Genomic DNA, 55065 nt, shown 5'->3' with positions numbered 1-55065 from the left:
GCTACGGCCAGCCGCAGGCAGCTGCCGCGATTGCCTCGGCATCGCGCAGTGCCGGTGAAGGCGCCGAGACGGCCCAGCTCATCCGGCTCGGCTTGAAGGAGCTCGCGAAGTGAGCGATCCCAGGGCTTCCCGCATGGTCTCGCCCGAGCGCCGCAGCGACGATGTCGGCGACACCGCGCTGCGCCCGCAATCGCTGTCCGACTTCGTCGGCCAGCAGCAGGCGCGCAAGAATCTCTCGATCTTCATCGAGGCGGCGCGCAAGCGCGGCGAGGCCCTGGATCACGTGCTGTTCGTCGGTCCCCCCGGCCTCGGCAAGACCACGCTGGCGCAGATCGTGGCGAAAGAGCTCGGCGTCGGCTTTCGCGCGACGTCAGGCCCTGTCATCGCCAAGGCCGGCGATCTCGCCGCGCTACTGACCAATCTCGAAGAGCGCGACGTGCTCTTCATCGACGAGATCCATCGCCTGAGTCCGGCGGTGGAAGAGGTGCTCTATCCCGCGATGGAGGATTTCCAGCTCGACCTCATCATCGGCGAGGGGCCGGCGGCGCGCTCGGTCAAGATCGAGCTGTCGAAATTCACCCTCGTCGGCGCCACCACGCGCGCAGGCCTGCTCACCAATCCCTTGCGCGACCGTTTCGGCATTCCGGTCCGGCTCAATTTCTACACCATCGAGGAGCTCGAGAGCATCGTCACCCGAGGCGCCCGCGTGCTCAACGTCGGCATGAGCGCTGACGGCGCCAACGAGATCGCGCGCCGCGCCCGCGGCACGCCGCGCATCGCCGGCCGTCTGCTCCGCCGCGTGCGCGACTTTGCTTCAGCCGCCAACGCCGAAAAGATCGACCGAGAGATCGCCGACCACGCGCTGAGCGCGCTCGAGGTCGACGCCGCGGGCCTGGACGCCATGGACCGCCGCTACCTCTCGACCATCGCGCTCAACTATGGCGGCGGTCCCGTCGGCGTCGAAACCATGGCCGCCGCACTGTCCGAGCCGCGCGATGCGATCGAGGACATCATCGAGCCTTATCTCATCCAGTGCGGCTATCTCCAGCGCACCCCGCGCGGCCGCCTGCTCACCTCGCACGCCTTCCGCCATCTCGGCCTCGCCGAACCCTCGCGCGATGCGGCGGCACAGTTCGGCCTGTTCGGCACCGACGAGAGCGACGACTGATCGCGCAAAAGACCAGGTTGTCATGAACTTCGAGTAATCTTTGTGCAGGCAATTTGCACGAGGATACGGGTGGTCTGCACCGGCGCACCCCAATTCCGCTTCAATCGGGCCGCATCAGGAAAGTGCATCACGATCGGGCTTCCATGATCTCGCGTCGGCATCTCATCCGGTCCATCGGCGGCCTGTCCGCCCTCGGCGTCTCGACCGCGGCCTATGGCGTCGGCATCGAGCCGATGCGGCTCCGCGTCACCCGCTATCATCCCGCCCCGCGGCAATGGCCGGCGGATTTCCGGCTGAAGATCGCGGCGATCGCTGACATTCATGCCTGCGATCCCTGGATGTCGCTGGAGCGGATCGAGGCGATCGTCGACCGCACCAACGCGTTGAATGCAGATCTCATCGTGCTGCTCGGCGATTATGTCGCGGGCGTTCACCAGGTCACGCGCATCATTCTGCCGAGCGAATGGGCGAGGGTGCTGGCCGGCCTCAAGGCGCCGCTCGGCGTCCATGCCGTCATGGGCAATCACGATTATTGGGACGACAGGAGCGTGCAGCGGGCCGGGCGCGGGCCGACCGTCGCGCATCGCGCGCTGGAGGCGGCCGGCATTCCCGTCTACGAGAACGACACTGTGCGCCTCGCCAAGGACGGCCGCTCCTTCTGGCTCGCCGGCCTCGGCGACCAGCTCGCCTTTGCGCCGGCGCAGCGTTTCCGGAGTGTGACGCGGTTCGGTGCCGACGATCTCGCGGGCACGCTTGCCAAGGTCACCGACGATGCGCCGGTCATCCTGCTGGCGCATGAGCCCAACATCGCACCGCGCGTGCCCGCGCGCGTCGCGCTGCAACTGTCCGGCCACACCCATGGCGGCCAGGTCCGCCTGCTCGGCTGGTCGCCGGCCGTTCGGCCCCAGCATGGCCTCCGGCTCGCCTATGGTCACTTCCGACTGAAATGTGACGTCATCGTCTCCGGCGGCCTCGGTTGCAGCCTCATGCCGATCCGCGTCGGCGTGCCGCCCGAGATCGTCGAGGTGACGCTGGGCCGGGCGGCCCCGGTCGTATCCTGACGCGCTTGCGCGGCCGGCCGCTTTTGCGGCAAAACGGGCTGGTAGCAAAAAGCCAAGAGGCCCGCGACGTGACTGCCCATCTCGACGGCGAGATCCGCGACGGCCGCCATCACATGCAGGTCCGCGTCTACTACGAGGACACGGATTTCTCCGGCATCGTCTATCACGCCAACTATCTGCGCTACATGGAGCGCGGGCGCACCAATCATCTCAGGCTCATGGGTGCCGAGCAGCAGGCGCTGTTCGACCACCCCGAGACCGAAGGCGCCGGCTTTGCCTTCGTCGTGCGCTCGATGCACCTCGATTTCCTCAAGCCGGCGCGGATGGACGATGTGCTTGATGTCGTGACCTGGCCGATTGCGGTGAAGGGCGCCTCGATCATGCTGGCGCAGGAGGTGCGGCGCGGCGAAGACGTGCTGGTGAAAGCCGAAGTCCGGGTCGCCTTCATCAGCGGCGGCCGCGCCCAGCCGATCCCGAAATCGATCCGCACCTTGATGAAGGCCGATCTGATTTCGTGATCGCCCGATAGGGGATCGCCTCTCGACTCCGCGGCAAGCAGCGATAGATTTGCGCACGCAGCAAACCGATGAGGCCATCATGTCGCGCCCGCCACTTCCGCCCTTCACCCGTGAGACCGCCGCGCAAAAGGCGCGCATGGCGGAGGATGCCTGGAATTCACGCGATCCGGTGCGCGTCTCGCTTGCCTATACCGAGGACAGCCGCTGGCGCAATCGCTCCGAAGTGTTCCAGGGCCGCGAAGCCATCGTCGCCTTCCTCACCCGCAAATGGGAGAAGGAGCAGGACTACCGCCTGATCAAGGATCTCTGGGCTTTCGACGGCAACCGCATCGCGGTGCGCTTCCAGTATGAATGGCACGATGGAAACGGCCAATGGTATCGCTCCTATGGCAACGAGCAGTGGGAGTTCGACGAGCACGGCTTGATGCGGCGTCGCGAGGCCTCGATCAACGATATCGCGATTGCGGAGAAGGATCGCCGGTTTCACTGGGCAGCGCCCGGGCCGCGGCCGGCGGATGTGCCGGGGCTGGGGACGGATCCGTTCTGAACCATCCTCTCCCTCTCCCCTTTCTTACGGGGCCACGACGAGCTTCGCTCGCGCTGAAGGGTTGGGGTGAGGGGCTGTCTCAGCAAACGCGATGGCAGACGGACCCGCCGAGAGTCCCCCTGTCCCGGATTGCGCTCGACGATGCTTCGCATCGCCAGGTGCAATCCGACCTCTTCCGCAAGCGGGCGAGGTCAAATCAGCGCTTCGTCAGAAACCGCGTAATCGCCCCGCCCAGCTTTGCGCTGTCCATCGGCTGCGTCAGCGACGCCTTCGCGGTGGCGACGACGTCATCCGGCGCTTTGCCCTTGCGCAGCTCACAACACACCTCGGCAAATCCCACATCGAACTCCGGATGCGGCTGCACGGTCAGCGTCGCGCCGTTGGCGTAAAGCAGGCCGGCATGCGGGGTGAAGTCCGAGGAGAGAATTGTCAGCGCGTCCTTCGGCGGATCGATCACCTGATCCTGATGTGAGGCCGCGATCGCGACCGCTTCGCCATCGATGACGCCGTTCTCCGGCAGCACGCGGTAGACATGCCGCCCGATGCCCCAGCCCTTCTCCGATTTGCGCACGGTGCCGCCGAGCGCCTGCGCGATCAGCTGATGGCCGAAGCAGACGCCGACCATCGGTGTCTCGTTGACGTAGGCGGTGCGCACGAAATCTTCCAGCGGCGCGATCCAGTCGAGCCCGTCATAGACACCGGCGGCAGCGCCGGTGATCAGCACGGCTTCGAGTTCGCGCGGATCGGGAAGCGCATCGCCATTCGGGATGCTGACGACGTCCACCGTCGCGGTCGGGTCCTCGGTGCGGACCATGCGCTCGAACATGTCCGGGAATGAGCCGTAGCGCTCGCGGTACTTTTGCGGGACCTGTCCGGTTTCGATGATGGTGATGCGTGCCATGTGCTCCAACGTCAAAAGCTTGCTAAGCTCAGCTGCTTCCGGCCCCATGTTGCTGCTGCGGCGCTGTGCGCTCCAGCAGCGCGCTTTCCTTGCGCACCTCGTTGAGGAACGCCTTGGCGAGACGCGACAGCGGCTCGGCTTCCGACCATAGCATGTAGGCGACCGCGTGCGTGTTCGGCGCGAACGGCCGCACCACGAGACCGCTGCCGCCGTTCTGCCGCGGCGAGAACGGGTCGACCACAGCGGCGCCGACGCCAGCGGCCGCGAGCACGCAGGCCGTGTTGCAGTAGCGCACCTCGACGGTCGGCCGGAACGGCGCGCCGGCCCGGGCAAAACTGTCGCGCACCGCTTCGCCGAGCCGCGTGCCGCGCTCGAGCCCGATGAAGGGCAGACCGGACAGATCCGCAGCCGAGATCATCGGCTGGCTTGCGAGCGGATGCTGCGGCGGCAGCACGCAGACCATCTCGCCCGTGTGCACCACCTCATGCGCGATGCCGGGGTGATGCGTCAGCCCGAGCGCGAAGCCGAGTTCGGCAACGCGGCTGAGCACGCCCTCGATGATGCCCTCATAGCGCCGCACGTCGAAGAACACGCGCGTCTCCGGGCGGCGGCGCAGGAAGCCGGATAATGCGGACGGGATGATGCTGTAGGCGAGCGGCGGCGTCGCGACGATGGCGAGATGTCCCGAGCGGTTCTCGCGCAGATCGCGCACGCGGCTCTCGAGCTTGGCGTGCAGCGCGAAGATCGCCTCGCTCTCCTTGTAGAGCGCCATCGCTTCCGCGGTCGGAAACAACCGGTTGTTGACGCGCTCGAACAGCGCAAAGCCCGCCTGCGCCTCCATCGTCTTCAGCGCGTTGCTGACCGCGGGCTGCGACAGCGCTAGCTCGTCGGCCGCGGCCACTGTGGTGCGGTGGCGGATGACGGCACGCAGGATCTCGAGCTGACGCAGGTTCATATCACTGCCGGTTATACTCTGGGCCAAAACATCATAGCAGAGCGAATTGATTTTGCAGCCCCGCTTCCGCGTAATGGAGGCGGATTTGCGCGGCGCATCAAAGGGTTCATTCGCCCATTGAGGCAGCATGCGCACAGATTGGAGGCAATCTTGGTTCGTGTCCTTCGCGCCGCCGCTGCCCAGATGGGGCCGACGCAAAAAGCCGATAAGCGTGAACATACTCTGGGGCGGATGCTTGCGCTGCTGGAAGAGGCGGCCGGCCGCGGCGCCAGCCTTGTGGTGTTTCCGGAGCTCGCCTTCACGACCTTCTTTCCACGTTGGTTGCTCGAAGGCGAGGCGCTCGACCAGTATTTCGAGCGCAGCATGCCGAACCCGGCGGTGGCAAAGCTGTTCGATCGTGCACGTGCGCTCCGCGTCGGCTTCTACGTCGGCTATGCCGAGCTGACGCCGGACGGGCGCCGCTACAATTGCGCCGTCCTGGTCGATCGCGACGGCGAGATCCTTGGCCGCTATCGCAAGGTGCATCTGCCGGGCTCGGTCGAGCCTCGGGAAGGCGCGCGCTACCAGCAGCTCGAGAAGCGTTATTTCGAATATGGTGATCTCGGCTTTCCCGCCTTCCGTGCCGGGTCGGCCTGGGCTCACGCCATCATGGGCATGATGATCTGCAACGATCGCCGCTGGCCGGAATCCTGGCGCGTGCTCGGCCTGCAAGGCGTCGAGCTCGTCTGCATCGGCTACAATTCGGCGGCCTATGATCCCAATGGCGGCACGACGGAAGATGCGTCCTTGCGGACCTTCCATTCGGCGCTGGTGACGCAGGCCAACGCCTACATGAATGCGACCTGGGCGATTTCGGTCGCCAAGGCCGGCGAGGAGGACGGCTCCGGGCTGATCGGCGGCTCCTGCATCGTCGATCCCAACGGCCGCATCGTCGCGCAGGCGCAGACGCTCGCGGACGAGGTGATCGTCGCCGACATCGATCTCGACCTCTGCCGCCAGGGCAAGGACAAGATGTTCAATTTCGCCGCCCACCGGCGGCCCGAGCAGTACAGGGTAATCACCGAGCGGGCCGGCATTGTCGAGCCGGCCGTTCTCGACGCGGACTGACTCTTGCACGGCGTTGGCAAAGGAGCTGACATGAGACGCCTCTCGCATTCCCTGTGGTGCGCAGCCTTGGCTGCCGTGACGTCGGCGCAGGCGGCCGAACTTCCGGCGGAGATCAAGCAGGCCGGCACGCTAAAACTCACGGTCAACTCCACCTACGCGCCGATGGAATACCGCGATCCCGCAACCGGCGAGCTGGTCGGGCTCGACATCGATCTGGCGAACGAACTTGCGAAGCGGCTCGGCGGGCTCAAGATCGTCTGGAGCGAGACGCCGTTCGCCGAGTTGATCCCCTCGCTCCAGACCAGGCGCGCTGATTTCATCATCTCCGGCATCCAGGATCGTAGCTCGCGGCGCGAAACGGCCGACTTCGTCGACTATTTGAGCACCGGCCCGCAGTTCTTTGTGATGGCGGACAACGCGGCCAAGGATGCCAGGGATCTCTGCGGCAAGAAGGTCGGCACCACCCGCAGCACTGCGTTCCCGCTCGAGATCGAGAAGTGGAGCAAGCAGAATTGCGAGGCTGCCGGCAAGCCGGCGATTCAATATGTTCCTGGTGAGAATTCGATCGACGTCCGCAACCAGCTCAAGCAGGGCCGGATCGACGCCGCCGTGCAGGGCAGTGAGACCCTGCCCTACGCGCAAAGGCAAGAGCCTGGAAGATACCGCGTCATTGGCGGCCAGCTGTCCACGGGATACCAGGGCATCATGTTTCGCAAGGACGACGCCGCCTTGCGCGAGGTCGTAACCGAGAAACTCACCGCCATGATCGCAGACGGCTCCTATAAGGCCGTGCTCGACAAATGGGGATTGGGGACGAACGCCGTCGAAAAACCCATGCTGAACGCGGCGCCGCAATGAAGCCGGCGCCGGCACTCGCGGAGGGGTTCCCCGATCTGTCGGGAATGCGGATGGCGCGCGAGCCGCACTGGTTTCGCTGGATCAGCGCGGCCCTGATCGTCCTCGTGCTGGCAGCGATCGCGCGCGCGTTCGCAAACGGCCAGATCGAATGGTCCTATGTCAGCCGCTTTCTGACGGCGAAGGTCATTCTCGAAGGCATCGTCAATACCATGGTGATGGCGGTGCTGGCGATGACACTCGGCATCTTCCTTGGTATCGTCGTGGCGATCATGCGGCTGTCGCCCAATCCGGTGTTGAAGACGGTCGCCGCCGGTTACACCTGGCTGTTCCGTGGCACGCCGCTGATCCTGCAACTCTTGCTGTGGTTCAACCTCGCGCTGGTGTTTCCGACCATCGGCATCCCCGGCCTTTGGACCGCGCGCGCGGTGGACGTCATGACGCCATTTCTGGCCGCGCTGCTCGGGCTCGGCATCAACCAGGGCGCCTATACATCGGAAGTGATGCGCGCCGGCATGCTGTCGGTGGACATCGGGCAATATGAGGCAGCGCAGGCGATCGGCATGGGACGGCTGCGCGCGCTCCGCCGCATCGTGCTGCCGCAGGCGATGCGCGTCGTGATCCCGCCGCTCGGCAACGAGTTCATCGGCATGGTGAAGGCGACCTCGCTGGCGAGCGTCATCCAGTATCCGGAACTGCTGCACAACGCCGAGAACATCTATTACGCCAATTCCCGCGTGATCGAGCTCCTGATCGTTGCCGGGCTGTGGTACCTGCTCGTGGTCTCGATCCTGACCCCGCTCCAGATGCTGCTCGAACGCCGTTTCGCACGCGGCACATTGCGGCTGGCGCGATGACAAAACCCCTCGTCGCGATCCGCTCCGTCAGCAAGAATTTTGGAGAGTTTCAGGCTCTCAAGAACGTCTCGCTCGACGTCTGGCCCGGCGAGGTGATGTGTCTGATCGGCGCGTCCGGCTCGGGCAAGACCACGCTGCTTCGTTGCATCAACCAGCTCGCTGCGATCGATGCCGGTGGCATCTGGCTCGACGGCGAGCTGTTAGGGGTGCGCGAGCAGGGCGGCCGGCTGCATCGTCTCACCGAGCGCGAGATCGGCCGGCAGCGGCTGAAGACCGGCATGGTGTTTCAGCGCTTCAACCTGTTTCCGCACAAGACCGCGCTCGAGAACATCACTGAAGGCCCGACCCAGGTGCAGGGGCGTCAAGCCAATGAGGTGCGCGCAGAGGCGCTCGAGCTGCTCGGCCGCGTCGGGCTGGCGGCCAAGGCGGATTCCTACCCCGCCCAGCTCTCCGGCGGCCAGCAGCAGCGCGTCGCGATTGCGCGGGCACTCGCCATGAAGCCGATGCTGATGCTGTTCGACGAGCCGACCAGCGCACTCGATCCCGAGCTCGTCGGCGAGGTGCTCGCGGTGATGAAGGAGCTGGCGAGGAGCGGCATGACCATGATGGTGGTGACGCACGAGCTCGGCTTCGCCCGCGAGGTCGCCGACCGCGTCGTCTACATGGACCAGGGCGCGATCGTCGAGCAGGGGCGCGCCTCGGACGTGCTGGGCGCACCGCGCGAGGAGCGCACCAGGGCATTTCTTTCGGCGGTGATCTGAAACTGGGGGCATGGTGATGAAGAGATTCTTGCTTGCGGCGGCATTGCTGGGGGCCCTGAGCACATCGGTGATGGCGATCGAGCTGCCGCCTGACATCGCCAAGCGCGGCAGCCTCAAGGTCGCGCTGGTGCCGAACTATCCGCCGATGGAGTTCCGCGATCCCGCCACCAACGCGCTGTCCGGCTTCGACATCGATCTCGGCGAGGCGCTTGGGCGCAAGCTCGGTGTCAAGATCGAATGGATCGAGACCAGCTTTGCCGAGTTCATGCCGTCGATCTCGACCGGCCGGGTGGATGCAATCCTGTCCGGCTTCACCGACTATGCGAGCCGGCACGAGATCGCGTCCTTCGTCGACTATTTGCGCAGCGGCCCGCAATTTTTCGTGCAGCAGTCGCGCAAGGGGGAGTTCAAGGATGCGGCGGCGTTGTGCGGCAAGAAGGTCGGGGCCAGCCGCCGCACCATGTTCCCGGCGCAGATCGCGTCCTGGAGCGAGAAGAATTGCGGCAGCAATCCGATCCAGTTCGTCGGCACCGACGGCTCGGCCGATGCCCGCACCCAGCTCCGGCAGGGCCGCATCGATGCCGCAGCCCAAGGCAACGAGACGCTCCCCTACATCATGGACCTCGAGCCCAACACCTATGCGACGCTGGGCGAGCCCATCGCGCAGCAATTCACCGGCATTGCCCTGCCGGTCAAGGAAAAGGCCTTGCAGCAGGCGATGCTGGAGGCGGTCGACGCGCTGATCGCCGACGGCACCTACAAGACCCTGCTTGCCAGGTGGAAACTGACTGACAACGCACTCGAAAAGGCAACGATCAATGCTGGACAGTAAGGCACTCAAGAGCATCCCGCTGGTTCCGGCCAACACCGCGGATCCCGCGCCCGACTATCCCTGGCCGAGGCCGTACACATCCGCGATGTTCCTGTCCTTCGACGTCGATGCGGAGAGCGCGTGGACCAGCAAGGACGCGCTGCACGCGCAGCGGCTGATCACCATGAGCTATGGCGGCTACGAGGCGCGCGTCGGCACGCCGAAGCTCCTGGAGTTGCTCGACCAGCTCGATCTCAAGGCGACGTTCTTCGTCACCGGCTGGTCGGTCGATGCGCATCCGGCGATGGCGGAATCCATCCTGAAGGCCGGCCACGAGATCGGCCATCACGGCTATCACCATCTCCTGCCCGACCCCGGCGATCCCTGGATCGAGGAGGAGCTGGAGCGCGGCTTCGAGGCGCTGAAGCGCCGGCTCGGCGTCAAGCCATCAGGCTATCGCGCCCCCTATGGCGAGTTCACCGAGGAGCTTCGCGTCGCGCTGGTGCGGCATGGCATCGTCTACACCTCCTCGTTCCGCGACGATGTCAGGCCCTATCGCCACCGCCTCGCCGACGGCAAGCCCGGCACGATCGAGCTGCCGGTCACCGCGAGCTATGACGACTGGATGCACGGCCTGTCCGCCCGCTTCAGCCCGCGCTCGATCTTCCCAAAGGAGCATGTGCTCTCGATGTGGAAGGACGAGCTGGATGAGGTCCGCGACTGGGGCGCGATGGTGACGACCGTGCTGCATCCGCAATGCAGCGGCCGTCCGATGCGGCTGCGCCTGCTGCGCGAGTTCCTGAGTTACGCAAAGTCGTGCCCGGACGTCTGGATCACGACCGGCGAGAAGATCGCGGAAAACTTCCTGCGGCACGAAGCCGGCAACCGCTGACCCCGCCATGCCCCGTCGCCGCATCCTCGTCATCAACCCCAACTCCTCTGCCTCGGTCACGGCGGCGATCGACGATGCCGTCGCGCCGCTCCGCATCGCCGGTGGACCTGACATCGAGGTGGTCGGCCTCGCCGAGGGCCCGCCGGGCATCAGCTCGCAGCGCGATGCCGACAGCGTCGTCATGCCGCTGGTCAATCGCGTGTCGCGCGACAACGCCGATGCCTTCGTGCTCGCCTGCTTCAGCGATCCCGGCCTGCATGCGGTGCGCGAGGCAGCCGGAGGACGCCCGGTCATGGGCATCGCCGAATGCGCCATCTTCCGCGCGCTGATGCTGGGCGAACGTTTTGGCCTGATCGCTCTGTCGCCGTCGAGCATCCGCCGCCAGCAGCGCATGGCGCGGGTGATGGGCGTCGACAGCCGCTATGCCGGAAGCTGGTCGGTGGGCGCGAGCGCGGCCGAAACGGCAGGTGCGGACATCCGCGGCCGGCTGATCGAAGCCGGCCATGCGCTGGTCACGCAATGCCGTGCCGATGTCGTGGTGATGGGCTGCGCCGGCATGGCCTCGCATCGCGCGGCGATTGCGGATGCGATCGGCGTGCCCGTGGTCGAGCCGGCGCAGCAGGCGGTCGCGGTCGCGATCGGCGCGGTCTTGTTGAACGCCTAAGATCCTTCAGGAGTCTCTTGCAATGCCCATCTCCCGTCGTTCGCTCCTCAAGGCCGCAGCAGCAGCGCCGGCGCTCTCGATGCCGGGCATTGTGCGCGCCGAATCCCAGAGCACGCTCCGCTTCATTCCCGTCATCGATCTCGCCTTCGTCGATCCCATCTATTCGACCGCGCAGGTGTCGCGAAACCATGGCTTCATGGTCTACGACACGCTCTACGGCATGAGCTCATCGCTGCAGGTCTCTCCGCAAATGCTGGCGGCCCAAGCGATCTCCGGCGACCAGCTCCAGTGGGACCTCACCTTGCGCGACGGCCTGCTCTGGCACGACGGCGAACGCGTGCTGGCCCGCGACTGCGTCGCCAGCATCCGCCGCTGGGCGGCGCGCGACGGCTTTGGCGGAGAGCTGCTGGAAGCCACCCATGAGCTATCGGCCGCCGACGACCGCACCATCCGCTTCCGTCTCAAGCGCCCGTTCCCGCTGCTGCCGCAGGCGCTCGGCAAGGCCGCGATCAATGCCTGCTTCATGATGCCGGAGCGGCTGGCGAGCCAGGATCCCTTCAAGCCGCTGACCGAAGTGATCGGCAGCGGTCCGTTCCGCTACCTCGCCGACGAGCGCGTGCAGGGCGCGCGCAACGCCTATGCCAGATTCGAGCGTTACCAGCCGCGCACCGACGGCAAGCCGGATTGGACCGCGGGCCCGAAGATCGTGCATTACGATCGCGTGGTCTGGACCACCACGCCCGATGCCGGCACCGGTGTCGCCGCGCTCCAGACCGGTGAGCAGGATTGGCAGGAGACCACGCCCCATGATCTCTTGCCGATCATCAAGGCCGCCGGCGACATCGAGACGCGCATCCTCGATCCCCGCGGCTACGCCTGCATGCTGCGTCTCAATCACCTGCAGCCGCCGTTCGACAATCCCGCCATCCGCCGCGCGCTGCTGGGCGCGATCGACCAGTCCGCGTTCATGACCGCGGTCGCCGGCACCGATCCCGCCTTCCAGGTGTCGCCGATCGGCTTCTTCGCGCCGGGCACGCCGATGGCGAGCGATGTCGGCCTCGACGTGTTCCGCGGCCCGCGCAACTATGACAAGGTCAAGGCCGACCTGAAAGCCGCCGGCTACAACGGCGAGAAGATCGTGGTGCTCGTCCCCACCAATTCGTTGGCGCAGAAGCCGCTCGGCGAGATTGCGGTCGACAGCTTGCGCAAGGCCGGCATGAACGTCGAATATGCCGGACTCGATTTCGCCGTCGTCCTGCAGCGCCAGCTCAAGAAGGATCCGCTTCCGCAGGGCGGCTGGAGCGCGGCGGTCGGCAATTGGCAGGGCATCGACTGGCTCAACCCGGCCGGCAACACCAACATACGCGGCGAAGGCAAGGTCGCCGGCTGGTATGTGAGCGAGAAGATGGGGCCCTTGCGCAGCCAGTGGCTGGCGGCCTCCGAGCTCGCCGAGCAGCAGCGCATCTGCCGCGAGATCCAGGCCGTCGCGTTCGAGGAAATCCCCTATATTCCGATTGGCCTCTACAAGCAGCCGACCGCGTATCGCAAGGCCATCACCGGCATTCTCGACGGCACCGCCGTCTTCTGGAACGTACGCCCCGCATGAGCACCACAGCAATCTTCGGCAGCTATGTGCTCTCACGCAAGCACGGCGCGCAGGATGTGCTGCGTGACCATTGGGTCCTGGTCGAAGGCAAGAGGATCGCGGCCGTTACGCGCGACAGACCGCGCGCGGATCAGGTCTATGACCGCCCCGGCCGCTTCGTACTGCCGGGTCTGCTCAATTTGCACAATCACTGCTTCTCCGAGGCGGTTGCGCGCAGCCACACCGAGGACGGCAACGGCCGCAAGAACAACCAGAGCATCGTCTATACGGTGCTTCTGCCGCTCACCAAGCGCGGCGCCGATATCCTCTCGGCGGGAGAGCGCCTCGCGGTTGCGCGGCTCGGCATTCTCCAGCTCCTCAAGGGCGGCGCCACCACCGTGATGGAGCCGTTCCGCAACTCGATCCCGGAAATGTTCGACGCGGCGGAAGAGATGGGCATCCGCTTTTACGGCGCGCCCTATCTGTTCTCGACGTCGGATGCCAAGGCCGGCCCGGACGGCGTGGTGCACTATTTCGGCGATGATGGTGCCGCTGACATGGCGATTTGGGACGCGCTCTATCAGCGCTGGAATAATCGCGGCGATGGCCGCATCAGCCTCGCGATGAGCCCGCATGCGACCGACACCTGCGGCCCTGATCTGCTGAAGGCCTGCGCCACGCGGGCGCGCGAGCTCGGCGTGCCCATCACGACCCACATGGCGCAGAGCCGCGCCGAGGTCGAGACCATCGCCAAGCGCTATGGCGGCCGCACGCCGGCGGAGTACCTGGACTGGCTCGGGCTGCTGGCGCCCGACCTGATGGCGGCGCACTGCATGTTCAGCAGCGACGACGATCTCAAGCTGATGGCCGCGCGCGGCATGACCGTCTTGAATTGCCCGCGCGTGTTCGCGCGCGCCGGTGTCACCGCGGCATTCAGCCGCTTCGCCGCGCACGGGGTGCGTACTGTAGTCGGCACCGACGGCTACAACATGGACCTGCTCGGCGAGCTCAATGCGGCATCGCTGATCTCCAAGATCACCTCGGCGCGCCCAGACGCCGCGAACTCACCCGAGCTGATCGAGGCGAACACGGCGGTCGCCGCCGACGTCATCAAGCGGCCTGACCTCGGCCGGATTGAGCCGGGCGCGACCGCCGATCTCACCGTGGTCGATCTCACCCATCCGCATCTGCAGCCGCTGTTCGATCCGCGTCGCGCCCTGATCGCGCTCGCCAACCGCGCCAATATCGATCAGGTCATGGTCGATGGCCGCGTGCTGGTCGATGAGGGCCGCTATCGCGGCGCGGACGAGGCGGCCATCATTGCAGCGGGCAGTGCTGCCATCGGCAAGATCTGGGCCCTGCCGGAGGCGCAGGCGGCGTTCAACGGCTAGCTCTCGAACTCCACCAGCGCCTTGCGCATGGTTTCGACCAGATCCAGCGCCACCGGCGAGGGGCTGCGCTGCGCCGGAAAGACTGCCGAGAATTCGAAGTCGATCCGCGGCAGAAAGCGGCGCACGACGACGCCGCGGGTTGCGAATTCCTGCGCGGTGAAGGGATCGCAGATAGAGACGCCGAGCCCTGACGACACCATGCCGCACATGATCTCCGACAGCGTGGTCTCGACCCGGAGCACGCGGCGGACATCGTGACGGTGGAAAACCTGGTCGACGAGGTGCCGGCTCGACGATCCCGCCGACAGCGAGATGAACGTCTCGCCCTCGAAATCGCGCGGCTCCAGCACGTCCTTCTCCGCGAGGCGATGACCGATCGGCAGCACCGCGACGCGCGCCAATGCCGGCAGCCGCTGGCTCGGCAGGCCGGAATGGGCGATCGGCACCTCGGCAAAACCGATGTCGCATTGGTTGTTCAGCACCCAGTCGACCACGATCGGCGAGATCACGCCGAAGAAGGCGAGGTTGAGGTTTGGCCGCTCCTTCAGGAAGTGCCCAGTGAGTCGCGGGAGATAGCCGTTCGCGAGCGCCGGCAGCGCGGCGATGCGCAACGAGCCTGTGCGGCGGCCGCGGATTTCTTCGGCCGCCGCGGTGATGCGTTCGAGGCCGACGAAGGAGCGCTCGACCTCGGTATAGAGCGCCATGGCGGCCGCGGTTGGCACGAGGCCGGTGCCGCGCCGCTCGAACAGCTCCATCTTGAGCAGCGCCTGGAGGTCGCGGAGCAAGCGGCTCACCGCCGGCTGCGTCACCACCATCAGCTTGGCCGCCTCGGTGACGCTGCCGGTCAGCATCGTCGCCCGGAAGGCCTCCACCTGCCGCGAATTGATCCGGGCCATTTCGAGTTCCGTCCATAACATTCTTGCATGCAGAGGGTGCCATTATTCATTGGACGATGGAAGCATCCGTCTGCGATCTTTTTCATCAGGACTGGAGCCAGCCCGCTTTTTCGGCAGATTGGAGGGGTTCAAACCTCCAGATCGCGCCAAAATCCGCCGAATGGGGGCCGGAGCCCTGATCGGGAACGGATTGGCGCGGAAGAAAATGCGGTAGCGCGCTTCAGCCAGCGAGACTCGTCGGCACGTCATCCCATTCCGGTATTGGAGATCGGTCCATATGAAGACTCTTCGCCTTCTGACAGCGGTCAGCATCGCAGCGCTCATTGCCGCCCCGTCGGTCGCGTCGGCTCAGCAAAAGACGCTGTACGTCGCCGGCTATGGCGGTTCGTTCGAGAAGACCATCCGCGACGAGGTGATCCCGACCTTCGAGAAGGAGAACGGCGTCAAGGTCGAATACGTCGCCGGCAATTCCACCGACACGCTGGCCAAACTCCAGGCGCAGAAGGGCAATCAGCAGATCGACGTCGCCATCGTCGACGACGGCCCGATGTACCAGGCGATCCAGCTCGGCTTCTGCGGCAAGCTCGATGGCCTGCCGGCCGATCTCTACGACACCGCGCGCTTCAAGGACGATCGCGCCGTTGCGATCGGCATCGTCGCGACCGGCCTGATGTACAACACCAAGGTCTTCGCCGAAAAAGGCTGGGCGCCGCCGACCTCGTGGAACGATCTGAAGGACACGAAATACGCCAAGCAGCTCGTGATCCCGCCGATCAACAACACCTATGGCCTCGAAGCCCTGGTGATGCTGTCGAAGATGAATGGCGGCGGCGAGTCCAACGTCGATTCCGGTTTCAAGATCTTCAAGGAAGAGATCAATCCAAACGTACTCGCCTATGAGCCCTCGCCGGGCAAGATGACCGAGCTGTTCCAGTCCGGCCAAGCCGTGATCGCGGTGTGGGGCACCGGCCGCGTGCAGAGCTTTGCCAACACCGGCTTTCCCGTCGACTTCGTCTATCCCAAGGAGGGCGCCGCGACGCTGCTGACGACGGCGTGTCCGATCAACAAGCCGAACGCCTCGCCGCTCGCATCGAGCTTCGTCAAGATGTTGCTCGATCCAAAGATCCAGCTCGTGATGCTCAAGGACTACGGCTACGGCCCGGTGCTGAAATCGCTGAAGGTACCGCCGGAGCTGGGCAAGATGGGGCCGATCGGCGAACGCGCGGCCAAGCTCTACAATCCGGACTGGGCGCTCATCAACGAGAAGCGGGAGGAGTGGACCAAGCGCTGGAATCGCGAGGTCGAACGCTGACCGGTCGCAGCGGAGACAGCGTCATGGCCTATCTCGAGCTCGATCGGGTCGCAAAGCAGTTCGGCGCGCAGACTGTGGTCGACGACTTCAGCCTGTCGGTGGGGAAGGGGGAGTTCGTCTCCTTCCTTGGCCCGTCCGGCTGCGGCAAGACCACGACGCTGCAGATGATCGCGGGCTTCCTCGATCCGACGCGCGGCGCGATCCGCCTCGAAGGCAAGGACCTGACCGCGATCCATCCGGCCAAACGCGGCCTCGGCATCGTGTTCCAGAGCTACGCGTTGTTTCCGCACATGACGGCGGCCGAGAACGTCGCGTTCGGCCTGGAGATGCGTAATGTGCCGCGCATGGAAAGGGCCGAGCGCGTCCGCGCCGCGCTCGCGATGGTGGGCCTCGCCGGTTACGAGGATCGCCATCCGCGTCGCATGTCCGGCGGCCAGCAGCAACGTGTGGCGCTGGCGCGCGCGCTGGTGATCAAGCCGAGCGTGCTGCTGCTCGACGAGCCGCTGTCGAACCTCGACGCAAAACTGCGCGAGGAGATGCAGATCGAGCTGCGCCAGATCCAGCGCACCATCGGCACCACCACGATTCTCGTCACCCACGACCAGAACGAGGCGATGTCGCTGTCCGATCGCATCGTGGTGATGAGCCAGGGCAAGATCGAGCAGATCGGCACCCCGCAGGAGACTTATGAAAGGCCCGCCTCGGCTTTCGTCTCGCAGTTTTTGGGCAAGACCAATGATTTTGCCGGGATGATCGACCGGACCGTCTCGCCGACCCAACTGGTGGCGGGCTCCTGGCGCGCACCGGCGCCGGCCGGGCTCGGCGGTCCCGTGATCGTCAGCGTTCGCCCCGAACGAATCGGCTTTGGCGATCAAGGGCTCAGCGCAAAGATCATCACGCGCATCTTCCAGGGCAATCACTGGCTGTTCCAGTGCGACAGCGAATGCGGCCCGGCGATCGTGATCCGTCAGAACGACGGCACGGCGCAACCAGGCGAAGGCGATGCCGTTCGGCTGTCGTGGCGTCCCGAGGACATGAGCGTGCGCGCGAGGGTCGGCGCATGAACGCGGCCGCCGAGGAGCGCAGCGCGCGTGCGCCATGGGCATTGACGGCGCCTGCTCTGATGCTGTTCGTCGGCGTGTTGCTGATTCCGCTCGCGATGACGGTGATGCTCTCGTTCCACGATTGGGGCCAGTACAAGGGCATTGAGCCCGTCTTCATCCTGAAGAACTGGCACGAGATCGCGACCGATCCCTATTACGCCGAGATGTTCTGGCGGACCTTCCGCATCGCAATTCTGACCACACTGCTCACGGCGCTGCTCGGCGCGCCCGAAGCCTACATCCTCAACCGTATGAGCGGCCGCTGGAAGAGCTTCTTCCTGCTGGTCATCCTCGGTCCGCTGCTGATCTCCGTGGTGGCGCGCACGCTTGGCTGGGCGCTGCTGTTCGGCGGCAACAACGGGCTGATCAACAAGCTCCTGATGTCGCTCGGCGTGATCCGTTTCCCCATTCCCTTCATGTTCACCGAAACCGGCATGGTCGTCGCGCTCGCGCATGTGATGATGCCGTTCATGGTTCTCTCGGTGTGGGCCGCGCTGCAGCGGCTCGATCCGCAGATCGAGAATGCCGCGATGTCGCTTGGCGCCGGACCTGTGACCATCATACGCCGCATCATCATGCCGCAGATCATGCCGGGCGTGCTGTCGGGCGCGATCATCGTGTTCTCGCTCTCCGCCAGCGCCTTCGCGACACCCGCGATCATCGGCGGCCGCCGCCTGAAGGTCGCGGCGACGCTCGCTTATGACGAGTTCCTCAATACGCTGAATTGGCCGCTGGGAGCGGCGGTTGCCACGCTGTTGCTGGTCGCGCTGGTGCTGATCGTCGTCGGCAGCAACGCGCTGATCGAGCGCCGTTACGCGGAGGTGTTCCGATGAGGCGCAACGGGCCGCTCGCGCTGATCTTCCACACCCTCTTCGTCATCGTGATGGTGGCGCCGATCCTGGTGGTCTGCCTTGTCGCCTTCACGCCCGAAGGCTTCCTCTCGCTGCCGACCAGCGGTTTCTCGCTGCGCTGGTTCAGGACCATTGCGAACTACCCCGAGTTCATCCACGCCTTCTGGGTCAGCCTTGGGCTGGGCGCGCTGTCGTCCCTGGTCGCGCTGCTGTTCGCGGTGCCTGCGGCGCTGGCGATTGCGCGCTACCGCTTCCGCGGCCGCGATGCGCTTGCCGCGCTGTTCCTGTCACCGCTGATGATCCCGCATGTCGTGCTCGGCATCGCCTTCCTGCGCTTCTTCACCTCGGCAGGCCTCGGCGGCAGCTTCGCCGCGCTGATCATCGCGCACGTCATCATCGTGTTTCCGTTCGCGCTCCGTCTGACGCTTGCGGCTGCGACCGGCATGGACCGCACGGTGGAGATGGCGGCGGTCTCGCTTGGCGCCGGCGGCTGGACGCTGTTCCGACGTGTCACGCTGCCGCTGATCCTGCCCGGCGTCATCAGCGGCTGGGCCCTCGCTTTCATCCAGTCTTTCGACGATCTCACCATGACCGTCTTCCTCGCCGCACCCGGCACCGAGACGCTGCCGGTGCGCATGTTCCTTTACATCCAGGACAACATCGATCCGCTGGTGACGTCGGTCTCGGCCTGCGTGATCGCGATCACCATGACCGCCCTCATTCTGCTCGACCGCTTCTACGGGCTCGACCGCGTGCTCGCCGGCAAGGCTGGCGATACCGGACGATAGGAGAACTCATGTCAGGAGAATACGACGTCGCCGTCGTCGGCGGCGGACTGCTCGGCTCCGCCATTGCCTGGGGCCTCGGCCGCCTCGGTAAGAAGGTCGCCGTGCTCGACGAAGGCGATATCACCAAGCGCGCCTCGCGCGCGAATTTTGCGCTGGTCTGGGTGCAGAGCAAGGGGCTCGGCATGCCCGCCTATACGGTCTGGACCGTGCAGGCCTCGCAGGCATGGGGCCGGCTCGCCTCCGAGCTGAAGCAGCAGACCGGCCTGGATGTCTCGTTGCAGCAGAACGGCGGCTTTCATCTGACGCTCGGCGAGGACGAATTCGGCCAGCGCACCGAACTCGTCAAGCGCATGCACAACCAGGTCGGTGCGGCCGACTACAAGATGGAGATGCTGCCCGCTTCCGAGGTGAAGAAGGCGCTGCCGCTGATCGGGCCGGAAGTGTCCGGTGGCAGCTATTGTCCGCTCGACGGCCACGTCAATTCGCTGCGCACTTTCCGTGCCTTCCACACCGGTTTCAGGGCGTTCGGCATCGATTATTTTCCCGAGCAGCCGGTCTCGGCCATCAGCAAGAGCGGCGGCGAATTCCGACTGACCACGCCGAAGGGCGAGCTGCGGGCCGCCAAGATCGTGCTTGCCGCCGGCAATGCCAACCAGACGCTGGCGCCGATGGTCGGCCTCTTTGCGCCAATGGGCCCGACCCGCGGCCAGATTGTGGTGACCGAGCGCACCACGCCATTCCTGCCGCATCCGCTGACCACGATCCGCCAGACCGACGAGGGCACGGTGATGATCGGCGACAGCAAGGAGGACGAGCTCGACGAACGCACGATGAAGCCTTCGATCAGCGGCGTGATGGCCGATCGCGCCCAGCGGATGTTTCCGCACCTGTCGCGGCTCAACGTGGTCAGAAGCTGGGCGGGCATCCGCGTCATGCCGCAGGACGGCTTTCCGATCTACGACCAGTCGGAGACGCATCCCGGCGCTTTCGTCGCCTGCTGTCATTCCGGCGTGACGCTCGCCTCCAACCACGCCTTCGAGATCGCGCGCATGGTGGCGCAAGGCGCGCTCGAGCCGGAGCTGGTCGGCGCGTTCTCCGCGAGCCGCTTTGGCGGCGCGGGCGCCGCGAACAATAGCGGCTATTAAAGATATCAAGGAGCCAAGAGGCATCCCATGTTTAGACGATCCGAACAGGACAAACGTCCTCAGGTGCAGATCTTCGTCGACGGCGTCGCCGTCGCGGCGCGCCAGGGCGACACTGTCTCTGCCGCGCTGTTGGCCTCCGGCGTCGACGCACGACGTTCCACGGCGGTCAGCGGCGCGCCGCGCCTGCCCTATTGCATGATGGGCGTGTGCTTCGACTGCCTCGTGACGATCGACGGCGTCGGCAATCGACAGGGCTGCCTCGTGCCAGTCGCCGAGGGCATGCAGATCGAGATTCAGAAGGGTAAGCGGGAGATCGGACGATGAGTGTGGCTCCCAAGCGCGAAGACTATGAACTCGTGGTGATCGGTGCGGGGCCTGCCGGCCTTGCCGCCGCCGCGACCGCCGCCGAAGCTGGTCTTTCGACGCTGCTGCTCGACGAGAATATCGGCCCCGGCGGCCAGGTGTTTCGTGCCATCTCCTCGACGCCGGTGACCGACCGCAATCAGCTCGGCGCCGATTACTGGGTCGGCGCCGATCTCGTGCAGGCCCTGCGCGCGAGCAATGCCGAGGTGATCCACCGCGCCACGGTCTGGAGTCTCGACCGCAATCTCGAGATCGCGGTGTCCATCGGCGGCGCGTCGGCGTTCGTCAAGGCAAAGCGCGTGATCCTCGCGACAGGCGCGCTGGAGCGGCCGTTTCCGGTCCCCGGCTGGACCCTGCCGGGCGTGATGACCGCGGGCGCGGCACAGACCATGTTGAAATCGTCGGCGCTGCTGCCCGATGGCCGCACGGTGATCGCCGGGCAGGGACCGCTGCTCTGGCTGCTGGCCGCGCAGATCCTGCGCCTCGGCGGCCGCATCGATCGCATCCTTGATACGACCGAGCGCGGCAACTATTTCGCAGCGCTGCCGCACGCCTTCGCCTTCCTGACCTCGCCCTATTTCGCCAAGGGCTTGTCGATGATGCGCGAGGTGAAGGCGAAAGTTCAGGTCGTCTCCGGCGTCACTGAGCTTGCTGCGGCCGGGGACGGCCAGCTCGCCAGCGTCAGCTATGTCGCCGGCGGAAAGCGCGAGACCTTTCCCGCGGACCTGTTGCTGTTGCATCAGGGTGTCGTGCCCAACGTCAATCTGGCGATGGCGGCCGGCATCGAGCATCGCTGGGATGATCTGCAGCTGTGCTGGTCGCCGGTGCTGGACGCGAGCGGCAATTCTTCGGTCGCCGGCATCGCGATCGCCGGTGACGGCGCCGGCATCGGCGGTGCAAATGCAGCAGTCGTCCGTGGTCGCATTGCCGCGCGCGCCGCGATCGAAGCACTGGCGCCCGCAGCTGCCGCAAAACTTCCTGCGATGGCGGCTCTCCGCTCCGATCTCGCCAAGGCCGAGCGTGGCCGCGTCTTCCTCGACACGCTGTTCCGCCCGCCGCCGCAGTTTCGCATTCCCTCGGGCGATACCATCGTCTGCCGCTGCGAGGAGGTGACCGCCAAGGACGTGCTCGAGTCCGTCGCGATCGGCGCGACCGGGCCGAACCAGCTCAAGGCCTATCGCCGCACCGGCATGGGGCCGTGCCAGGGCCGGCTCTGCGGTCTCACCGTCACTGAGCTGATGGCGCAGGCGCGCGGCAAGACCCCGCAGGAGATCGGCTATTACCGGCTGCGTGCGCCGGTGAAGCCGATCACGCTCGCCGAGCTCGCCGCTGTCCCGAAGAGCGAGGCCGACATCAAGGCCGTGGTGCGCGGATGAGCCAAAACGTGGATGCGATCGTCATTGGCGGCGGCATCCACGGATGCTCGACGACGCTGCATCTGTGCCTCGCCGGCCTGAAGCCGGTGCTGATCGAGAAGGACTATGCCGGCCGGCACGCGTCCGGCGTCAATGCCGGCGGCGTGCGTCAGCTCGCCCGGCACATTCCCGAGATCCCGCTTTCGATCCGTTCGATGGGCATCTGGGAGAAGATCAACGATCTCCTCGACGACGATTGCAGCTTTGAGAGCCACGGCCAGGTCCTCGTCGCCGAGAACGAGGAGGAGCTCGCCGTCTGCCGCGCGCGCGTCGCCGAGCTCAACGCTCTCGGCTTCACCCATGAAGAGTTGATCGATGCCGCCGAATTGCGCCGCCTCGTGCCGGCGGTGGCCGAGACCTGCCCCGGCGGGGTGGTCTCGCGCCGCGACGGCGCAGCCAATCCTGCGCAGACGACGACGGCGTTTCGGCGCAAGGCCCAGCAGCTGGGTGCGACCGTGCGCGAAGGCGTGGCCGCCAGCAACATCCGCCACAGCGACGGCCTCTGGCATGTCGATGCCGGCAGCGAGAGTTTTGCCGCGCCGGTGCTGGTCAATGCGGCCGGAGCCTGGGCCGGAAGGATCGCAGCTGACCTCGGCGAGCCCGTGCCGGTCGAGACCGTGGCGCCGATGCTGATGATCACATCGCGCGTGCCGCACTTCATCGACCCTGTCGTGATCCTGCGCGGGCGAAAACTTTCCTTCAAGCAGTTCAAGAACGGCACCGTGCTGATCGGCGGCGGCCATCTGGCGACGCCCTATCAGGACCGCAACGAGACGGTGCTGGACTGGAAGAGCCTTGCGACCAGCGCGCAGACCGTGTTCGAGCTGTTTCCGGTGATGCGCAGCGCGACCATCGTGCGCGCCTGGGCCGGCATCGAAGCCAAGATGAAGGACGATATCCCCGTGTTCGGGCCGAGCTCCCGCCACAGGGGTCTCTATCATCAGTTCGGCTTCTCGCTGCACGGTTTTCAGCTCGGCCCCGGCGCCGGCGCCGTGATGGCGGAGCTGATCGTCAATGGCGGCACCCAGACCCGCGTCAGCGATCTTGGCATCGACCGCTTCCATCCTTCCACGCTCTAGCCAAAGAGGACTTCATGAGCATCACCCGCAGCATCCGCACGTCCATCATGCACCGCGCCGTCGAGGCCAACGGATTCGTCTTCCTTGGCGGCACCATCGCCGACGACACCTCGGTCTCGATGGGCGAGCAGACCCGCAACATCCTCGGCAAGATCGCCGGCTATCTCAAGGAAGCCGGCACCGACAAGAGCCGCGTCGTCAGCGCCTCGATCTTCGTCACGGATCTCTCCAAGAAGAAGGAAATGGATGCGGCCTGGACCGAGTTTTTCGGCGACAATCTGCCGACCCGCGCCACCGTCGGCGTCGCCGATCTCGGCGGCAGCGCGCTGATCGAGGTGGTGGTCACCGCGCTCAAGGGCTGACGCCATTCAGCGTTGGGCGCGGCCGCTCTTCAAGCGTGGCGCGCCGGTCCCGGCAAGTTGCCCTTGTAACGATGATCAAAACCCGACGCCCTGCCCCCAGCGCGTCGGGTGGAATGAATAAGTATCGTTCGGTGATCCCAACGCCGTCGTTGTGACGCGTGTCTCATCTCACTCCCTCTCGCGGCGGGAGGGGAGAGGTTACGACGTCGCGCTGCCGCCCGGCTCCAGCGACTCGCCGAGTTCCAGCGGATGCGCCATGGTCTCGTGCAGCGCCTCGCGATCGAGCTCGCCTTCGGAGAGGCTGATGACGACGCAGGCGACGCCGTTGCCGATCAGATTGGTCAGCGCGCGGCATTCGCTCATGAACTTGTCGATGCCGACCAGGATCGCGATCGACTGGATCGGGATGTCAGGCACGATCGAGAGCGTCGCGGCGAGCGTGATGAAGCCGGCCCCCGTCACGCCCGAGGCGCCCTTGGAGGTGATCATGGCGATGCCCAGGATGCCGAGCTCCTGCCAGATCGTCAGGTGGGTGTTGGTCGCCTGCGCCAGGAACAGCGTCGCCAGCGTCATGTAGATGTTGGTGCCGTCGAGGTTGAAGCTGTAGCCGGTCGGGATCACGAGGCCGACCACCGAGCGCGAGGCGCCGAGATGCTCCATCTTCTGGATCATCTGCGGCAGCACCGTCTCCGACGAGGAGGTGCCGAGCACGATCAGGAGCTCATCCTTGATGTAGGCGATGAAGCGCAGGATCGAGAAGCCGGCGAGGCGGGCGATCGAGCCCAGCACGATCAGCACGAACAGGATGCTGGTCAGGTAGAACGTGCCGATCAGGGCGGCGAGGTTGAGCAGCGAGCCGAGACCGTAGGCGCCGACCGTGAACGCCATCGCGCCGAAGGCGCCGATCGGCGCCACACGCACGATGATGCGGATGATCCCGAAGAACATCTTCGCGGCCTTGTCGATGGCATCCGCAATGGGCTCGCCGGCCTTGCCGAGGAAGGCGGTGGCAAAGCCTGAGAGGATCGAGATCAACAGGACCTGGAGCAGGTCGCCGCGCGCGATCGCGCCCACATAGCTGTCGGGAATGATCGCCATCAGGTGGGCGACGATGCCCTCTTCCTTGGCCTTGGTGACATAGGTTGCGACCGACTTCGGATCGATCGTCGCCGGATCGATGTTGAAGCCGTGGCCGGGCTGGAGGATCTCGCCGACCAGCAGGCCGACGGCGAGCGCGACGGTCGAGACCGTCTCGAAATAGATCAGCGACTTCAGCCCCGACCCTGCCAACGCGCTTGAGGTCGCCCATCGAGGAGATGCCGTGCACGACGGTGCAGAAGATCACCGGGGCGATCATCATCTTGATCAGCGCGATGAAGCCGTCGCCGAGCGGCTTTAAGGCCTTGCCGAGATCGGGATAGAAATAGCCGATCAGCACGCCGAGCGCGATCGCGATCAGCACCTGCACGTAGAGGATCTTGTACCAGGGCTGATGCCGGCGATGGACCGCTGGCTGGATCGCGACTTGTGTCATATTGTGGGCCCCGGGACGCATTGATTTTGCAAGATTTGAAATCGGGCAAGATCTGAATCTTGTATGTCCTGCATCATGTGATGGCCGTCGCAGAAGCGACAATCACATTTTTGTCGGATCGCACGAAGATCAGCCGCTGCACCGCAACGGGGGGAACATGACAACGACGACAGGCTCGGACGAGCAAGGGCAGGGCTATTTTCCGCGCTGGAAGCTCAAGACCTCGGGCGTGATCATGCCGGAGGAACGGCTGTCATGGGGCCAGACCATCGTCTCCGGTCTGCAGCATTGCGTCGCGATGTCGGGCTCGACGATCATCGCGCCGCTGCTGATGGGGTTCGATCCCAATGTTGCGGTGCTGTTCTCCGGCATTGGCACGCTGATCTTCTTCGTCATCGTCGCAGGTCGCGTGCCGAGCTATCTCGGCTCGAGCTTCGCGTTCATCGCCGTCGTCATCGCCGCCACCGGCTATGCCGGGCAGGGCCCGAACCCGAATATCTCCGTTGCGCTCGGCGGTATCGTCGGCGCCGGCGTGCTCTATGGCGTGATCGCGCTGGTCGTGATGTGGTCGGGCGTCGGCTGGATCGAGCGCCTGATGCCGCCGGCCGTCACCGGCGCCGTGGTTGCCGCGATCGGCCTCAACCTGGCGCCCGTGGCGGTCAAAGCGGTGAAGCGCCAACGCGTTCGAGACCTGGATGGGCCTTGCGACCGTTCTGATGATTGGCGTGCTGGCGGTTGCAGCTCCAGGCCTGTGGCGCCGCCTGCCGATCATCCTTGGCGCGATCGGCGGATATCTGTTGTACCTGCTGTTCGCGAATGGCCTTGGTTTCGGCAAGCCGATCGATTTTGCGCAACTTGCCGCCGCGCCGTGGATCGGCCTGCCGCACTTCACCACGCCGGCCTTCCAGGCCGATGCGATCTTCTTGATCGCGCCGGTCGCGGTCATCCTCGTCGCCGAGAATCTCGGCCACATCAAGGCGGTCGGCGCCATGACCGGACGCAGCCTCGATGCCTATCTCGGCCGCGCTTTGTTCGCCGACAGTCTCGCCACGATCGTCGCGGCCTGCGGCGGCGGCACCGGCGTCACCACCTATGCGGAGAACATTGGGGTCATGGCGGCGACGAAGGTCTATTCGACATTGCTGTTTGCGTTCGCGGCGACGGTCTCGATCCTGCTCGGCTTCTCGCCGAAATTCGGCGCGCTGATCCTGTCGATCCCCGGCCCCGTCATCGGCGGTCTCTCGATCGTGCTGTTCGGATTGATCGCGGCGATGGCCGGACGGATCTGGGTCGAGAACAAGGTCGACTTCGCAAATCCGGCGAACCTGATCACCGTCGCCGTGGCGCTGACCGCGGGCGCCGGCGACCTCACGCTGAAATTCGGCGCGTTCACTATCGGCGGCATCGGCACCGCAACGTTTGGCGCCATCATCCTCTACCAGATCCTGACCTCGCCGCTCGCGCGCCGCGCGGAATGAATCGCAGCGAGCGCTGCGGGGATGGAACAAAATGCTTGTTCCATCCATGATGAAATGTCCCGGAGGAAGCTCATGCCACAGACCGACCACTCAACCCCTTTTTCTTCGCGCCTCGTCGGCCAATACGCGCTGGTGACCGGCGCCTCGCAAGGAATTGGCCGCGCCGTTGCCGTCCGGCTCGCCCAGGAGGGCGCGACCGTCGCCATCAATTATTTCGACCATCCCGAGAAGGCTGAAGAGTCGCTCGCGCTGGCGCGAACGGCGTCGAGCGACCGCGGTCACGGCAAGCTCGATCATATCGTCGTCAAGGCCGACGTCAGCAGCGAGCAGCAGGTCGCGGCGATGTTCGAGACGGTTCTGGCGCGCTTCAAGCGTCTCGACTGTCTGGTCAACAATGCCGGCTTCCAGCGGGAGTCGCCGAGCGAGGCGCTCGACATCGACACCTATCGCCGCATCATCGACGTCAATCTCAACGGCGCCGTGCTCTGCGCGCAGAAGGCGCTCGCGCATTTCGTCGCACGCGGCGGAGGCGGCAGCATCATCAACTGCTCCAGCGTCCACCAGATCATCCCAAAGCCGGGTTATCTCGCTTATTCGATCAGCAAGGGCGGCATGGCCAACCTGACGCGCACGCTGGCGCTGGAATTCGCAAGGCACGGCATCCGCGTCAATGCGGTCGGTCCGGGCGCGATCGACACCCCGATCAACGTCGCCTGGACCGGCGATCCCGAAAAGCGCGGTGTCGTCACCAGCCACATTCCGCTCGGCCGCGTCGGCACGCCGGAGGAGATCGCCGCCGTGTTCGCCTTCCTCGCCTCGGACGAAGCGAGCTATATCACCGGGCAGACCATCTACGCCTGCGGCGGCCTGACGCTGTTTCCGGAGTTTCGCGAGAACTGGGCGAGTTGAGGCCTGCGCCCATCAACCGGCCGTCGCCGGTTCGAAGCCGGCGATCAGTTTCACCAGCTCGCTCTGGCGTGCGGTTCCGGTCTTGCGGAGAAATATTCTCCAGGTTCAGGCGGGAAACCGGGCGAGGCAATTCAGCAACAGTCTGCAAAAAGTAGAATACCAGCGACGGGTTCGCTGCCGACTTCAACCGAATGGTTGATGTCGGGCCCATCACTCTGGCCCAAGTTGCGCACCGTCGCCGATCGGTCGGAATCCGCGGCGTACTGGAGTTGTGAGCGCAAATGCCTAGCCAAATCGTCAAAGCGATGTCTCGTCTGATCAAATCCATTGGTGGCGCCGTGGCACTTGCCATCTGCACTTTGGGACTCGATCTATCGCCCGTGGGCGCGCAGGCCGTTTGTGGTCAGGCAGGCACGGGCCTCCCCCTCGGTACTGCGACAGGCCCGGGCGCGTTCTCGTGTGCCGGCACCGCAAGCGGTGTCAGCAGCACTGCACTCGGATTCACCAGCAAAGCGAGCGGTCTAGGCAGCTTGGCGGTTGGGATCGGCAACACGGCGAGCGGGACAGGCAGCACAGCGATTGGCCTCTCCACTGATGCAAGCGGTGAGTACAGCACCGCGAGCGGCGTAGGCGCCAAGGCGTACGCCGACTACAGCTTGAGCAGCGGCTCGAGCAGCAGCGCGGCGAGCGTCGGGAGCACCGCGTTGGGGGGAGGCGCATTTGTCCGGTCTGGTCTCACCTATGCTGCCACCGCGTCCGGCAATTACAGCGTCGCGCTCGGAGGTGGCGGCGACGGAAGCGCTGGTATGGGCGCGCGGTCCATGGGCGACAAGTCGGTCGCAATCGGCGTCAGTAGTGTCGCTACGGGTGTGTCCTCGACAGCGATTGGGAGCGGCGCCAGCGCTACGGCAACCAACGCGGTGGCGCTGGGCAACGCCGTCACCGCGTCCGGCGCCAATTCTTTTGCGGCCGGCAACGATTCTCACGCCACCGGGACGAGCGCCGTCGCGATCGGCGATGGCGCGACCGCCGGATTCTCGAACTCCGTTGCGGTCGGCACCGGCGCGACGGCCACGGCCGTCAACCAGGTTGCGATCGGCACGGCGAGCAATACCTATCGCCTGGCTGGCGTGGCCTCCGCCGCGAGCCTTGCCGCGCAAAGCGGACCGGTCTCCTTCGTCACGTCCGACGCGGCCGGCAATCTTGCGACGTCTAGCTTCAATCCAGCGAATCTCACCTCCCTGCAATCGCAATTCACCTCCATGCAGTCACAGGTGACCTCGTTGCAGTCCCAGGTGATGGACAGCCGCCTGGAGGCGCGCAGCGGCACCGCGGTTGCGCTCGCGGCCGGCTCGATGCCGGCGCTGCAACCGGGTCGCAAATTCGGGCTCTCGGCCGGCTATGGCAATTTCGAGGGCGCCAACGCGTTCGCGCTCGGTGCCACCGCGCTGCTCTATGACGGCAAGAGTTATGCGATCATCGCCAATGCCGGCGGCGGCATCGGGCTCGAGCGCAACGTTGCGGGTGGGCGCGGTGCGGTGTCGATCCAGTGGTAGCCAGAACAGCTTGCTCGTGACGCTGCATTGGCCGCGTGTGGGGCTTGGTCTTCTGATGATCGGGCTCCTGCTCCTGGGGGCCGTGACGACGTCTGCGCAGCAGACCCCGTCGCAGCCGCACCAGGCAGCGCCACAGCAGCAGGCGGCCAAGCCCGCCAATATCGACCGCAACGGCGTGCTGATGTTGATCCGCTCGACGCTGCTCGCGCTCGACCACGCCAACAAGACCGGAAACTACACCGTGCTGCGCGATCTCGGCGCGCCCGGGTTCCAGGTAAACACCGCGGCAAAGCTCGCGGAAATTTTTGCCAAGCAGCGCGGCGACAAGCTGGACCTCTCCGGCGTCGCCGTCATCGATCCGCAACTGTCATTGTTGCCGCAGATCGAGCCGAACGGTCTGCTGCACATGGCAGGGTTTTTCCCGTCGGTGCCCTCGCAGGTGAATTTCGAACTGTTGTTTGCGCCGATCGAAGGGCAATGGCGCGTGTTCGGCGTGTCGCTGTCGGTCGGTCAGTCCGCGCCTGTCGCGCCCGCCGCACCGGAAGCGGCGCCCGCCAAAGCGATGGTTTCGCAAAAGCAGTCCGCGCCGCCGAAACCGAACGTGCCTGCGAAATAGCAGATGTCGGCTGCAATGCATTGATCGGCGATCGCGTGCCGCTTCCTCGTGCAACGTGCGTCTCAATATTTGTGCACGCGAGTTTTGCGGCTGTCGTTGACCTTGTGGTAGAGTGTTAGTGAATGTGCCAATGCCCTGCATGTCATTCGTGACGAAGAGTTGATCGTGAAGTCTGAAGCCGCCTTGCTTTCAGAGCTGATCGGCCTCGTCTACCACGCCGCGCTCGATCCCTCCTTGTGGACGCGTGCCCTCGAGCAGGCGTGCCTGTTCGTCGGCGGCTCCTCCGGAGCGCTGTTCTGGCACGATGCTGCCATCGAGAAAACAGGGTACTACACCTCTTCAATGAAGCGCCCCACTACACAAAGCTCTATCTCGAGAAATATCTTGCCTTAAATCCATGCTTCCCGGCCGCCACTTTCTGCGAGGCAGGTCTCGTCTACGCGTCCACCGACTTCGTCCCTTTCGCGGAGATGGCAGAGACACGCTTCTATGAAGAGTGGATGAAGCCGCAGGGCATAATCGATGCGCTGGGAGTCAATCTGGAGAAAGGGGCGACCCATTCGTCGATTGTCAGCGTCCGGCTGCATGAGAAGGATGGCCTCGTCGACGCCGAGAGCCGCCGCCGGTTTGCGTTGATCGTGCCCCACTTCCAGCGCGCAGTTTCCATCGGACGGCTGTTCGACCAGAGCAAGACGGCGCAGTCAGTGCTGACTGAGACGCTCGACAATGTGCCGGCCGCCGTCTTCCTGGTCGGCTCCAACGGGCGTCTTGTCTTCACGAATGCGCCGGGACGCGCGATGCTGGACGAGGGGGCGTTGGTCACCGAGAGGAACGGCGCGTTAGTCCCGGCCCGGGCGGATGCGCAGCGCGCGTTCCGCGATGCGCTGCTTGCCGCCGAGAACGGCAGGGCAGTGGCCGATGGTGGCGGCGCGATTCCGATCTCGACATCTCAGGGCCGCTGGTTCGCTGACGTGCTGCCGCTGACCTCCGGCGACCGCCAGCGCACCGGCGCGCTGCACTCGGCAATTGCAGCGGTCTTCGTTCGCAAGACCTCGCTGGCGAGTCCGCCGCCGCTTGAAGCCCTGGCAAAACTGTACAAGCTCACCGCGAGCGAAATCCGCGTGATCGATGCCGTGATGAAGGTCAGCGGGGTGAAGGCCCTGGCCGAGGCACTCGGGCTGACGCAGGCGACGGTGAAGACGCATCTGCACAATGTGTTCCGCAAGACCGGCACGGCCCGGCAGAGCGAGCTCGTCAAGCTGATCGCCGGCTTCGAGCCGCCGGCGCGGGAGTGATCTGGCAAAACCGGCCGGCGCAGACTACATCTGCGCCATGACAAGCCATCCGCTGGCAAATTCCCCGCTCCAGGATTTCGTCGGCCGGCACGAACGTCTGTTCGTGCTGACCGGCGCCGGCTGCAGCACCAATTCCGGCATTCCCGACTACCGCGACAGCCATGGCAATTGGAAGCGGACCCAGCCGGTGAATTTCCAGGCCTTCATGTCGGAACAGCACACGCGCCAGCGTTATTGGGCGCGCAGCCTGATCGGCTGGCGGCGCTTCGGCCAGGCGAAGCCGAACGATGCGCATCGCGCGCTGGCCCGGCTCGAGGCGGGCGGCCGCTGCGGCATGCTGCTGACCCAGAATGTCGACCGGCTGCATCAAGCCGCCGGCCACCGGCAGGTGATCGATCTGCACGGCCGGCTCGATCTCGTCCGCTGCATGGGCTGCGGGGGGAAGACACAGCGCAGCGAATTTCAGGACAGGCTCGGCCGCGCCAATGCCGAATGGCTGACGCTCGATGCCGCGGACGCGCCCGACGGCGACGCCGATCTGGAGCAGGCCGACTTCTCGTCCTTCAACGTGCCTCCTTGCGAAGCCTGCGGCGGCATCCTCAAGCCCGATGTCGTGTTCTTCGGCGAGAACGTCCCGCGCGATGTCGTCGCCACCGCGCACGATCATCTGGCGCAGGCCGACGCGATGCTGATCGTCGGCTCCTCGCTGATGGTCTATTCCGGCTTCCGCTTCGTGCAGGCGGCCGCGCAGCGCAACATTCCGATCGCCGCCGTCAATCTCGGCCGCACCCGCGCCGACGATCTCCTGACGCTGAAGGTCGAGGAGCGCTGCGAAGCGGCGCTTGCATTCCTGCTCTGAAGGGCCGCGAGACGAACACGTCTTGCCTATTGCATAGGTGCCAAGCAGAATGGCCGGGCGCGGCGCTTTCGGCATGCTCGATGGCATGGAAATTGCTGCATTTTCGCCCTGGGTTTTGACGATCTGCCGGAGAATAGTGGAATGCTTGAGGGAGCCGAGGTGCGGCTTGCCGTTGATATCGGTGGCACGTTCACCGACATCGTGCTGGACGTGGGGCAGGATCGCAAGACGCGCAAGGTGCTGACGACGCCGCAGCGGCCGGAGCAGGCGGTGCTGGACGGCATGCGTCTCATTCTCACCGATGCGCGTGCCCATATCAGCGACATTGACGTCTTCATTCACGGCACGACGCTCGCGACCAACGCGATCATCGAGCGCCGCGGCGCCAGGACGGCGCTGATCGCGACCGAGGGCTTTCGCGACGTGCTCGATATCGGCACCGAGAGCCGCTACGACCAGTACGATCTCTCGATCGACAAGCCGAAACCGCTGGCGCCGCGTTCCCTGCGCTTCACCGTACCTGAGCGCATCGACGCCCATGGCGCCGTCCGCCTCCCGCTCGACGAGGCCGCAGTGCGCGCGCTCGTCCCGAAATTGCGCGAGCTGAAGGTTGAGAGCGTCGCGATCGCGTTCCTGCACTCCTATGCCAATCCCGAGCATGAGCGCCGCGCGGCTGCGATCATCAGCGAGGAAATGCCCGGCATCTCCGTGACCGTGTCCTCCGCCGTGTGTCCGGAGATCCGCGAATACGAGCGCACGTCGACCGCGGTTGCGAATGCCTATGTGCAGCCGCTGATCGACGGCTATCTTGCCCGGATGGCCGATGCCTTGCAGGTCGAGCAGTTCCGCGGCGCCATCTATCTCGTCACATCAGGTGGAGGCGTCACCTCGATCGAGACGGCGCGGCGCTTTCCGGTACGTCTCGTCGAATCCGGTCCGGCCGGCGGTGCCATCTTCGCGGCGCAGATCGCAGCACGGCTAGGCGAGAGCAAGGTGCTGTCGTTCGACATGGGCGGCACCACCGCAAAGATCTGCCTGATCGAAAAATATCAGCCTGAAACCTCGCGCGTGTTCGAGGTCGATCGCGCCGCGCGCTTCCTCAAAGGCTCGGGCCTGCCGGTGCGCATCCCCGTGATCGAGATGGTCGAGATCGGCGCCGGTGGCGGCTCGATTGCCCATGTCGACGCGATGAAGCGCGTCACCGTTGGCCCCGAGAGTGCCTCGTCCGAGCCGGGACCCGCCTGCTACGGCCGCGGCGGCCAGCGCCCGGCCGTGACGGACGCGGACGTTGCCCTCGGCATGATCGATCCCGATGCCTTTGCGGCCGGCACGATCAAGCTCGACGCGGAGCTTTCGAAGCAGGCACTGCTGCGCGACGTGGGCGCGCCGCTCGGCCTCTCCGCGGAGACCGCGGCCTACGCCGTGCACGAGGTCGTTTGCGAGAACATGGCGAGCGCGGCGCGCGTGCACGCGGTCGAGCGCGGCGAGATCGTCGGCCAGCACACGCTGATCGCCTTTGGCGGTGCCGCGCCGCTGCATGCGGCGCGCGTCGCCGAGAAGATCGGCGTCTCCCGCGTGATCGTGCCGTCGAACGCCGGCGTCGGCTCGGCTGTCGGATTTCTTGCAGCTCCGATCGCCTATGAGCTGGTGCGCAGCCGGCACGTCCGGCTCGACGATTTCGACACCGAGGCGGTCTCCGACCTCTTGCAGGAGATGGTGACCGAGGCGCGCGCGCTGGTCGAGCCCGGCGCAGCCGGCGCGCCGGTACGGGAGCGCCGCGCCGCCTTCATGCGCTATGTCGGCCAAGGTCACGAGATCAGCGTCGAGCTGCCGAACCGGCGGCTGACGGCGGCCGATCTCGCCGGCCTGCGCCAGAAATTCGAGGCGGATTATTCCGGGATGTTCGAACGTCCGATCCCAGGCGCCGCAATCGAGGTGTTGAGCTGGTCGGTGCTCGCAACCACTGAGGCGCGCAATCCGCCGCCCGTTGCAGCCGTCGCGCGCAAGCCCGCGGCCAAAGCCTCCGGCAGCCCGAAAATTCTTCGACGGCCGCGCCGGCGAGGTGATCGAGATCCCGCTCTATCGCCGCGAGGACATGGCGCCGGGTGCAACGATCGCGGGCCCCGCGGTCATCGCGGAGGACGAGACTTCCACCTTCGTCTCCACCAGTTTCGACGCCCATATCGACGGTGCCGGCAGCATCGTCATGGAACGGAAGGCAGCCTGATCATGAGCAAGGCAAACGGCGCGAGCCTGATCGACCTTCAGATCATGTGGCACCGGCTGATCGCGGTGGTCGAGGAGCAGGCTCAGGTCCTGCTCCGCACCGCCTTCAGCCCGATCGTGCGCGAATGCGGCGACCTCTCGGCCGGCGTGTTCGACCTCAGGGGACGCATGCTCGCGCAGGCGGTGACCGGCACGCCCGGTCACGTCAACTCGATGGCGGAATCGGTCAAACACTTCATCGCGCATTTCCCGCTGGAGACGATGAAGGAGGGCGACGCCTACATCACCAATGATCCCTGGATGGGCACCGGACATCTCAACGATTTCGTCGTCACCACGCCCTGCTTCAAGGATGGCAAGATCGTCGCGCTGTTCTCCTGCACCAGCCATCTCATGGATATCGGCGGCATCGGCTTCGGGCCCGACGCCACCGACGTGTTCATGGAGGGGCTTTACATCCCCATGCTGAAGCTGATCGACCAGGGCGTCGTCAACGAGACGCTGATGGCGATGATCCGCACCAACACGCGGCTTCCGATCGATACCGAGGGCGACACCTATTCGCTCGCCGGCTGCAACGATGTGGGCTGCGAGCGCCTGGTCGAGATGATGACCGAGTTCGGCATCGACACGCTCGACGAGCTCGGCGACTACATCTGCGACCGCTCGCGCGAGGCCGTGCTGGCCGAGATCGCAAAGCTGCCGAAGGGCAGCTGGCGCAACACCATGGTCGTTGACGGCTATGATGCGCCGGTCACGCTCGCTGCGACGTTGACGATCTCGGATGAAGGCATCCACGTCGATTTCGACGGCACCTCGGCCGCGTCGAAATTCGGCATCAACGTGCCCTTGTCCTATACCACGGCCTACACCGTGTTCGGCCTCGGCTGCGTCGTCGCATCGCAGATCCCGAATAATGCCGGCTCGCTCTCGCCGCTGACGGTGTCGGCGCCCTCAGGCGCGATCCTCAACGCGCCGAAGCCGGCGCCGGTCGCCTCGCGCCACATCATCGGCCAGATGCTGCCCGACGTCGTGTTCGGCTGCCTGCGCCAGATCATCCCCGAGCGCGTGCCGGCGGAAGGCACCTCGTGCCTGTGGAATCTCAACGTGCGCGGCCAGACCCGCTCCGGCGTCGGCGGCAATTACGGATTCTCGATGGCGGTGACCTCGAACGGCGGCACCGGCGCGCGCTTCAGCAAGGATGGACTGTCGGCGACGGCCTATCCCAGCGGCGTGCGCGGCACGCCGGTCGAGATCGCGGAAACGCAGACGCCGCTGATCTTCTGGCGCAAGGAGCTGCGCCCGGATTCCGGCGGGGCAGGACGCACCCGCGGCGGCCTCGGTCAGATCATCGAGGTCGGCAGCGGCGTCGATGCGCCGTTCGACATCCTGGCGGCGTTCGATCGCATCGATCATCCGCCGCGCGGCCGCGATGGCGGCAAGAACGGCGAGGCCGGCTATGTCGGTCTCAAGTCCGGCAAGAAGCTGCGCGGCAAAGGTTTCCAGCAGGTTCCGCCGGACGACCGGCTGGTGGTGATGACGCCCGGCGGGGCCGGCATCGGTGCGCCGACGATGCGCGATCGCGCGGCGGTCAAGGACGATATCGAAAGCGGTCTCGTCTCCGCCGACAACGCAGCTGAGGTGTATGGGTACGTGCGCTGATGCATCGGCGCGCTTGATAAACGGAGGGGCTCGATGATCACGCGACGGAACTTCACCGCGGGCGCAGCCACGCTACTCGCCGCCGGGCACATCTCGACCCGCGCGCGGGCTGCGACCGTCAGTTGGGACATGTCGACGGTCTGGCCGGACGGCAATTTCCACACCCAGAACGCGATGGCGTTTGCGGAAGAGGTGAGGAAGCAGAGCAATGGCTCCGTCGCCATTACCGTGAAGGCCGGCGGTCAGCTCGGCTTCAAGGGCCCCGAGCACCTGCGCGCCGTGCGTGATGGTCTCGTGCCGCTCGCCGACGTCCTCAACATCCAGCAGGTCGGCGACGAGCCGTTCATGGGAGTCGAGAGCATCCCGTTCCTCTGCGGCTCGATGGACGAGCTCAAGGTGCTGCACAAATATGTGCGGCCCGAATACGAGAAGGTCGCCGCACGCAACAACCAGAAGATCCTCTACGTCGTGCCGTGGCCGACGCAGTATCTGCATCTTAAGACCAAGGTCGCCGACGTCGAGGGATTGAAGAACATCAAAATCCGCGTCCCCGACAAGAATGCGGTCGACATGCTGGCCGTGGTCGGCATGGCGCCCGTGATGATTCCCTGGGGCGAGACCATCCCTGCGTTGGCGTCGGGTGCGGTCTCCGGCGTCTCCACCTCGGCGGTGTCCGGCGTCGACGGCAAGTTCTGGGAGTTCCTGAAATACATCTATCCGACCAATCACGTTTGGTCGTCGCAGATGCTCACCGTCAATCTCGATTCCTGGAAGGCGCTCAGCGCCGACCAGCAGAAGCTCGTCGCCGATATCGCAGCGAAGATGGAGCCGGGCTTCTGGGCGAATTCGCTGAAGGCCGATGTCGACAGCCTCAACCGCCTCAAGGAGGGCGGCATGGAGGTAGTGCCGGTCTCGGACGCCATGATGACGGAGATCCGGGCCAAGACCGCGCCGCAGCTCGATGCCTTCCTCAAGCGCGTGCCGGCGGCCGACAAGCCGGTACGGGCCTATCTCGCAGAAATGAAGCGCTGAGGTCGAGCTCATGACCGGCGTTTCGCCCGCGGATCCGCAAAGTCTCAACGCGGCGGCGCCGGCGCCGCTGCGCATCCTGCTCGACGCCATCGACCGGCTTGGCCGGCTCGACGGCTGGATCGGCGGCGGCTGTCTCCTCACGCTGACGCTGCTGATGTTGTGCGAGGTCGCAACACGCTTCCTCTCGAATTTCCTGTCGTTGTTCCCGCCGACCATCTCGATCGCCTGGGAATACTCCTCTTACCTGATGGCGGCTTCGTTCACTTTCGGTGCCGCCATGACGCTGCGCGTCGGCGGCCACATCCGCGTCGTGCTGCTTCTGAAGAACGTCCCGCCCCCGCTGCAGCGGGCGATCGAGATCCTCTCGGCAGCGGCCGGTTTTGCCTTCATGGCATTCCTGACCTCGTCCATGGCGAAGTTCGCGTGGAGCGCCTTCGTGCGCGGCCAGGTCTCGACCTCGAGCGACACGCCGCTGTGGTTTCCGCAAGCGGTCGTCACCTTCGGCATGCTGCTGCTGACGCTTCAGTTCCTGGCGCGCGCGATCCAGGCGGTGCTCGGCCTGCCGCTGGAGGATCACCGCATGAAGGCCTCGCCTGTCGAATGACCGCGTTGCTCGCTATCGGATTTTGGATCCCATGACCATCGAAGTCGTCGCCCTGTTCGGGATTTTGTTTGCGCTGCTGGCGGGTGGCGTCTGGATCGGTCTCACGCTTGCGCTCACCGCGACGCTGCTGCTCGCGATGTTTCGCTCGATCCCGCTCGACAAGCTGCTGCCGCAATATGCCTGGAACATCCTGACCACGCAGGAGCTGCTGGCGCTGCCGCTGTTCATCCTGATGGGCGAATTGCTGTTCCGCACCCGCCTGTCGCGCTCGCTGTTCCAGGGACTTGCGCCCTGGGCCGGCCTTCTGCCCGGCCGGCTGCTGCATGTGAATGTGATCGGCTGCACCATCTTCGCCGCGATCTCGGGCTCCTCGGCCGCAACCACGCAGGTGATCGGCCGCATGTCGCTCAACGAGCTGCTGCGCCGCGGCTATTCCCGCGACATCGCGATCGGCTCGCTCGCCGGCGCCGGCACGCTTGGCTTCCTGATCCCGCCGTCCAACATCATGATCATCTATGGCGTGCTCGGCGACGTCTCGATCCTCAAGCTCTTCACCGCCGGCGTGCTGCCCGGCCTGCTGCTCGCCGCAACCTTCATGGGCTGGGTGATGCTGCACACCTCGCTCAAGCCTTCGATGGTGCCGGAGATGGAAGCAAAGCTCTCGCAGGTGCCGTGGGGCGAACGCTTCGCCGCGCTCAAGGATCTCGCGCCGGCGCTGTTCCTGATCGCCTGCGTGCTGGGCTCGATGTATGGCGGGCTCGCCACTCCCTCGGAGGCCGCCGCCGTCGGCGTTCTCGGCGCAGGCCTGGTCGCCTGGGCGCAAGGCTCGATGTCGCAGCAGGTGATGCGTGACGTCTTGATTGGTTCGGTCGTGACCTGCTCGATGATCGCGCTGATCGTGTTAGGGGCCTCGATCCTCGGCAACGCCGCGGCCTTCCTCGGCATCCCGCAGGCGGTGGCCGCCTTCGTCAAGGGCCTCGGCCTGTCGCCCTTCATGCTGATCGTGGTGCTGATCGTCTTCTATCTGATCCTCGGCTGCTTCCTCGACGGGTTCTCGATGATCGTGATGACGCTGCCGATCGTGCTGCCGATCGTGAAGGGCGCCGGCTTCGACGAGATCTGGTTCGGCATCTTCCTCGTGCTCGCCGTCGAGATGGCGCAGATTACCCCGCCGGTCGGCTTCAACCTGTTCGTGATCCAAGGCCTGACCGAAGATGGCCTCGGCTACATCGCACGCGTCACATTGCCGTATCTGGTGATCATGGTGGGGTTCGTGCTCTTGCTGACGCTGTGGCCCGGCATCGTCACGATCCTGCCGCGGCTGCTGTACGGATAGCCGTTTGGCTTCCACAGGGGATCGAACGGTCAGCGCTACTGCCGTTTCAATTCCCCTTCTGCTTCTGCGCCAATTCGCCCCCGCGCGCATTCCGTCTTTGCATGCCCCGCAATCCGTCGTACGCTGTGCATGCAGACGTGCGACAGCAATCACGCCAGTGAACGCAGCTCCTTCGGCGATATGTGCCGAGGGAGAGGGAGATCTATTGGCAGGTCATCTCCGATGGAGAACAATCGACGCGTACTGAACTGCAAACATTCCTCGCAGCGGCGTTCACGAGACCCAAGCAATAAACACAAAGCGGGAGGAAGTGCATATGAGGAAGCAGTGGCTTAGCTCGGGCTTACCTGTTCTTGTCGGCGCGACACTTGCGGCGTCGGCAGCGTTGGCGCAATCCGTGGATACGGCCCGGATCGAGGCCGCCGGTCAGAACGATTGGCTCACCTATCACGGTTCGTACAAATCGCATCACTATAGCCCGCTCGCGCAGATCAATGCGAGCAACATCGGCAATCTAGGCGTAGCCTGGATGCACATCCCCGGGCGATCGACGCGCGGCCTGCAGTCAATGCCGCTCGTGGCCGATGGCGTGCTCTACTATTCGGGCTCCTACAGCCGTGTCTTTGCGCTGAACGGCGCGACGGGCGAGGTGATCTGGTCGTTCTTTCCGGAGCTGGATGAGGCGCTCATCAGCCGACAGACCCATTCGCCTTACAACCGCGGCGTGGCCCTTGGTGAAGGCAAGGTCTTCGTCGGGACGATGGATGGCCGTCTCTTCGGCCTCGATGCGAAATCGGGAAAGGTTCTCTGGGAAACCAGGCTGATCGACTCCCAGAAGCTCACGGTCGGCTTCACCGGCGCGCCGCTTTACGCGAAGGGCAGCGTGATCATCGGCTCGCAAGGAGGGGAATGGCCGGGGCGCGGCCCGATCTTCGCCGTTGATGCCGCCACCGGCAAGAAGAAGTGGGAGTTCCTGACGGTCGCGGGCACCGACGAAGCCATGAAGACCTGGGGTAACGATTCCTGGCGCACCGGCGGTGGCGGCGGCTGGATGCCGGGCACCTATGACTCCGAGACCAACACCCTCCTGTGGGGCACGGCGAACCCGGCGCCGCTCTACGACTGGTCGGGCGCCGACTACAAGACGCAAGGTGCACGGCCCGGCGACAATCTCTATACGAGTTCGGTCATCGCTCTCGACATCGATACCGGAAAGCTGAAATCCTACCATCAGGAACTGCCGCACGACGCTTGGGACTTTGACAGCGCCGTCGGCGAGTTCGTGATGCTCGAGCGCGACGGCCAGAAATACGTGGTTCACCCGAACAAGGGCGGCTTCGTCTTCGTCTACGACCGCAATCTCGGCGTGAAGAACGTCTGGCGGCTGGTCGAGAACATCAACTTCGTCAAGGATATCGATCCGAAGACGGGCGCGTTGATCGGCCGTCGCGATTTCTCGGTCGGGAAGGTCACCGAACCGCCACTGTGTCCGTTCATCGGCGGCGGCATCAGCTGGAACGCCGGGTCGTACAGCCCGAAGACCGGTCTCTACTACAAGATCGGCCAGGAATGGTGCATGACGCTCGATATCCAGAAGACGACGCCCGTCACCACGCCGCAGGTTCAGCTCAACATCGGCGCCGATTTCAAGATGGCGCCGCCTCCTGGCGGTGAGATCTATGGACACCTCGACGCGCGCGACCCCATAACCGGGGCAAAGAAATGGGAGGTTCGCTACCCCGAGCCGCCGCTCGGGAGCGTGCTGTCGACTGCCGGCAACCTCGTGTTCGTGCCTGATTCCCGCGGCGTCCTGCACGCCTATGATGCCGAAACCGGGGGCGAGTTGTGGAACCACAACAACGGCACCGGCCACCAGGGCGGCATTGTCAGCTATTCTGTCGGCGGCAAGCAATACATTGCGGTGACAGCCGGCTTTGGCGGCATGTTGTCAGACGAGTATGCACCAAACTTCGGTGGCCCCTACAAGAGCATGCCGCGTGACGACGGCGCGCTCATCGTCTTCAGCCTGAAATAGTCCTCGAACGATCTGCCGAGGAACGGGTGCGAGCCCGCTCCTCGGTCGATCGCAGCGACCGTCGCGTGATTCAGGGATGGAGCGGACGTGTTGAAAGCGCATTTGAAGTCGTACCCGGCGGTGCTGGGTGCTTCGTTGTTGTGCGTCGTGGTGGCTCAAGCACAATCTCCTTCGCCCGCGCCGGACAGTGGGTCGTTGGACGTCGAGCAGTTGTTTGCGGGGACTTGCGGGTTTTGCCACTCCGACGGCGGCCGGGCCGCCGGCCGGGGACCGCAACTGATGAATTCGCCGCGAGACGACGAGTTTCTGCACAACCGCATCAAGACCGGCAAGCAAGGTGCGATGCCGGCTTTCGGCGAGAGCTTCAATGACGCGCAGATCGACCAGATCGTCAAATATATCCGCGCCTTGAAGCCGCGCACGGGTTGACCCGCCAAGACCTGATCGATCCAGATGAGGACGCGGAATGAAGGCAATTGTGCTGGCTATCGTCGCTGCCGCCATCGTCCTATCGGAAGTTGCGCAGGCGCGGACCCTGGACGCGATCCGCGCGGGTGGCGAGATCGGGCTGTGCGCGCATCCCAACTCGCTTCCTTTTGCGAGCAAGGCCGGTGATCCGCCCGGCTTCCAGGTCGAGTTGGGACGGGCGCTGGCGCGCGAGCTCGGTGTCTCACTGCGGCTCGACTGGATCATCACGCAGTACCAGATGCGCAGCGCCGGCTGTGACATTCTTCTGGACGTCATCGCCGACCGCGAAGCCCAAGGCGAAACCCGCTTGCGGATCTCGAAACCGTACTACCGCACGGGCGTCGCACTCGCTGTGCCGTCATCCAGCACGCTCACCTCGTTCGGGAGCCTCAGCGAGGCGACCAAGGTGGGCGTGCAGGTTGGATCGATCGCAGCCATGATCATCGGTCAACGGCGGGTGCCGACGTCGACCTTCGGCTTCGAAAGCGACAGCCTGGATGCCGTGTCGAACCATGAGATCGATGCGGCTGCGGTTACGCCCACCGCGGCGAGCTATTTCAATCTGACCCATCCGGACAAGGCGCTTCGGATCCTGGATCGCGACGAGAGCGTGGCCGACCTCAACTGGAACGTCGCGGTCGGCATGATCCGTCCGGATGATGCGTTACGCGAGTCGATCGACAGAGCGCTGGAGCGGTTGCGAAGCGACGGCACGATCGATCGGATCTACGGCCGCTATGGGATCGTCCTGCAGGCACCGAGATAGCGCGCTGCACGACGCAACGGCTTTGCTTGAATCGATTGCCGCGGCTCGTCGACCTCTTCCGCCTTGCGGGAGAGGTCGGCGCGAGGCGCCGGGTGAGGGCTTTCTCCTGTTGGGGATTGTCCCATTGGAAAAGCACTCTCCCCCAACTCTCTCCCGCAAGCAGGCGGGAGAGGGAGCGCGCCTTCATGTTTGCAGCAATCGAGCCTCATTTCATCGTGTTTTAGGCCGCCGCCTTCTTCCGCGCCTGCTCGGCCTTGTACAGCTCGAACTCCTCCGCGATCGCCTTGGCGATCGAGGGACGCTGGCGCAGCCGCTCGTAATAGGCCTTCACGTTCGGCCATTTCGCAAGCTCGATCGGCGGCGTCGCCATGGTCCAGTTGATGACCGTGACGAGATAGGCGTCGGCCACGCTGAAATGGTCGAGCAGGAACTCGCGCCCGTCCAGGTACCTGTCGAGATAGTCGAGCCGCGACAGGTTCTTCTCCAGCACATAGGCTTTCGCTTCCTGCGGCGCCTTGCGGTCGAGCACGGGAATGAACAGGCCCTTGTGCAGCTCGGTGCCGATGAAGCAGAGCCATTGATGCAGCCGGGTGCGCTCGATGCCCTGTGCCGCACCGAGGCCGGATTGCGGAAAGCGGTCGGCGACGTATTGCAGGATCGCGGCGTTCTCGGTCAGCACCACGCCTTCGTCGGTGCGGAGCGTCGGCACGAGGCCGATCGGGTTCACGGTGCGGAAGTCGGTGCCGTCGTTCAGCACTTTCTTGGTCGGCGGATCGACTTCGAGATAGTTCGCGTCGGCGCCGGCTTCATACAGCGCGACGCGGGTCGCCATCGAGCAGGCGAGCGGCGAGAAATAAAGATCCATCCTGGGGCTCCTTGGGCAAAATCCTCTTGGGTGTCGTTCAACCTGGCCAGATTGATTTTTGTACCATCTTGCATAATATATCGGCGGTCAAGGATTATTTTGCGAAATGGTACAAAAATCGAAGCCGCCAACTGCTGCCAATCAGCCTAAGCGCCGCGGACGGCCGCGCGCCTATGAGCCGGATGTCGCGCTCGGCAAGGCGCTCGACCTGTTTCGCAAGCAGGGGTTTGCCGCGACCTCGCTCGACGATCTCAGCGAAGCCACCGGCATGAATCGGCCGAGCCTTTATGGCGCGTTCGGCGATAAGCGCGAGCTCTACATCAAGAGCTACCAGCGCTATCGCGACGAAGCCGGCGAGGCGATGATCGAGATCTTCCGCCAGGAGATGCCGCTACGCCAGCGGCTGGAGCGCATCTACGCTTCCGCGCTGGACATCTATCTGTCCGGCGACACCGGCCCGCGCGGCTGCTTCACGGTGGTGACGGCGGCGTCCGAGGCCGTGAGCGATCCTGAGATCCGCGCCATGGTGCTCGACGGTCTCACCGGCCTCGACAAGGCTTTTGCGAGCTGCTTCCGCCGCGCCAAGGAGAAGGGCGAGTTGCCGCAGAGCGCCGATCCGCTCGCGCTGGCGCAGATCGCCTCCGCCACCGTCCACACCATCGCGATCCGCTCGCGCGCCCGGGTCCCGCGCAAGGAGCTCGAGGCCATCGTGAAAGGCGCGATCGATGTGATGGTGGGAGCTGGCACCAAAGCCTGAGCCGTCGTCCCAGGGCGCGCATAGCGCGAGCCCGGGACCCCAGCGCGAGCGCTTGCACTCGTCGCAGTAGCCACAGGAAGACGTTTGGCGAAGGCTCGGAGCTACCAGCTTCGCACCACACTTCTCTCTGGGGTTATGGGTTCCCGCGTTTGCGGGAACGACAGCGGGCGTGTGGACCGCTACCGCGCCTGACTACGCCGCGCGAATCTGCGCGAGGAAACGATCCACCTCGTCCCGCAGCCGCTGCGACTGTTTGGACAGCTCGATCGCCGAGCCCAGCACTTCCTCAGCGGCCGTGCCGGTCGCCGCGATGCCGTCCGTGACGCCCGCAATGTTCTGCGAGACTTCGCCGGTGCGGGCGGCGGCCTGCTGGACGTTCTGCGCGATCTCCTGCGTCGCCGTGCCCTGCTGGCCGACGGCGGCGGCGATCGCCGCCGAGATCTCATCGACCTGCTGGATCGTTGCGCAGATCGACTGGATGCCGTCCACCGCACCTGATGTTTCGCCCTGCACGGCCTTGACCTGCGCGCCGATTTCTTCCGTCGCTTTCGCGGTTTGGGTTGCCAGTGCTTTCACTTCGGAAGCGACCACGGCAAAGCCGCGGCCGGCTTCGCCTGCGCGCGCCGCCTCGATCGTCGCGTTCAGCGCCAGCAGATTGGTCTGGCCCGCGATGCCGTTGATGAAGGAGACGACGTCGCCGATCTTCTGCGCGGCATCGGCAAGGCTCTGCACCCGTGCGTTCGACGCCCGGCCGTCGCTGGCGGCCTTGCCCACCACTTCGGTCGCGTGCGCGAGACGACGGCTGATCTCGGTCATCGACGAGGACAGCTCTTCCGCGGCGGCCGCGACGGTCTGCACGTTCTCCGAGGCCAGCGCCGAGGCCGACGACACGTTGCGGGTCTGCTGCCGCAACTGCTCGACGATGGCTGACATGGAGCGTGCGGTCTGCTCCATCTCGACCGCGGCCGAGGACACGGTGGTGACGACGTCGCGAATCGACGCTTCGAAATTGTCGGCGAGCGCGGCGAAGGCACGCCGCTTCTCGGCTTCCGACTGCGCCTTGGCCTCGTGCTGATCGGCCTGGAGCCTGCTGAAATTGACGGCATTGTCGCGGAACACTGCGACCGCCTTCACCATGGCACCGACCTCGTCATTCGTCTTGCTTGCGGGCACCTCGACATCGAGCCGTCCGTCCGCGAGCTCGCGCATCACGCCTGTGATGGAGAGGATCGGGCGCGAGATGCTGCGGGCGATGAGATAGCCGACGACCGCCGCCAGCACGAGCCCGAGCGCGGCAATGCCGAGCGACAGCCACCAGGCACGGTCCGCAGACGCGACATAGTCGGCATTGTCCATCACCAGCTCGACCGCGCCGAGCGCCTTGCCGGAAAAGTCCCTGATCGGTCCGAGCAACGCGGCGACCGGCGTAGCGTCCAGTTTCCCCTGCCGCACCGTAAAATCGCCGCCGGCGGCGCGGGCGTAATCTGCCCCATCGAAGAAGCTCTTGCCCATGAGCGTGCCGCCGAACAGCTTGAAGCCGGCACCGTCGGCGAGATGGAAGGCGACATCGACATGGCGATTCGTCTTGAAGTCGTCGAGGAAGGACTGGCCGAAGGTCAGGCCGAACTCGACCGAACCGAGATGCTGGCCGGCTTGCGCGATCGGCACCACGCCGCGGATGCCGAGCCCGGCGACGCCGCCCTCAAGGCCGACCACGACCTTGCGCTCCTGGTTGGCGAGGACGACGGTCTTGCGGAAGCCGGAGAGGTCGTCGCCGAATTTGGCGGGCTGGTGCACGCGCAGGAACGAGGTCGCCGGCGCCACATGGAACTGGAACTGCTCGACGCCGTAGTCCGATTTGGTTGCGGCAAACACCGGTCCGAACAGGCCGACGAGGGCATTGCGGTCCTGCTTGGCCATCGCATCCTGCGTCGCCGGCATCGCGGCCACCACCGTGCTCATGGCGGCGGCGCGGCGGGATTCTTCAGCGATGCGCGACAGCAGCGCATCATAATGGCTGCGCAGCTCGCGCTGGTCGGCGCGGTCGATGATTCCTGAGATGATCCACATCGCGCCCAGCACGGCAAACAGCGCGGTCGCCGCCGCCGTCACCGCCAGCGCAACCGTGATCCGCATCCTGAGACCGAGGCTCACCCGCATGTCCGACTCGTTGTTTGAGCGTTGGTTAACAACGCCTATCAACTTCTCGCTAAGAGAGGGTGAACGGGGGGGACGACACCGATTGTGACGCGCCAGCGTTCGCGAAATCCCGGGGCCCTAATACCCTCTCCCCCGATCCACCACGTTTTCCAGCACCCCTCCCGCCTCGAACCGCGCGATCTGTTCGGCGACATAGGCCGAGATGGCCTCTGCATCCGTATCGGCTGCGTTGTGCGGGGTCAGCACCACCTTCGGATGGGTCCAGAACCGGCTGCCTTTCGGCTGCGGCTCCTGCACGAAGACGTCGAGCGAGGCAGCGCCGAGCGTGCCGTCGTCGAGGCAGGCCAGGATGTCGGCTTCGTTCTGAAGGCCGCCACGGCCGGCATTGATCAGCACGGGCGCGCCGAGCGGGCTGGTGCGGTTCAGCTTGGCGAAAACGTCGCGATTGAGGATGCCGCGCGTGTCGGGCGTCAGCGGCAGCAGCGACACCAGGATGTGGGTTTTGCGCAGGAACACATCCATGCCCGCGGTGCCGTGAAAACAGTCGACGCCTGCGATCGTGCGCGGGCTGCGGCTCCAGCCGGCGACGCGGAAGCCGAGCCGGCGCAGCACGTCGGCCGCGTCAGCGCCGAGCGTTCCGAGGCCCATCACGCCGACCGTGACGGCGCTCGCCGGCCACTGATATTGCGGCTCCCAGCGTTTGGCGCGCTGCGACTCGCGCAGGTACAGCTCCTGGCGGTGGTGCATCAGTACGTGCAGCACGACATATTCGGTCATGCGGTTGGTGAGGTCAGGAAGGGCGACGCGCACCAGCGGCACGTCGGGCAGGCTCTTGTCCGCCATCAGTGCATCGACGCCGGCGCCGAGATTGAAGATCGCCCGCAGATTGGGGAAGGAGCCGAGGTCGCCCGGCACCGGCTTCCACACCGCCGCATAGTGCACCTCGGCCGGATCGAGGCAGGCATCCGGCAGCAGCACCACGCGGCGGCCGCCGCAGACCGCATCGAACCGCGCCTTCCAGCGCTCCGGCAGCCAGTTCTGCTGGGTGCTGTTGATCAGGACGGCCAGTGTGCCCATGGTCATTCGTAGTGCCTCATCAGGTTCCGCGTTCGAAAGCCCTCCTTGACACGATCTGCCGGATTTTTCTCGCAATTTTTTTCCGCAGCGCTGTCGGAGCGAGGCATAGTGGACCGTCTTCAAAACAAGCGGTCAGGGAAGGTGCTGCCCATGCTTTATGCGATCCTTTGCTATCACGACGAGGACTTCGTCGGCTCCTGGAGCAAGGAGCAGGACGAGGCCGTGATGAAGAAGCTCGCCGTGGTGCAGGAGAAGCTGACGAGCCAAGGCCGGCTCGGCCCGGTGGCGCGGCTGCTGCCGACCACAGCGGCGGCGACCTTGCGCAAGGAGGACCCGCCGCTGGTGCTCGACGGCCCCTATGCCGAGACCAAGGAGCAGCTGCTCGGCTTCTACATCGTCGACTGCAAGAATCTCGATGACGCACTCGACGTCGCGCGCGATCTTGGCGCTGCCAATCCCGGCGGCGCCTATGAGGTGCGTCCCGTCGGCGTGTTCCGGCCCGGAGGAATTTCGGCGTGAGCGATACTGACACCGCCTGGATCGAGACCGCGCTGACCTCGGCGCGACCCCAGGCGGTCGGCGCGCTGTTGCGCTATTTCCGCGATCTCGATACGGCCGAGGAGGCCTTCCAGAACGCCTGCCTGCGCGCGCTGAAAACCTGGCCGCAGAACGGGCCGCCGCGCGATCCCGCGGCCTGGCTGATCATGGTCGGCCGCAACGTCGCGATCGACGAGGTGCGCCGCGCCCGCAAGCAGCAGCCGCTGCCGGAGGACGACCAGGCCATCTCCGATCTCGACGATGCCGAAGGCGCCCTCGCCGAGCGGCTCGACGGCTCGCATTACCGCGACGACATCTTGCGGCTGATGTTCATCTGCTGCCATCCGCAACTGCCGGCGACGCAGCAGATCGCGCTCGCCTTGCGCATCGTCTCCGGCCTGTCGGTGAAGCAGATCGCGCGCGCCTTCCTGGTGTCGGAAGCGGCGATGGAGCAGCGTATCACCCGCGCCAAGGCCAAGGTCGCCGAGGCCGGGACGCCGTTCGAGGCGCCCGGCGCGGTCGAGCGCTCCGAGCGGCTCGCCGGCGTCGCAGCGATGATCTATCTGATCTTCAACGAGGGCTATTCGGCGAGCGGCGATACCGCCGAGATCAGGAAGCCGCTGTGCGAGGAGGCGATCCGGCTGGCGCGGCTGCTGCTGCGGCTGTTCCAGAGTGAGCCGGAGATCATGGGGCTCACGGCGCTGATCCTGCTGCAGCATGCCCGCAGCGCCGCGCGTTTCGCCGCCGATGGTTCGCTGATCCTGCTCGAAGACCAGGACCGTTCGCTGTGGAACGGCACCATGATCGCCGAAGGCCTTGCGCTGATCGACAAGGCGATGCGCCATCGCCGCACCGGGCCCTACCAGATTCAGGCCGCGATCGCCGCGCTGCATGCGCGCGCGGCAACGCCTGAGGAGACCGACTGGACTCAGATCGACCTGCTCTATGGCGCGCTGGAGGTGATGCAGCCTTCACCCGTGGTGACGCTCAACCGCGCCGTCGCGGTGTCCAAGGTGCGCGGGCCGCAAGCCGCGCTCGATCTGATCGAGCCGCTGGCGCCGAAACTTGCCAACTACTTCCATTTTTACGGCGTGCGCGGCGCCTTCCTGATGCAGCTCGGCCGCAACGACGAAGCCCGCATCGCCTTCGACCGCGCCATCGCCCTCGCCAACACCTCGGCCGAAGCCGCCCATATCCGCATGCATCTCGATCGCCTGATCCGGGATAGCCAGCCGAAAGGCGGCGAGGGAGCCACGAAGCAGGCTGCGAAGGTGAAGTGACGCCGCAGGCGTCATTCCGGGGCGCCCGAAGGGTGAACCCGGAATCTCGAGATTCCGGGTTCGATGCTGCGCATCGCCCCGGAATGACGAGCGAGGGAACGCGAAAAATCTCCTCTCGAATTGTCGGTCCCCGCCGTTCCCCTTCGTCTTAATCCCATATCAAGGGAGCCATTCATGCTGAAAGCTGTTGCCATCGCCGCTGTCGTGCTCGCGGTCGGAATTGCCGCCATCCTCGTCGTCGCGCTGACAAAGCCCGATACGTTCCGTGTCGAGCGCTCGATCGCCGTGAAGGCGCCGGCCGCTGCGATCTATCCGCTGGTTTCCGATTTCCACTTCTGGACCAACTGGTCGCCCTACGAGAACCGCGATCCCGCCATGAAGCGCAGCTACGGCGGAACCGCTGCAGGCAAGGGCGCCACCTATGCCTGGGATGGCAACAACAATGTCGGCGCCGGCCACATGGAGATCCTCGACGCGAACACGCCCTCGAAGCTCCGTATCAAGCTCGATTTCGAGCGCCCGTTCGAAGGTCACAACACTGCGGAGTTCACCTTTGTGCCGCAAGGCGATGCCACACTGGTCACGTGGGCGATGTACGGTCCGGCCCCGTTCATGTCGAAGCTCATGCAGGTCTTCATCAACATGGACCACATGATCGGCAAGGATTTTGAGACTGGCCTCTCCAGTCTGAAGAAGCTCACCGAGAAGTAACGCGCGTACTGCCCAGAGAAGCGAAAAGGAGAGAAACGATGCTCAATCCCTATCTGTTCTATCAGGACACCTGCGAAGCTGCGTTCAACTACTATGCCAAGGTTCTCGGCGGCAAGATCGACGCGATGATGCGCGCCTCCGAGGCGCCGCCGGACATGCCCGCCGCGCCTGGCCGCGAGAAGACGATCATGCATGCGCGGATGTCGCTGCCCGACGGCAGCGTGCTAATGGCCTCGGACGCGCCGCCCGAGCATGCTCAAAAACCCCAGGGCTTTTCGATCTCGCTCACGGTTGCGGACCCCGCGGAGGGCGAGCGCAAGTTCAACGCGCTTGCCGATGGCGGCACCGTTACCATGCCCTTCAGCAAGACCTTCTGGGCCAAGGGCTTTGGCATGTGCGTCGACAAGTTCGGCATTCCCTGGATGGTGAACTGCCCCGCCGAAGGCATGTAGGTCCGCTCGGCTGCTTGATGCGGTCAGCGGAAATTGCGGTCCGCGTCGTCACATCGCGCGGACCGCAGCGCACAACAACTGGCGCAAGATTAAGCTGTCATCTCCGCGACAAAATCGCTAATTCTGGTTCACAAGACCGACAAACCGGGATGAACGGACTTGGAAGGGGAGCGACCGATGGCAGCGGCGCTACAGATCAATTTCGCTCTTTGGGGGATGCTCATCTGTGCAAGCTTGAAGCTGGCACCGTTGATCCAGACTCTTTTTTAGAAGACCCGCCTATGTCTGCCGCGCTCCGCGCGGGCAGGAGCAGCTGGCCGCGAAAACTTCATCGGCAGCGCGGATAGATCGCGGCGAGATCGCGCCCTTTCAGCAAGAGCAGCCGCGAGGTGAGGCCGCCGCGGCGGCTGATCCAGTCGCGCACCGGGCCGGGATAGGCGGCGAGCACCGCGTCGGATGCTTCCGGCTCGGCATAGAAGCGCCCGCGCCGATCGACCGACCGCGCTGCATGGAAGCCGAGCACGGCCCGCTTCGTCACACAGATGCGCTCGCCCGGCACGATGCTCAGCACCAGCGTGCAGGCCGACAGGCACGGCCCGTCGATCACCACGCGCTCGCCGCTCTCGCGCACCTTCTCGAACAGATCGAGGAATGGACCGACCTGTCCGCCCGGCGACTGGATGATGCGGATTTCGGCCGCGGCGGGCACGGCGGCGAGCACCGCAGATGCGAGCATCAGGACTTTGAGGAAGGTGACGCGTCGCATGATACTCTCCGCACAATCGACACCGCAGGTCTCGTAGCGTTGGCAAAGCCTAGCGTGCCCACCAATGGCGCCGCAAATTGGGAGAATTGGTCGGCGCGGCGCGCTGCGCCTTTGCCCACCCAACAAGGTGCTACCCGTTTCGCCGCTGCCCGCGCAGCGTCGGCAGGCCGATGCCGGCTGCATCGAAGCCGCCATCAACGGCCAAAATTTGGCCGGTGATGTAGCTCGCGCGTTCCGAGCACAGGAAGTAGATCGCCTCGGCGAGTTCCTCCTCCAGGCCGTAGCGGTTGAGCGGAATGGCGTCGTGATAATCGGCGCGGATCTCCCTGGTGTGCACCTGCTTGGCCATCGCGGTGTCGACCGGACCCGGCGCCACCGCATTGACGCGGATGTTGAGCGAGGCGAGCTCGACCGCAAGCTGCTTCGTCAGGTGTGCGAGGCCCGCTTTGCTGGTGCCGTAGGCCGAGCGCAGCGTCGAGGCGCGCACCGCCGAGATCGAGGTGATGTTGACGATGGCGCCGCCGCCCTGCTCGCGCATCAGGGGCACCGCCGCCTTGGTGCACAGGAAAGGGCCGGTGAGGTTGACCGCCATGATCCTGTTCCAGTCCGCATCGCTGGTCTCCAGCACCGGCGCGAACACGGCGACGCCGGCATTGTTGACGAGCGCATCGAGCCGGCCGAAGCGGCTCATGATTACGGCCATCGCAGCTCCGACGGCCGCTGTGTCGGATATATCGCAGCTGATCGCCAGCGTGTCGTCGGGCTTCTCCAGCGCCGCGGCCGCGCTCGCCTGCAACTCGCCCTCGATGTCGAGCAGCGCCACGCGCCAGCCCTCGGCCAGGAACTTTTTCGCCGTCGCAAGCCCGATGCCGCGCGCGGCTCCAGTGACCAGGGCGACTTTTTGCGGGGCAGGGGGCATGGCTGATCTATCCTTGAGTCAAAAGGGGCGTGCGTGCGGGCGGGCTTCTTTTACTGCGCTTTTGTCCGGGGGAGAAAGACGCTTGCCGATGAACGGACTGCTCGCGCGTTAGGACCGTCCCCTTGAGCCGGCCGCTTCTTCGGTGGCCTCGAAGGGCGACGGCCTGGCTGCATCGGGGCCGATTCATCCCTGGAGGCTCACGCGGCTTTGCCGCGTGAGGGCCTTCAGCGACACCCGCTTCGCGGTTGCGCGCGGATGACGGGAATGCGGAGCGCATAGACGGCACCTACGAAAGCCTGCCAGATAATTTTCGTCGCCGTGTCGGTTCCGCAAGGTCCCGCTCGTCTTGGAGGTGAGGGGACGGCTCTGCCGCCTTTCTCGCCGACAGTGAAAGCAAGGAACTCCCATGCGATTCATGATGCTGATGATCCCGCTTGGCTACGAGAGCGCGCCGCCGGACGTTCAACTCGATCCCGAGCGCGTCGCCGCGATGATGCGCTACAACGAGGCGCTGAAGGATGCCGGCGTGCTGATCACGCTCGACGGCCTGCACCCGCCCTCGATGGGCGCGCGCGTCTCGTTTGCGACCGGCGAGCCGGTCGTGACCGACGGTCCCTTCGCGGAAGCCAAGGAAGTCCTCGGCGGCTACTGGATGATCGAGGTGGATTCGCGCGCGGAAGCGATCGCCTGGGCCAAGAAGTGCCCGGCCTCGGCCAACGAGATCATCGAGATCCGGCAGGTGCAGGAGATGTCCGACTTTCCGCCCGACGTGCAGGCGGTCGCCGCCGGCTTCGACGACCTCAGGAAGTAGCGACCGTGCCCGCGAGACGATCACGGCTTGCCTCAATCCATCAACAAGGGAGAGAGAACCGATGAGCACCGAACACAAATTTCTCGCCGTCTATCTCGGCAGCATGAGCGGCGAAAAAATGAAAGCCTGGCACGCGATGCCCGAAGCGGATCGGAAGGCCAGGGAGCGCGAGGGCATGGCCGCCTGGCATGGCTGGGTCGAGAAGCACAAGGACGTCATCGTCGAGATGGGCGGCCCGCTCGGCAAGACCCGCCGGATCGACGCAAAGGGCATCACCGAGATCAGCAACGCGCTGACCGGCTTCACCGTGATCCGGGCCGCCTCGCAGGAGGAGGCCGCAAGATTGTTCGAGAACCATCCGCATTTTGCGATCTTCCCGGGTGAGGCCATCGAGGTCATGCCCGTGCTGGCGATTCCGCAGATGTAGCTTCGGGCGACTGTCAAGTTGGCCATCATTCCGGGGCGATGCGAAGCCTCGAACTATGGTGCGCAATTGCGCACCTGAGAATCTCGAGATTCCGGGTTCGGCTCTTCGAGCCGCCCCGGAATGACTGCGGAAAATACGGGTTCATCAAACCCGGCCTGCGCTAGTGACCTTCACGCGCGGCTCATGTAAAAGCCGTTCACATGAGCTGGCGCAAGGAGCAGCGCCGCGCCGAGCGCGGCTACCACCACGGCAATCTGAAGGAAGCCCTGTTGCAGGCCGCCCTCGGGCTGATCGCCGAGAAGGGCGCGGCCGGCTTCACCTTCGCCGATGCAGCGCGCATGGCCGGCGTCAGTGCGGCGGCGCCGTACCGGCATTTCCGCGACCGTGACGAGCTGTTGTCCTCGATTGCCCAGCGTGGCTTTGAACAGTTTGAATCGCGGCTGACCGCAGCCTGGGACGACGGGCGCCCCGACACCGTCACCGCGTTCGAGCGTGTCGGCCGGGCCTATCTCGCCTTCGCCCGCGAAGAGCCCGCCTTCTACAACGCGATGTTCGAATCCGGCCTGCCGGTCGATGCCAATCCGGCGCTACAGGCCGCTAGCGAGCGCGCTTTTAACGTCATTCGCGCCGCCGCTGAGCGTCTCGCTGCGCTCGCACCTCCCGGCACGCCGCGTCCGCCGGCGATGATGATGGCACTGCACATTTGGTCGATGGCGCACGGCGTCGCTTCGCTGTTCTCCCGCGGCGATGCCGCGCGGCGCAAGCTGCCGATGTCGCCGGACGAGCTGCTCGAGGCCGAGGTGCTGATCTATCTGCGCGGCCTCGGTTTCCCGACCGACCGCCGGCCGGCCGCGAAGAGCGCCGAGCCGCCGCCGGTGCCCTCGGAGGCTTCCTCCGGTTCTGGAGTCCCGCCCGGCGGACCCTGGGGCAAGCCGAAATAAAGTTGCGCAAATAATTCCGCGGGCCTGTTGGGCGGCCAGCTTGACAAAATCGCGGGATGGTCTAGCTATGTAAATGTTATTTACATTCACAACGGCGCTGATGCCGTGATGGAGATGGGAAATGGCCTACACCGCTGATGTCAATCGATGGCGCGGCCCTTCGGATCAATACCAACAGTACGAGCGTCCCCGCATGCTCGACACGCCCTGGCATCCCGGCTGGATCGCCGTGACCATCCTCGGCTTCATCATCTGGTGGCCGATCGGACTTGCCCTTCTCTTTTTCACACTCGGGAGCAGAAGAATGTCGTGCTGGAGCCACCAGGATCGCTGGCAGAACAAGATGGAGCGGATGCAGTACAAGATGGATCGCATGCGTGATCGCATGGAGCGCCGCGGCTTCGGCTTTGGCTTCGGCCCGCCGTCCTCGGGCAACCGCGCCTTTGACGAATACCGCGCCGAGACGCTGCAGCGGCTCGAGGAAGAGCAGCGCGAGTTCAAGGATTTCCTGACCCGTCTGCGTCACGCCAAGGACAAGGAAGAGTTCGACCAGTTCATGGCGCAGCACAAGGCGCGTCCGACCCCGCCGCCGACGGACCAGCAACAGGGCTGATCTGACGCCGACACCTGTCAAAGCCTTCAGGCGCATGCCCCCAAAGTCCTGATGGCCCCGAGCCGCCCGCCTGCGCAACCCGCAGGCGGGCGGTCGGGTTTGGTGACCTCTCCCCGCTCTCGTACGCCAAAGCTTCAGCGGAGGCGCGCAGTCCGCGATTTCGCGATTTATGGCCTTCCCGTGCTCGCCGCGGCGTGCGGCCGACTGTATGCGCTCGACTTGCGCAAGCAGGCCCGGTTTGCCTGCGCATCCGAGCGGCGCTACGTCCCGCCGGCATCACTGGCGCTCTGATCCGGACCGCCTATATGCGCCCTCGCAGGCGACAAGATCTTCTCGCGCTTTCCGGATGCGGCCGGCCGCGAGGACAGTCTGATCGACATCAAAGGCATCGTCGATGCCTTCGCCTTCCTCTACCGCCAGCCCGAACGCGCCTGGTCGTTCGAGCTCGATGTGCGGACCTCCAAGGAGAAGTGGTGAGGGCCCGTCACCGGCGATCCGTCGCGAGCTCACTCAGGCCGCGCGGCGATGGCTCTCGCCGCCATGGTGCGGCGTGACCGGCTCCGAGCTGGTCTGGCCTGGAGCATCCACCACCGCGACGTGATGGCGATACACCATCTCCCAGCCCTTCCATCCCGTGAACAGCAGGATGCCGACCACGATCAGGGACAGCACGACGCCCCACGGCTTGATCGCAGCCTCCGCACCTTGTGCATAGCGCAGATAGACATTGATCAGCGCCAGCACGACGGCCGCAAGATTGCCGACCATGTGATACCAGGCATCGTTGAGCCGGCGGATGCGGGGCTCGCTGAGGAAATCGGTGAAGCCGGCGGCGGCGGCAACCAGCGCCATGACGATGCCGGCGCCGATCAGCCACATCGCGGCCCTAGCCCAGAAGGTGTCGCCGGTGCCGATGAACGCCAGATCGGCGATGGGCGCGCCGACCAGGAACGCGACAGGAAACGGGATGATCATGGGGTGGACCG

General features: G+C 65.3%; 55 protein-coding genes and 4 pseudogenes (2 of these 59 only partly in view). 48 read left to right on the top strand and 11 right to left on the bottom strand.

The genetic code is table 11. The features are described from left to right. The 5 genes from ruvA to ACVWY3_RS26225 all read left to right on the top strand — a co-directional run. Positions 1 to 113: the 3' portion of a Holliday junction branch migration protein RuvA gene (ruvA, locus tag ACVWY3_RS26245; RefSeq protein ID WP_254125428.1), read on the top strand. It extends 505 nt beyond the left edge of the window; only the last 113 of its 618 coding nucleotides appear in the window; its start codon lies beyond the left edge, outside the window; it ends in the stop codon at positions 111 to 113. A gap of 20 nt (positions 114 to 133) precedes the next feature. Continuing rightward, positions 134 to 1168 carry a Holliday junction branch migration DNA helicase RuvB gene (gene ruvB, locus ACVWY3_RS26240; RefSeq protein ID WP_456843465.1) on the top strand — a complete coding sequence of 345 codons (1035 nt, stop codon included), beginning with the start codon at positions 134 to 136 and terminating at the stop codon, positions 1166 to 1168. 143 nt (positions 1169 to 1311) lie between these two features. After that, positions 1312 to 2229: a metallophosphoesterase gene (locus ACVWY3_RS26235; protein WP_456841044.1), complete on the top strand. Its 918-nt coding sequence runs from the start codon at positions 1312 to 1314 to the stop codon at positions 2227 to 2229. 68 nt (positions 2230 to 2297) lie between these two features. Beyond that, a complete protein-coding gene (ybgC, locus tag ACVWY3_RS26230) occupies positions 2298 to 2747 on the top strand; it encodes a tol-pal system-associated acyl-CoA thioesterase (RefSeq protein WP_456841043.1) in 450 nt (149 codons plus the stop codon). A 79-nt stretch (positions 2748 to 2826) separates the two neighbouring features. Further along, positions 2827 to 3294 carry a nuclear transport factor 2 family protein gene (locus ACVWY3_RS26225; protein ID WP_456841042.1) on the top strand — a complete coding sequence of 156 codons (468 nt, stop codon included), beginning with the start codon at positions 2827 to 2829 and terminating at the stop codon, positions 3292 to 3294. 196 nt (positions 3295 to 3490) lie between these two features. Here ACVWY3_RS26225 and ACVWY3_RS26220 read toward each other — a convergent pair whose 3' ends face one another. Continuing rightward, complete coding sequence (locus ACVWY3_RS26220; protein WP_456841041.1) at positions 3491 to 4195, bottom strand: type 1 glutamine amidotransferase; 705 nt, start codon at positions 4193 to 4195, stop codon at positions 3491 to 3493. Between the two features lie 28 nt (positions 4196 to 4223). Further along, positions 4224 to 5150: a LysR family transcriptional regulator gene (locus tag ACVWY3_RS26215; RefSeq protein WP_456841040.1), complete on the bottom strand. Its 927-nt coding sequence runs from the start codon at positions 5148 to 5150 to the stop codon at positions 4224 to 4226. A 150-nt stretch (positions 5151 to 5300) separates the two neighbouring features. Between ACVWY3_RS26215 and ACVWY3_RS26210 the strand changes: the two genes are divergently transcribed. Genes ACVWY3_RS26210 through ACVWY3_RS26170 form a run of 9 tightly spaced genes read left to right on the top strand, consistent with a single transcriptional unit; the run spans position 5301 to position 14073 of the window. Further along, on the top strand, positions 5301 to 6257 hold the full coding sequence (locus ACVWY3_RS26210) for an N-carbamoyl-D-amino-acid hydrolase (RefSeq protein ID WP_456841039.1): 957 nt from the start codon (positions 5301 to 5303) through the stop codon (positions 6255 to 6257). 30 nt (positions 6258 to 6287) lie between these two features. Next, on the top strand, positions 6288 to 7115 hold the full coding sequence (locus tag ACVWY3_RS26205) for an ABC transporter substrate-binding protein (protein ID WP_456841038.1): 828 nt from the start codon (positions 6288 to 6290) through the stop codon (positions 7113 to 7115). Next, positions 7112 to 7969: an amino acid ABC transporter permease gene (locus ACVWY3_RS26200; RefSeq protein WP_456841037.1), complete on the top strand. Its 858-nt coding sequence runs from the start codon at positions 7112 to 7114 to the stop codon at positions 7967 to 7969. Before ACVWY3_RS26205 ends, ACVWY3_RS26200 begins: the two co-directional genes overlap by 4 nt. Beyond that, a complete protein-coding gene (locus tag ACVWY3_RS26195) occupies positions 7966 to 8730 on the top strand; it encodes an amino acid ABC transporter ATP-binding protein (protein WP_456841036.1) in 765 nt (254 codons plus the stop codon). The genes ACVWY3_RS26200 and ACVWY3_RS26195 overlap by 4 nt, the downstream gene beginning before the upstream one ends. A 16-nt stretch (positions 8731 to 8746) precedes the next feature. Further along, positions 8747 to 9562, top strand: coding sequence for an ABC transporter substrate-binding protein (locus tag ACVWY3_RS26190; protein WP_456841035.1), 816 nt, complete (start codon positions 8747 to 8749; stop codon positions 9560 to 9562). After that, positions 9549 to 10433: a polysaccharide deacetylase family protein gene (locus tag ACVWY3_RS26185; protein WP_456841034.1), complete on the top strand. Its 885-nt coding sequence runs from the start codon at positions 9549 to 9551 to the stop codon at positions 10431 to 10433. Before ACVWY3_RS26190 ends, ACVWY3_RS26185 begins: the two co-directional genes overlap by 14 nt. A gap of 7 nt (positions 10434 to 10440) precedes the next feature. Next, positions 10441 to 11097, top strand: a complete 657-nt coding sequence (locus tag ACVWY3_RS26180; RefSeq protein ID WP_456841033.1) for an aspartate/glutamate racemase family protein — start codon at positions 10441 to 10443, stop codon at positions 11095 to 11097. Positions 11098 to 11119: 22 nt separating this feature from the next. Continuing rightward, positions 11120 to 12703 carry an ABC transporter substrate-binding protein gene (locus ACVWY3_RS26175; protein ID WP_456841032.1) on the top strand — a complete coding sequence of 528 codons (1584 nt, stop codon included), beginning with the start codon at positions 11120 to 11122 and terminating at the stop codon, positions 12701 to 12703. Continuing rightward, positions 12700 to 14073 carry an amidohydrolase family protein gene (locus ACVWY3_RS26170; RefSeq protein ID WP_456841031.1) on the top strand — a complete coding sequence of 458 codons (1374 nt, stop codon included), beginning with the start codon at positions 12700 to 12702 and terminating at the stop codon, positions 14071 to 14073. The genes ACVWY3_RS26175 and ACVWY3_RS26170 overlap by 4 nt, the downstream gene beginning before the upstream one ends. On the opposite strand, the gene ACVWY3_RS26165 is transcribed toward ACVWY3_RS26170, so the two are convergent. Further along, positions 14070 to 14969 (bottom strand): LysR substrate-binding domain-containing protein, encoded by a 900-nt coding sequence (locus tag ACVWY3_RS26165; protein WP_456841030.1) that lies wholly within the window; start codon positions 14967 to 14969, stop codon positions 14070 to 14072. The genes ACVWY3_RS26170 and ACVWY3_RS26165 overlap by 4 nt on opposite strands. A 277-nt stretch (positions 14970 to 15246) precedes the next feature. On the opposite strand from ACVWY3_RS26165, the gene ACVWY3_RS26160 reads away from it, so the two are divergent. Genes ACVWY3_RS26160 through ACVWY3_RS26120 form a run of 9 tightly spaced genes read left to right on the top strand, consistent with a single transcriptional unit; the run spans position 15247 to position 23387 of the window. Then, entirely contained in the window at positions 15247 to 16281 is a 1035-nt protein-coding gene (locus tag ACVWY3_RS26160) for an ABC transporter substrate-binding protein (protein ID WP_456841029.1), read from the top strand. A gap of 23 nt (positions 16282 to 16304) precedes the next feature. After that, on the top strand, positions 16305 to 17345 hold the full coding sequence (locus tag ACVWY3_RS26155; RefSeq protein WP_456841028.1) for an ABC transporter ATP-binding protein: 1041 nt from the start codon (positions 16305 to 16307) through the stop codon (positions 17343 to 17345). Beyond that, a complete protein-coding gene (locus ACVWY3_RS26150) occupies positions 17342 to 18217 on the top strand; it encodes an ABC transporter permease (protein ID WP_456841027.1) in 876 nt (291 codons plus the stop codon). Before ACVWY3_RS26155 ends, ACVWY3_RS26150 begins: the two co-directional genes overlap by 4 nt. Next, positions 18214 to 19023 (top strand): ABC transporter permease, encoded by an 810-nt coding sequence (locus ACVWY3_RS26145; protein ID WP_456841026.1) that lies wholly within the window; start codon positions 18214 to 18216, stop codon positions 19021 to 19023. Before ACVWY3_RS26150 ends, ACVWY3_RS26145 begins: the two co-directional genes overlap by 4 nt. A gap of 8 nt (positions 19024 to 19031) precedes the next feature. Next, on the top strand, positions 19032 to 20168 hold the full coding sequence (locus ACVWY3_RS26140) for an NAD(P)/FAD-dependent oxidoreductase (RefSeq protein WP_456841025.1): 1137 nt from the start codon (positions 19032 to 19034) through the stop codon (positions 20166 to 20168). A gap of 27 nt (positions 20169 to 20195) precedes the next feature. Continuing rightward, positions 20196 to 20492: a (2Fe-2S)-binding protein gene (locus ACVWY3_RS26135; RefSeq protein ID WP_172784813.1), complete on the top strand. Its 297-nt coding sequence runs from the start codon at positions 20196 to 20198 to the stop codon at positions 20490 to 20492. Beyond that, a complete protein-coding gene (locus ACVWY3_RS26130; protein WP_456841024.1) occupies positions 20489 to 21907 on the top strand; it encodes an FAD/NAD(P)-dependent oxidoreductase in 1419 nt (472 codons plus the stop codon). The genes ACVWY3_RS26135 and ACVWY3_RS26130 overlap by 4 nt, the downstream gene beginning before the upstream one ends. Further along, positions 21904 to 23025, top strand: coding sequence for an NAD(P)/FAD-dependent oxidoreductase (locus tag ACVWY3_RS26125; protein ID WP_456841023.1), 1122 nt, complete (start codon positions 21904 to 21906; stop codon positions 23023 to 23025). Before ACVWY3_RS26130 ends, ACVWY3_RS26125 begins: the two co-directional genes overlap by 4 nt. Positions 23026 to 23039: 14 nt before the next feature. Beyond that, the gene (locus ACVWY3_RS26120; RefSeq protein WP_456841022.1) at positions 23040 to 23387 is read left to right on the top strand and encodes a RidA family protein; all 348 of its coding nucleotides are present in this window, start codon (positions 23040 to 23042) and stop codon (positions 23385 to 23387) included. 198 nt (positions 23388 to 23585) lie between these two features. Here the strand turns inward: ACVWY3_RS26120 and ACVWY3_RS26115 are convergent. Both ACVWY3_RS26115 and ACVWY3_RS26110 read right to left on the bottom strand, forming a co-directional pair. Beyond that, positions 23586 to 24921 (bottom strand): annotated as a pseudogene (locus tag ACVWY3_RS26115) (dicarboxylate/amino acid:cation symporter). A gap of 195 nt (positions 24922 to 25116) precedes the next feature. Next, a complete protein-coding gene (locus ACVWY3_RS26110; protein WP_456843585.1) occupies positions 25117 to 25317 on the bottom strand; it encodes a hypothetical protein in 201 nt (66 codons plus the stop codon). Between ACVWY3_RS26110 and ACVWY3_RS26105 the strand changes: the two are divergent. The 16 genes and pseudogenes from ACVWY3_RS26105 to ACVWY3_RS26030 all read left to right on the top strand — a co-directional run bounded on the left by ACVWY3_RS26105 (position 25220) and on the right by ACVWY3_RS26030 (position 41763). Continuing rightward, a pseudogene (locus ACVWY3_RS26105) lies at positions 25220 to 26399 on the top strand (solute carrier family 23 protein). The gene ACVWY3_RS26110 and the pseudogene ACVWY3_RS26105 overlap by 98 nt on opposite strands. A gap of 72 nt (positions 26400 to 26471) precedes the next feature. Then, complete coding sequence (locus ACVWY3_RS26100; protein WP_456841021.1) at positions 26472 to 27308, top strand: SDR family oxidoreductase; 837 nt, start codon at positions 26472 to 26474, stop codon at positions 27306 to 27308. A gap of 281 nt (positions 27309 to 27589) precedes the next feature. Then, positions 27590 to 27973: pseudogene (locus ACVWY3_RS26095) on the top strand (hypothetical protein); the annotation flags it as partial. A 141-nt stretch (positions 27974 to 28114) separates the two neighbouring features. Then, a complete protein-coding gene (locus ACVWY3_RS26090; protein WP_456843464.1) occupies positions 28115 to 28864 on the top strand; it encodes a YadA-like family protein in 750 nt (249 codons plus the stop codon). A 55-nt stretch (positions 28865 to 28919) separates the two neighbouring features. Then, positions 28920 to 29480: a hypothetical protein gene (locus tag ACVWY3_RS26085; protein WP_456843463.1), complete on the top strand. Its 561-nt coding sequence runs from the start codon at positions 28920 to 28922 to the stop codon at positions 29478 to 29480. Positions 29481 to 29645: 165 nt separating this feature from the next. Then, positions 29646 to 29873, top strand: coding sequence for a hypothetical protein (locus ACVWY3_RS26080; RefSeq protein WP_456841020.1), 228 nt, complete (start codon positions 29646 to 29648; stop codon positions 29871 to 29873). 77 nt (positions 29874 to 29950) lie between these two features. Continuing rightward, a complete protein-coding gene (locus ACVWY3_RS26075; RefSeq protein ID WP_456841019.1) occupies positions 29951 to 30775 on the top strand; it encodes a helix-turn-helix transcriptional regulator in 825 nt (274 codons plus the stop codon). Between the two features lie 37 nt (positions 30776 to 30812). Next, positions 30813 to 31634: an NAD-dependent protein deacetylase gene (locus ACVWY3_RS26070; RefSeq protein WP_456841018.1), complete on the top strand. Its 822-nt coding sequence runs from the start codon at positions 30813 to 30815 to the stop codon at positions 31632 to 31634. 141 nt (positions 31635 to 31775) lie between these two features. Next, positions 31776 to 33861: pseudogene (locus tag ACVWY3_RS26065) on the top strand (hydantoinase/oxoprolinase family protein). 2 nt (positions 33862 to 33863) lie between these two features. Beyond that, a complete protein-coding gene (locus tag ACVWY3_RS26060; protein ID WP_456841017.1) occupies positions 33864 to 35522 on the top strand; it encodes a hydantoinase B/oxoprolinase family protein in 1659 nt (552 codons plus the stop codon). Between the two features lie 33 nt (positions 35523 to 35555). Then, entirely contained in the window at positions 35556 to 36554 is a 999-nt protein-coding gene (locus ACVWY3_RS26055; protein ID WP_456841016.1) for a TRAP transporter substrate-binding protein, read from the top strand. 10 nt (positions 36555 to 36564) lie between these two features. Continuing rightward, entirely contained in the window at positions 36565 to 37158 is a 594-nt protein-coding gene (locus ACVWY3_RS26050; RefSeq protein WP_456841015.1) for a TRAP transporter small permease subunit, read from the top strand. 31 nt (positions 37159 to 37189) lie between these two features. Next, on the top strand, positions 37190 to 38494 hold the full coding sequence (locus tag ACVWY3_RS26045) for a TRAP transporter large permease (protein ID WP_456841014.1): 1305 nt from the start codon (positions 37190 to 37192) through the stop codon (positions 38492 to 38494). A 316-nt stretch (positions 38495 to 38810) separates the two neighbouring features. Next, complete coding sequence (locus ACVWY3_RS26040; RefSeq protein WP_456841013.1) at positions 38811 to 40529, top strand: outer membrane protein assembly factor BamB family protein; 1719 nt, start codon at positions 38811 to 38813, stop codon at positions 40527 to 40529. Between the two features lie 87 nt (positions 40530 to 40616). Next, complete coding sequence (locus tag ACVWY3_RS26035; protein WP_456841012.1) at positions 40617 to 40958, top strand: c-type cytochrome; 342 nt, start codon at positions 40617 to 40619, stop codon at positions 40956 to 40958. A gap of 37 nt (positions 40959 to 40995) precedes the next feature. After that, positions 40996 to 41763: a substrate-binding periplasmic protein gene (locus ACVWY3_RS26030; RefSeq protein ID WP_456841011.1), complete on the top strand. Its 768-nt coding sequence runs from the start codon at positions 40996 to 40998 to the stop codon at positions 41761 to 41763. Positions 41764 to 41983: 220 nt separating this feature from the next. On the opposite strand, the gene ACVWY3_RS26025 is transcribed toward ACVWY3_RS26030, so the two are convergent. Then, positions 41984 to 42628, bottom strand: a complete 645-nt coding sequence (locus tag ACVWY3_RS26025) for a glutathione binding-like protein (RefSeq protein WP_456841010.1) — start codon at positions 42626 to 42628, stop codon at positions 41984 to 41986. A 106-nt stretch (positions 42629 to 42734) separates the two neighbouring features. Between ACVWY3_RS26025 and ACVWY3_RS26020 the strand changes: the two genes are divergently transcribed. Further along, a complete protein-coding gene (locus ACVWY3_RS26020; protein WP_456841009.1) occupies positions 42735 to 43385 on the top strand; it encodes a TetR/AcrR family transcriptional regulator in 651 nt (216 codons plus the stop codon). Between the two features lie 192 nt (positions 43386 to 43577). Here the strand turns inward: ACVWY3_RS26020 and ACVWY3_RS26015 are convergent, their stop codons facing one another. Next, positions 43578 to 45545, bottom strand: coding sequence for a cache domain-containing protein (locus ACVWY3_RS26015; RefSeq protein ID WP_456841008.1), 1968 nt, complete (start codon positions 45543 to 45545; stop codon positions 43578 to 43580). Positions 45546 to 45662: 117 nt separating this feature from the next. Then, the gene (locus ACVWY3_RS26010; protein ID WP_456841007.1) at positions 45663 to 46628 is read right to left on the bottom strand and encodes a 2-hydroxyacid dehydrogenase; all 966 of its coding nucleotides are present in this window, start codon (positions 46626 to 46628) and stop codon (positions 45663 to 45665) included. A gap of 144 nt (positions 46629 to 46772) precedes the next feature. Here ACVWY3_RS26010 and ACVWY3_RS26005 point away from each other — a divergent pair, with 144 nt between their 5' ends. The 4 genes from ACVWY3_RS26005 to ACVWY3_RS25990 all read left to right on the top strand — a co-directional run bounded on the left by ACVWY3_RS26005 (position 46773) and on the right by ACVWY3_RS25990 (position 49602). Next, positions 46773 to 47141, top strand: a complete 369-nt coding sequence (locus tag ACVWY3_RS26005) for a YciI family protein (protein WP_271582407.1) — start codon at positions 46773 to 46775, stop codon at positions 47139 to 47141. Further along, positions 47138 to 48439, top strand: a complete 1302-nt coding sequence (locus tag ACVWY3_RS26000) for an RNA polymerase sigma factor (protein WP_456841006.1) — start codon at positions 47138 to 47140, stop codon at positions 48437 to 48439. Before ACVWY3_RS26005 ends, ACVWY3_RS26000 begins: the two co-directional genes overlap by 4 nt. 174 nt (positions 48440 to 48613) lie before the next feature. Continuing rightward, positions 48614 to 49150, top strand: a complete 537-nt coding sequence (locus ACVWY3_RS25995) for an SRPBCC family protein (protein WP_456841005.1) — start codon at positions 48614 to 48616, stop codon at positions 49148 to 49150. A gap of 38 nt (positions 49151 to 49188) precedes the next feature. Then, the gene (locus ACVWY3_RS25990) at positions 49189 to 49602 is read left to right on the top strand and encodes a VOC family protein (protein WP_456841004.1); all 414 of its coding nucleotides are present in this window, start codon (positions 49189 to 49191) and stop codon (positions 49600 to 49602) included. Between the two features lie 328 nt (positions 49603 to 49930). Here ACVWY3_RS25990 and ACVWY3_RS25985 read toward each other — a convergent pair whose 3' ends face one another. Both ACVWY3_RS25985 and ACVWY3_RS25980 read right to left on the bottom strand, forming a co-directional pair. After that, entirely contained in the window at positions 49931 to 50368 is a 438-nt protein-coding gene (locus tag ACVWY3_RS25985; RefSeq protein WP_456841003.1) for a hypothetical protein, read from the bottom strand. Between the two features lie 130 nt (positions 50369 to 50498). Then, entirely contained in the window at positions 50499 to 51287 is a 789-nt protein-coding gene (locus ACVWY3_RS25980) for an SDR family NAD(P)-dependent oxidoreductase (protein ID WP_456841002.1), read from the bottom strand. Positions 51288 to 51693: 406 nt separating this feature from the next. Between ACVWY3_RS25980 and ACVWY3_RS25975 the strand changes: the two genes are divergently transcribed. The 4 genes from ACVWY3_RS25975 (at position 51694) to ACVWY3_RS25960 (ending at position 54079) form a co-directional block, all read left to right on the top strand. Continuing rightward, complete coding sequence (locus ACVWY3_RS25975) at positions 51694 to 52098, top strand: YciI family protein (RefSeq protein WP_456841001.1); 405 nt, start codon at positions 51694 to 51696, stop codon at positions 52096 to 52098. A 61-nt stretch (positions 52099 to 52159) separates the two neighbouring features. Further along, positions 52160 to 52525 carry a hypothetical protein gene (locus ACVWY3_RS25970; RefSeq protein WP_456841000.1) on the top strand — a complete coding sequence of 122 codons (366 nt, stop codon included), beginning with the start codon at positions 52160 to 52162 and terminating at the stop codon, positions 52523 to 52525. A 200-nt stretch (positions 52526 to 52725) separates the two neighbouring features. After that, positions 52726 to 53466: a TetR/AcrR family transcriptional regulator gene (locus ACVWY3_RS25965; RefSeq protein ID WP_456840999.1), complete on the top strand. Its 741-nt coding sequence runs from the start codon at positions 52726 to 52728 to the stop codon at positions 53464 to 53466. A gap of 121 nt (positions 53467 to 53587) precedes the next feature. Further along, the gene (locus ACVWY3_RS25960; protein ID WP_456840998.1) at positions 53588 to 54079 is read left to right on the top strand and encodes a DUF2852 domain-containing protein; all 492 of its coding nucleotides are present in this window, start codon (positions 53588 to 53590) and stop codon (positions 54077 to 54079) included. A gap of 510 nt (positions 54080 to 54589) precedes the next feature. On the opposite strand, the gene ACVWY3_RS25955 is transcribed toward ACVWY3_RS25960, so the two are convergent. After that, positions 54590 to 55065 carry the 3' portion of a DUF2231 domain-containing protein gene (locus ACVWY3_RS25955; RefSeq protein ID WP_456840997.1) on the bottom strand. Its footprint extends 43 nt past the window's final position, so 476 of the gene's 519 nt are visible here — the last part of the coding sequence; the start codon falls outside the window, past its right edge; its stop codon occupies positions 54590 to 54592.

The sequence above is a fragment of the Bradyrhizobium sp. USDA 4486 genome (genome assembly GCF_054057995.1).
The sequence above is the reverse complement of the archived record's forward strand: the minus strand, read 5'-3'. Positions and strand labels throughout refer to the sequence as shown.

Bases quoted from the DNA above. Each gene is read 5' to 3' on its own strand.
- ACVWY3_RS26125 (WP_456841023.1), top strand. From the start codon at position 21,904: ATGAGCCAAAACGTGGATGCGATCGTCATTGGCGGCGGCATCCACGGA.
- ACVWY3_RS25990 (WP_456841004.1), top strand. From the start codon at position 49,189: ATGCTCAATCCCTATCTGTTCTATCAGGACACCTGCGAAGCTGCGTTC.
- ACVWY3_RS26050 (WP_456841015.1), top strand. From the start codon at position 36,565: ATGACCGGCGTTTCGCCCGCGGATCCGCAAAGTCTCAACGCGGCGGCG.
- ACVWY3_RS26060 (WP_456841017.1), top strand. From the start codon at position 33,864: ATGAGCAAGGCAAACGGCGCGAGCCTGATCGACCTTCAGATCATGTGG.
- ACVWY3_RS26090 (WP_456843464.1), top strand. From the start codon at position 28,115: ATGGGCGCGCGGTCCATGGGCGACAAGTCGGTCGCAATCGGCGTCAGT.
- ACVWY3_RS26205 (WP_456841038.1), top strand. From the start codon at position 6,288: ATGAGACGCCTCTCGCATTCCCTGTGGTGCGCAGCCTTGGCTGCCGTG.
- ACVWY3_RS25985 (WP_456841003.1), bottom strand. From the start codon at position 50,368: ATGCGACGCGTCACCTTCCTCAAAGTCCTGATGCTCGCATCTGCGGTG.
- ACVWY3_RS26025 (WP_456841010.1), bottom strand. From the start codon at position 42,628: ATGGATCTTTATTTCTCGCCGCTCGCCTGCTCGATGGCGACCCGCGTC.
- ACVWY3_RS25980 (WP_456841002.1), bottom strand. From the start codon at position 51,287: ATGCCCCCTGCCCCGCAAAAAGTCGCCCTGGTCACTGGAGCCGCGCGC.
- ACVWY3_RS26235 (WP_456841044.1), top strand. From the start codon at position 1,312: ATGATCTCGCGTCGGCATCTCATCCGGTCCATCGGCGGCCTGTCCGCC.
- ACVWY3_RS26165 (WP_456841030.1), bottom strand. From the start codon at position 14,969: ATGGCCCGGATCAATTCGCGGCAGGTGGAGGCCTTCCGGGCGACGATG.
- ACVWY3_RS26005 (WP_271582407.1), top strand. From the start codon at position 46,773: ATGCTTTATGCGATCCTTTGCTATCACGACGAGGACTTCGTCGGCTCC.
- ACVWY3_RS26155 (WP_456841028.1), top strand. From the start codon at position 16,305: ATGGCCTATCTCGAGCTCGATCGGGTCGCAAAGCAGTTCGGCGCGCAG.
- ACVWY3_RS25995 (WP_456841005.1), top strand. From the start codon at position 48,614: ATGCTGAAAGCTGTTGCCATCGCCGCTGTCGTGCTCGCGGTCGGAATT.
- ACVWY3_RS26015 (WP_456841008.1), bottom strand. From the start codon at position 45,545: ATGCGGGTGAGCCTCGGTCTCAGGATGCGGATCACGGTTGCGCTGGCG.
- ACVWY3_RS26140 (WP_456841025.1), top strand. From the start codon at position 19,032: ATGTCAGGAGAATACGACGTCGCCGTCGTCGGCGGCGGACTGCTCGGC.
- ACVWY3_RS26110 (WP_456843585.1), bottom strand. From the start codon at position 25,317: ATGACGAAGAAGATCAGCGTGCCAATGCCGGAGAACAGCACCGCAACA.
- ACVWY3_RS26040 (WP_456841013.1), top strand. From the start codon at position 38,811: ATGAGGAAGCAGTGGCTTAGCTCGGGCTTACCTGTTCTTGTCGGCGCG.
- ACVWY3_RS26225 (WP_456841042.1), top strand. From the start codon at position 2,827: ATGTCGCGCCCGCCACTTCCGCCCTTCACCCGTGAGACCGCCGCGCAA.
- ACVWY3_RS26160 (WP_456841029.1), top strand. From the start codon at position 15,247: ATGAAGACTCTTCGCCTTCTGACAGCGGTCAGCATCGCAGCGCTCATT.
- ACVWY3_RS26190 (WP_456841035.1), top strand. From the start codon at position 8,747: ATGAAGAGATTCTTGCTTGCGGCGGCATTGCTGGGGGCCCTGAGCACA.
- ACVWY3_RS26175 (WP_456841032.1), top strand. From the start codon at position 11,120: ATGCCCATCTCCCGTCGTTCGCTCCTCAAGGCCGCAGCAGCAGCGCCG.
- ACVWY3_RS26220 (WP_456841041.1), bottom strand. From the start codon at position 4,195: ATGGCACGCATCACCATCATCGAAACCGGACAGGTCCCGCAAAAGTAC.
- ACVWY3_RS26055 (WP_456841016.1), top strand. From the start codon at position 35,556: ATGATCACGCGACGGAACTTCACCGCGGGCGCAGCCACGCTACTCGCC.
- ACVWY3_RS26195 (WP_456841036.1), top strand. From the start codon at position 7,966: ATGACAAAACCCCTCGTCGCGATCCGCTCCGTCAGCAAGAATTTTGGA.
- ACVWY3_RS25960 (WP_456840998.1), top strand. From the start codon at position 53,588: ATGGCCTACACCGCTGATGTCAATCGATGGCGCGGCCCTTCGGATCAA.
- ACVWY3_RS25975 (WP_456841001.1), top strand. From the start codon at position 51,694: ATGCGATTCATGATGCTGATGATCCCGCTTGGCTACGAGAGCGCGCCG.
- ruvB (WP_456843465.1), top strand. From the start codon at position 134: ATGGTCTCGCCCGAGCGCCGCAGCGACGATGTCGGCGACACCGCGCTG.
- ACVWY3_RS26045 (WP_456841014.1), top strand. From the start codon at position 37,190: ATGACCATCGAAGTCGTCGCCCTGTTCGGGATTTTGTTTGCGCTGCTG.
- ACVWY3_RS26085 (WP_456843463.1), top strand. From the start codon at position 28,920: ATGATCGGGCTCCTGCTCCTGGGGGCCGTGACGACGTCTGCGCAGCAG.
- ACVWY3_RS26215 (WP_456841040.1), bottom strand. From the start codon at position 5,150: ATGAACCTGCGTCAGCTCGAGATCCTGCGTGCCGTCATCCGCCACCGC.
- ACVWY3_RS26200 (WP_456841037.1), top strand. From the start codon at position 7,112: ATGAAGCCGGCGCCGGCACTCGCGGAGGGGTTCCCCGATCTGTCGGGA.
- ACVWY3_RS26135 (WP_172784813.1), top strand. From the start codon at position 20,196: ATGTTTAGACGATCCGAACAGGACAAACGTCCTCAGGTGCAGATCTTC.
- ACVWY3_RS26020 (WP_456841009.1), top strand. From the start codon at position 42,735: ATGGTACAAAAATCGAAGCCGCCAACTGCTGCCAATCAGCCTAAGCGC.
- ACVWY3_RS26070 (WP_456841018.1), top strand. From the start codon at position 30,813: ATGACAAGCCATCCGCTGGCAAATTCCCCGCTCCAGGATTTCGTCGGC.
- ACVWY3_RS25965 (WP_456840999.1), top strand. From the start codon at position 52,726: ATGAGCTGGCGCAAGGAGCAGCGCCGCGCCGAGCGCGGCTACCACCAC.
- ACVWY3_RS26010 (WP_456841007.1), bottom strand. From the start codon at position 46,628: ATGACCATGGGCACACTGGCCGTCCTGATCAACAGCACCCAGCAGAAC.
- ACVWY3_RS26100 (WP_456841021.1), top strand. From the start codon at position 26,472: ATGCCACAGACCGACCACTCAACCCCTTTTTCTTCGCGCCTCGTCGGC.
- ACVWY3_RS26075 (WP_456841019.1), top strand. From the start codon at position 29,951: ATGGCAGAGACACGCTTCTATGAAGAGTGGATGAAGCCGCAGGGCATA.
- ACVWY3_RS26120 (WP_456841022.1), top strand. From the start codon at position 23,040: ATGAGCATCACCCGCAGCATCCGCACGTCCATCATGCACCGCGCCGTC.
- ACVWY3_RS26030 (WP_456841011.1), top strand. From the start codon at position 40,996: ATGAAGGCAATTGTGCTGGCTATCGTCGCTGCCGCCATCGTCCTATCG.
- ACVWY3_RS26130 (WP_456841024.1), top strand. From the start codon at position 20,489: ATGAGTGTGGCTCCCAAGCGCGAAGACTATGAACTCGTGGTGATCGGT.
- ACVWY3_RS26185 (WP_456841034.1), top strand. From the start codon at position 9,549: ATGCTGGACAGTAAGGCACTCAAGAGCATCCCGCTGGTTCCGGCCAAC.
- ACVWY3_RS26150 (WP_456841027.1), top strand. From the start codon at position 17,342: ATGAACGCGGCCGCCGAGGAGCGCAGCGCGCGTGCGCCATGGGCATTG.
- ACVWY3_RS26170 (WP_456841031.1), top strand. From the start codon at position 12,700: ATGAGCACCACAGCAATCTTCGGCAGCTATGTGCTCTCACGCAAGCAC.
- ACVWY3_RS26180 (WP_456841033.1), top strand. From the start codon at position 10,441: ATGCCCCGTCGCCGCATCCTCGTCATCAACCCCAACTCCTCTGCCTCG.
- ACVWY3_RS26145 (WP_456841026.1), top strand. From the start codon at position 18,214: ATGAGGCGCAACGGGCCGCTCGCGCTGATCTTCCACACCCTCTTCGTC.
- ACVWY3_RS25970 (WP_456841000.1), top strand. From the start codon at position 52,160: ATGAGCACCGAACACAAATTTCTCGCCGTCTATCTCGGCAGCATGAGC.